Source organism: Tsuneonella litorea (assembly GCF_025154015.1).
Taxonomy (GTDB): domain Bacteria; phylum Pseudomonadota; class Alphaproteobacteria; order Sphingomonadales; family Sphingomonadaceae; genus Tsuneonella; species Tsuneonella litorea.
In genome coordinates this window covers 335,465-384,760 of record NZ_JAOAMV010000004.1, presented here as the reverse complement: position 1 = coordinate 384,760, position 49,296 = coordinate 335,465, and the positions used below count along the sequence as shown (strand labels likewise).

The following is a 49,296-nucleotide window of genomic DNA, read 5'->3' as shown; positions in this document are numbered from 1 at the left end:
ATCGCTGATCTCCCGGCTGTCGGGATCATTGAATCAGCGGTTTAGTCCCTCGGCAAGGGGAGTTTTTCAACAGAATAGGGTCGTTTGCCGACAGGCCGCTTCGGCTAGATCGATCGCCGAGAGCGGACAGTCCGGAAGCGGCCCATTTTCTGACTTTCAAATCGTGACCGACCGGGTGGCTACTTTTCAGGAGCGCCTCGTCTCCCCTCCAATGTCTGCAGTGAGGGTGGAAAGCGGACCGTAAGACTCCAGCTTTCACTTGATCCATGAGACCTCAACGAAAAATGGGGCCGCTGTTGTGCGAGCAGCCCCATATCAAAATCCATCAGTCACGCTATTACGGACTTACTGGATCGTCGCCGTCGTTATTGAATGCGACGACCGCGAGGATGGCCACGGCAATCGCGGCGAGGACGAATAACAGGCCTGTGCTGCCAAGTTCGCTGCCCTCTTCAACGGGTTGCGACCCTCGGTCTACTGGAGCGGCAAGCGCTGGAGTCATCGCAAGCGAAATGCCGGTCAGCGCTACGAGCACGTTACGAGCAAGTTTCATGGTCTTCCTTTCGAAATTCTCGGAGCTCGGCAGATATCAAACTGTCTGCTCCAAATTATGTTGTGATCGAATTACGGGCTGACCGGCTCATCGTTGTCATCGAATGCCGCGATGGCCGCCAGTGCAACGACCAACAGCGCGCCAATGATGCCTATCCAAGTACCGCTGCTGAGGCTGCTGGATTCCTCGGCCGCCTCGGAACTACGTGTGGCCGGTGCAGCATACGCGGGCGACATGACGATCGAAGCTCCCACGAGACCTGCGAGCATTCTTCGAATATATTTCATCTCTTTCCTTTCGCGTTGCGGGGGCATGAGCGCGATCGGTTATCTTTTGCACCCGAGATGACCCTTTGCATCTAACCCGGGGAAACGCACCATAGTCTAAAAGAGCAATTTAGAATGGGGAGTTTAGCGGTAAAATGTTGGATTAGTGCGCCGAGCGATGTTTCGGCACACACATTTTTGGACAGCAGCGGTCATTTGGCGTTGTCGCAACCTTCAGCAGAACATCCGCCATGGGGTCGTTTGCGGACTCGCAGCTTTGCAACGTCCCAACATCAAGATCGGACTGTCGGCGGAAGCACGTTCGTCGCTCAGCGGCGCACACCGCCGAAATGCGATCGATTAGAAACTTCCTGCGAGAGATCGAGCGACTGATTCAATAGGCTGTGGGGCGTCAGGCTCTTAGCGCTCTCTCCATTCGACGGCGCTAAAAAGCAGATTTGGACTGCTAGATGAGACGGACCCATTCGTTGAGCAGAGCCAAAAAAATCCCGCCAGAAGCGGGAGAGGTTGGTTGAATCGGTTCCTTCAGTGCGACCCGAAGGACTTTTTCGGACGGCGAAGTTGGGAGGGGGATATACGCCGTTTGCGACCCTAATCGGCGGCGAACCGAAAAGTTCCCGCTAAAGCCGCGTTGCCAACCTGTAGGCTCGCCAAAGAAGGCCCCGCCCAAGCAGAGCCCTAGGTGGCGAACTGCGGTAAGCCGGAATCGTATGAAAATTGCTAATCGAGATAAGATTGAATGATTTAGGAACCAAGGTTCCGCGACGACTTTGATACGGTGGGGCGGCTTACTCCGGTAAGTCGGGAGCGGTGCTCAGTGAGCCGCCATCGCGCTTCTGGTGCCGCTCCTACCCTGCCTGGTTAAGCTTACCCGGCAATTTGATTTGAAATGCGAGCGTGATAGGACGGCAGGGCATTCGAGGGTCGCATTCGAGCACTTCCCTTCGAGCCTTAAGGCCTCGCCTCCAATCTCGTCGGGCGGGGCCTTTTGCTATCCGCAGTTTGAGGGGCGATTGCGTCAGACCAGCGTGCAATGCGGCCTACGCAGATGTCCGGATATCGATTGAAACTCGCCTGAAGGTTCACTCGCCTAACAAGGCTTGGACGCCAGCAAGACCCCCAAAAGTTCTGACAGGCGTTTCCTGACCGACTGACCGAAGTCTCGGGCAGTCGAAAGCTTCGGCACTAGACCGAACACGAGGGGCGGCTCTTTCGCGAGAGCCGCCCCAAAGTCGTTCACGATGCGGACCGGTCCTGCTTAGCTTGGGGGCGGAAGTAGCCGCTCGATGTCCTCGAATGTCTTTTGGCCCGATTACCGCCTTGGCGCGCTAGAAATGCGAAGGTTCATGGTCTCGGGCCGACATGCCCAAGTTCAGGACTGCCGATTCTGTTCGGATGCGCCTCTGAATTTCCGCGCTACCAACGCTTGGCGACCCGAAGGGTGACGTAAGTCGTCCCCACTCCTGTATGGCCTCGTCCTGATCACGGACGGGGTCCTTCTTTTGATTGGCGATGCTTTGAGTGAGGTGATGGCCCTGCCTCTGCGCCGACAGGGCCGACCGGCTCTTCCTCTCCCATTCACGAACCCGAAGGGCGGCCGGTTGCAAGATGTCGCGGTGACACGCCGTCTCCGGGGTCGCGGAGAGTAGCGCGTCGAACAGCACGCTAGGGCACGCGGCAATCGGCGTCACCAAACTTTAATGCTTTTCACCGTGTCCGATGCTTCGCGTCAGCCAGCATGGAAAGAAGATCGCAGACCTCATGCGAGGTGTCAGTCGGAACCCAGTCCGTCCAACTTCTCCAGAAATCCCGGAAAGAACCGGTCCTCGAGCCGCCGCTTGTAGCGATCGGGAAGCGGTTCGTTGATGCGGTCGTACATTGCGGTGTACTCTTTCCAGTGACCCGCCAGCGATCGCATGTGTTCGAGCGGTGGCTTCTTCGCCTTGGCCGCTCGATGATAGCCCCCCGCAAATAGCGACACTTCGGCCTGCAATTCATCGCGGAACTCGAGCAAACGGTCCCACTTCTTCTTTTCGTCGTGGGTCATCGGCCCTTCGTAACGGACCTCGGCCCGGCGCATGTCGAGGATGACATCGTCGGGGTGGGGGACTACGTCAGGTTCGGGCAGCCCGTTCTTGCGGGCATGCTCGAAGGCCTGCTGCCAACCGATCTTGTACTCGCATGCGGTCTCGAACAGGCTTGAGCGGAGCTTTCGATCCTCCTCCTCGACCCCCCGGACCAGCTCCGCCATGGTCGCCTGGGCGAGCCGGTTACCTTTCATTGCCGAGACGCCCAAAGAACGGAACACAGCCTTGATCACGGGTAGCTCGACGATATTGTCGCCTTCGCGCACTGTGATTGTGCGGTACGCTTCTTCGAGCAACATCTGGTTGGCGGGCTGGGCGCCAAAGTCGAGGCCCTGGCCCTTGGGTACCTTGTTCTTGACCCCGCGCGGACGGCCGGCGGGATTACCGGATCGGCCCTTGGTGAAGCGATGTTCGGCCGGGGGCTTGCCGTATCCGACCGCGTACGCGGCAGGCACGTCGCCAGACCCGTCCGCCTGAGCGCTCCCGTTATCCGTGGCCTCGTGCTTCGCCTTCTTCGCCATCAGGCAGCTTCGCTCCCAAGTTCGGGCCCGAGGCGGGCCTCTGTGATGGCTTCGAAAGTTTCCCCGGTCACAGTCAGGGTTGCATGCTTGCCGGTGTAGGCCTCCCAACGCCTGACGATGGTATCGCAATAGAGCGAATCGTACTCGATCACGCGTGCGGAGCGGCCGGTCTTCTCCGCCGCAATCAGTGTACTGCCTGAGCCGCCGAAAGCGTCGAGAACGATCTCGCCCCGCTTCGAGCAGTCGCGGATGGCGTCTGCGATAAGCGCGACCGGCTTGACCGTCGGGTGCATGGCGAGTTCGTCCGAGCGATTAGCACCGATCGAGCTGATCCCGGCGTAGTCCCACACGTTGGTGCGGTATCGCCCGGTCTGGCCAAGCCCGAAGCTGTTGGTGTGTTCCGCTGTCCCCTGCTTGAATACGAACACCAGCTCATGCTTCGAACGATAAAATGCGCCCATTCCGCCATTGGTCTTGTTCCACACGACCAGATTCTTGAATTCGGTGAAGGACTCTTCGCCCGCAGCCAGCAGCTCGCCCATGTGGCGCCAGTCCATACAGACGTAAGCGATGGCGCCGTCGCGCATAACGTTTGCGATGTTGCCGAGCGTCTCTGTGAGAAACCCTGTGAACTGCACCCGGCTCATCTCGCCGGAAGCAAAGGCGAACTCGCGGTGCTTGACGGTGCCGAGTCCGCAGACGTTGCCGTCGATCTTCACGTTGTAGGGGGGATCAGTGAAAACGAGGTCAGCCTTCTCTCCGCTCATCAACGCCTCGAAGTCCACCGCGCTCCTGGCGTCGCCGCACAGCAACCGGTGCCTTCCCAGATGCCAGAGGTCGCCGCGGCGTGAGACCGCCGGGCCGCCTGAAACTACAACTGCGTCGTCAGCCGCGTCGCGACCTTCGGGATCGGCTTCGCCCGCTTCCTCGATCACGAAATCGACTTCAGCGAGGCTGAACCCGGTGAGCTCGACATCGAACTGGAGGTCGACAAGCGCCTGAAGTTCGATTGCCAGGATATCCTTGTCCCACCCGGCATTGAGCGCGAGCTTGTTGTCCGCAAGGACATAGGCGCGCCGCTCCGTCTCGGAGAGGTGGGAGAGGGCGATGGTCGGGACAGTCTTCCACTTCAGAAGCTTGGCGGCCTCGACCCGCCCGTGACCGGCAACGATCTCGCCATCATCGGAAATGAGCACCGGATTGGTGAAGCCGAAGCGCTCGATCGAGGCCGCGATTTGCCTGACCTGCTTTTTGGAATGTGTCCGCGCATTGCGTGCGTAAGGCCGGAGCGAGGTGATCGCCCGGTCCATAATCTGCGTAGTGCCCATCTCGACCCCCGAATCATTATTGACCGAAGTCGTACGCATACACTGAACGCTTGCAAAAGTCAATCTGGCGCGTATGGTGGCGGCATTCTCGATTGAACGGACCCATAAATGAGCTTCGCCAGCAAGCTGCATGACCTGCGCGTCGCCCAGCGCCTGTCGCTTCAGGATGTCGCCAACGCCGTGGGCATTTCGAAGGCTCATGTGTTCAATCTGGAGAAGGGCATCACAGCCAACCCCTCGATGGAATTGGTCGTCAAACTCGCCGAACTCTTCCGCGTGCGTGTCGCTGACCTTGTCGGCGACAATCCCGATGCCGACGACCAGCCGGCAGAGGTGGTCGCCATGTTCCGCGACCTGAAGAATCTCGCGCCCGGTGATCGCGAGACCATCAAGCTGATGATGGAAACCCTGAAGAAGCGGCGGGAACAGGACGATTGACGCTCAGCCGGATTGAACTCGACGGGGTCGGATCACCCTCCGCGCTTGCGGCGCGCATTCACGAGCTCGATCCCGATCTGCCGCTCGACTTCTCGATCGAGGATCTTTGCCGCCGGCTCGATATCGAAGACATCGAAGACAAGGCGGTTACCTCGTTCGCGGCGATGCTGCTCATGCATAAGGACAGGGCATGGGGCTCGATTGTCGTAGCCGAGGGCACACCTCCGCGGCGACGCCGCTTCTCGATCGGGCACGAACTGGGCCACTTCCTCATGAGCACCCACCGGCCGCACGAGGGCTTGCAGTTCGCTTGCTCGCACGCCGACTTGCGTGTCGAGAATACCCGCGAAGCAAATCGGGCAAGAAAAATGGAGGCAGAGGCCAACCGGTTCGCCGCTCGCCTGCTGATGCCACCCACGCGCATCCGCGCCAACCTGAAGAGCCGACAGCCCGACCTTTCCGAGGTAGTCCGTCTCGCCAATGAGTTCGGCGTAAGCAAGGCTGCGATGGCGCGGAGTTACATCGATGCACATCGGGAGACGCTTGCGCTCATCGTTGCTCGCAATGGCCGGATCGAACAGGCCTATCGACCGGACGACTTTCCCTGGATCGACCCGCGGATCGGTGGGCCAGTCCCGGAAAACTCGATTGCTGATGGCCACCGGCTTCTGCCGGGCCAGACAACCGCAATGGAGGAGTGCGATCCTGAGGTCTGGCTCGGATCCAGCGCAGCCCGGAAGGTCGAGATACTGAGCGAGCAAGTTCTCGCACAGACGGATGGTTGGGCAATGATCCTGCTGCACGCCGAGATTGGCGAAGCGGTCTAGCGCCGCGATCGCTCGGGCGGCATAGGGGACCCACACCTGGTCCCTGTTTCCATCACAAACATTCACTGATCCGGGAAATTTGGTTCCCTGTTTCGCCTATTAGTTTTCCCTGTTTTGCGCGCAGGGAATTTGGCTCGAGAACCGCGGAAATCTGCGGGTTTGCGAACTATCGTGACGTCTGAGGCAGGGCGAAAATTTCCATTTTCCCTGTAGATTCCCTGAAAAACAGGGAAATCAGGGATGAGACCGGTTCGCTCTGGACTGCGTCGCGCACCACCACTTTCAGCAGCAGACGAGATGGCGTCTCCGCGTTCGGGCGCGGTTGGTCGGTGTGGGTCAGCGGGTCGCTGGGGGCGCCTTGAGGCGAGGCCGGATCAGCGGCGCCGCGGCGCGGGCCATCGCCAGGTTTTCGTGGCCGGCATCGGCGACTGTGGAGAGCGTCCAGGGCGTGGCAACGCGAAGCGCGGCCGCCCGCGCTTTCGCCGCTTCGATGAACGCGTGCCCACGGGCGCGGCGATTTTCGCCCTGCATGGAAGCCTGGCGCGAGCGGCGGACATTGCCGTCGTCCACCACGTCGCGTTCGCCGACCAGCACCGTCAGCCGCGTCGTCAGCGCGGACCGCAGGCGCCGGGCGGATATTCCGGAGTCCGCAACGCCGTACGGATAGCGGAACTTCGGGTCGGGCATCAGGTACCAGCCCGCGTTGGCGGCGAACGCGCGCCGTAGCCGCGTGTGGCCCATGTGCATGACGAACCGGTGCACGAACTGCCCCCCCGCCGAATGTCCGTAGAGATAGTAGGTCGGCTGCATGCTGCCGAATCGCGTCCGGACCTCGTCGAACAGCGGTTCGATCGCAGCGAAGGTCCAGCGGCGCCGGGGCACCGGCCGGCCCCTGCGATCGCGTGCCCCGCCGAGATTGTATCCCTCGACGCCGGGAAACCTCGTCCGATCGAACTGCGGCGCGACGACGATGAAGCCGCGTTCGCGGGCCAGCGGCGCCCACTCGTCGCGGTACCGGCGGGCATCGCGGTTCGTGCCGTGCATCACCAGAACGATCGGTGCGTTGCCGGCGGCGCCGGGGGGGCGATAGTAGAAGACCCGCAGCGGCGGACCGGCCCACCGGGTAAACCGGAACTGTCCCTTCCCGCGCGGCGGCGTAGGGGCGGCGCCGGCCCACGCGGAGGTCGCCAGGGCAACGGTAGCCAACACGAAACCGATGATGCGCACGGCGGCTGCCTAGCCGAACCGGCGGCCGCTTGCACCTGCCGGCGAGCGGGCGCGTTCACCGTTCCCGCCGCGGGTGCGCCGGAAAGGCACAGACCGCATGGTTGCGATAGCGAAAGGGGGGCGATTGCGTTAGGCATACATTAACGAAAGCTAACATTCCCGATGACCCGCAGGATCACCCCCTTGAATCGCTCTGGACCCCCGGCATTCGCAACGACCGCGCTCGCCGGGGCGTGCGCCCTGATGCTGGGCAGTCAGCCCCTTTCGGCCAAGCCGCGCAGCGATTTCGACGCAGAAGTGACGGCCTCGGCGGTCGCGGCGTCCGATCGGTCGGTCGACGAGGAAGGCGACTACAGCCGCTCCGGCCTGATCCTGCGGGGATCGGCTTCGTACGAGCGGCGCAACGGGCCCACCGAGCTGCGGCTCGAATACGACACCGGCGTCTATCTTTACGAGAGCGACGAGCGCAGCAACCGCTGGTCCAACGCGGTCGAGGTCGGCCTCGACCAGCGCATGGCCCAAGACCTGCACTTCGGGGCGACGGTTTCCTATGCGAGCAACATCGCCGTGCTCGAGTACAGGTCCGCGGACCAGTCGCAGGTGGGTGGCAGCATCGCATACAGCCCCGGAGATCACCGGATCACCCTATCGGGAGGATGGCGCTGGCGCGATTACGACAACCGCGACCGGACCGAAGGCGCCGGACCGTTCGCGGAGCTCGAATACCGCTTGCGCCTCGGCCGCAATCGCTACGTCTCCACCGAAATCGGCTACGAGGACATCGACAGCGCCGACTCGAGGCGGGGCTACGAACGCACCACGGCGCAGGTCCTGTTCCAGGAGCCCCTGTCGGCGAACTGGCGGCTGCGGGCGAGCGTACGCGCCAGGCAGTGGACCTTCGACGGGCGCACGGCGCCTTCCGGCGCGCGGCGGCGCGATACCTCGGTCCGGCCGGTCATCGAACTGCGCCGCTACTGGGACAACGGCCTTCTCCTGCGCGGGCGGGCCCAGTACGACTTCCGCAGTTCGAACGATCCCGAGTTCGCCGGGGACGAACAGCAGGTGATCCTCACCGGCGGATATCGCTTCTGATGGCCCGGTTCGCACCCTTGTGCAGGCGCCCGGCAGGTCCGGGTCGGGCGACGCACGGCGCGGTGGGCCACTTCCGCCGCCCCCCGTCCGGCCATGCGAGCGGCAGGTGCGTGCCATGACGCCGGGAATCTACGTCGACGAGCGCCTGGCGACCGCGCTCGAACAACCCGATCATCTGCTGAGCAGCCGCCAGACGAAATGGCGGCAGATCCTCGACCTGCTCGTCAGGCTCGGCCCCGCGGTCCCGATCGAACAGGGGCGCGAAGGGCTCGCGTTCCTCCAGCGGCACCATCACGAGATCCCCCCGCACGCCTTCGCCCAATTGCGCCGGGCCTATCGCGGCCGCGCGATTGCCGACCTGGCGGTCTTCCTGAGGCCTTCGGCGGACCTGACGGGCCGTCCTGCCAACCTGCCGACCCGCGTGCCGGCAACTGCGCCGGCGGCGATCCCCGAACCCGACCGGCCGCTTTCGCTCGAGCGCGCACGGGAAAGCGCTGCGAGCGCCCCCGGCCCGTATGCGCGGTCAACGCAGTCGATCTTCCGGCAGTGGTCCGAGCGCGCACCGGTCCGCGCCACGGCGCGCGAAATCGTCACGACGCCGGTCGAGCACCGGCGCGTGAAGGCCGCCAAGGCCGCGTTCACCACGCGCAACGTTTCGCTCGGGGCGGTGGCGACCCTGGTGTCGGGAGCGGTCAGGCCGCGGACCGGCGATCTCGTCCTGGCGCGGGTCGAGGCGATCCACTATCACAAGCGGATCGAGCTCGCGTCAGGGCGCAAGGCCACGCTGCACGCGGGCGACGAAATCATCGTCGCCTATGGCGACCGCTACGCGACTGACCAGTTCGAGGCGGAAGTTCCCCCGACGCTCGGCCCGACGAACCTCATCGCCGCGGGCGGGGTCGCCTCGGCGATGCTGAGCCGCACGGCGGGGGTCAAGCCGGCGAGCCGGATCGTCCCCATCGGGCTTCTCGGGGATGCCCGGGGCAATCCGCTCAATCTCCGCCAGTTCGCGCTTCCCCGGCTGGCGATCCCGCCGGCGTGTCCCCCCATCGTCTGCGTTCTGGGAACATCGATGAACTCGGGCAAGACGACGACCATCCAGCATCTCGTCCAGGGGCTCAGCCGGGCGGGGCTCAAGCCGGGTACGGTCAAGATCACCGGGACCGGTTCGGGCGGCGACTACTGGGTCATGCTCGATGCCGGTTCGCACAAGACGCTGGACTTTACCGACGCGGGCTTTTCGTCGACCTACCGGATACCCGTTCCCGACCTGCTCGACGCCGCGACCACCCTTGTCGCTCACCTGGCCGAAGCCGGGTGCGGGATCATCCTGATGGAAGTCGCCGACGGGCTGTACCAGGAGCAGAACGTCGAGATCATCCGCTCGGACTTCTTTCGCCAGCGGATCGATTCGGTGCTGTTCGCCGCGGGAGAGGCGATGGGCGCATCCGCCGGGGTCCGGGAACTGGAGTCGCTTGGCACCCGCGTGCTGGGGGTTTCGGGCAAGCTGACCGCCTCGCACCTGCTGGTTCGCGAGGCATCCGCGAGCTGCCATGTCCCGGTGCTCACAAAGGAACAGCTGGCCGACCCGTTCCTCGCATCGGCCCTCGTCGGCCGTCCGGGCCTGGCGGCCAACGATTCCGACCTGGCGACGGAAGATCACGCGCTGCGCGCGCGCGCGACCGATGGCGCGGTGGAGCCGGGCTAGTGCAGCGGCGCCCCGTGTCCCTCGGCCTCGTCCCCCTGCCGCCGCGCGACCTTGCATGGGTGATCGCCCTCGGCATCGCCCAGGCGCTCGTGCTCGGCGGGTGGATCGTTTGCACGTGGCAGGCGGTCGACGCGATCGCCGGGATGCAGCAGGACATCGCCGCGGTCTATCCGTGGCTGGCGGGCCTGCTCGCGGTTTCGCTCTGCATGGGGGGATTGCGCGCTCTCGAATTCAGGGTCTGCGAGCGGATCGGGTTCGACGCGGTTCGCCGCCTTCGGATGCAGCTGTATCGGCACATGGTCGGAATGGCGCCGCGCCAGATCCAGCATCGGTCGCGGGGAAGCCTGCTCCTTCGCCTGACCGGCGACCTGACGATGTATCGCACGCTGTTGAGTCGCGGCATCGCGCGCGGGATCGCGAGCGCGATCGTCCTCGTGATCGGGCTGGCGGTAGTGGCCTGGATAAGCGGGCCGATGGCGGTGGCCGCCATCCTCGTCTTCGGCCTGGGCGCGGCGGCCTCGGTGAGCCAGGGGCGGCTCCTCAGGCGCGCGACGGCGGTCGTGCGGCGTCGCCGCTCGTTGCTGACGGGCAACATCGACGAACAGGTCAACACGCTTGCCGTGGTCCAGACCTTCGGCCGGGTCGGGGGGGAAACGAGCCGGCTGTCGCACCAGAACGATTCGATGACCAAGGCGCTCAACCGGGAGGCGGCGATCCGCGGCCGGATGCGGGGCATCTCGGCGGCGACCGGCTGGGCCGCGGTGATGGTGGCGCTGGCCGCGGGTGCCTACGAGATGAGCGAAGGCTATCTCACCCTCGCCGGTCTCGCCGCCGCGGCGACCTGCGTGCGGCATCTGGCGAGCCCGGCGCGCAACCTTGCGCTGGTCCACGATTACTGGCGGCGTGCGGACATTTCCCGGCGCAAGATCAGGGACTTCCTCAACAGCCGCAGCCGCCCGCTCGACGAACTGGGGCACATGCCCGTGCGGGTCAGGGCCGGGATGATCCAGTTCGACCGGGTCAGCGTCAAAGGCGCGCTGTCGGGCGTCAGTGGCACGATTCCGGGACGCAAGCGGGTCGCGATCGTCGGTCCGTCCGGGGCGGGGAAGTCGACGCTGCTCGGCCTTGTCGCGCGCCTCGTCGAACCCGACCAGGGCGAGGTGCTGGTCGACGGCATCGTGCTGTCGTCGGCGACGCTGCACACCTCGACGCGGGACATCGGGATCGTGAGCGCGGACCTGCCGCTGATGCGCGGCACCCTGCGCCGCAACCTCACCTATCGCCACCGCTCGGCGAGTGACGAGGAACTCGCCAGCGTGCTCACCGCCTGCGGGCTCGACGGACTCGTCGGATCGCTGCCGCAAGGCCTCGATTCGTGGCTGACGGAGGGCGGGCGCAACCTGTCGGCCGGGGAGCGCCAGCGCGTGGCGCTGGCCCGGGCCATGCTGCGTTTCCCCCGCATCCTGCTGCTCGACGAGCCGACGACCAACCTCGACCGCGAGAGCGCGGCCATCTTCCACGCGGCGATCGACCGGTATCCGGGAACCGTGCTGATCGCCACGCACGATCCCGCCGAAGTGGCACTGACCGACATGACCTGGGAGTTGTGCGATGGCCGGCTGGTGCGGGTCGGTCCGTCCGAGGATCGGCATGATCCCGGCCCGCTTCGTGCACAGGACATGGTCGGCACCCTGCAGTGACCCGGCGGCCGGCAATCAGCCGCCGTGCGCTGCTGGCCGCGGCGGGGCTGGCGGCCGGCGGCGGGTTGGCGGGCGGCCTGATCGTGAAGCGGCACCAGGAACGAACGAGGGCCGATCCGTTCCGCCTGCTGTTCTGCGGCGACGTCAATCACGGCGAAAGCTATCCCACCGGAGGCGGCCGGGAGGTCGGGCGGCACGGATACGACCGGCCGTTCGATCGCCTTCGCCCGCTGCTTGCCGGCGCCGACTACACGATCGCCAATTTCGAAACGGTGGCCAGCTACCGGCGGGGACCGGCGTTGCCGGGCAAGGACTATCTGCACTTCACCGACCCGGCCCTGGCGCCGGCGGCGCTCGCACGCGCCGGGATCGACGCGGTCAGCCTGGCGAACAATCACGCGCTAGACCTCGGGGCGGGGGGACTCGCCGATTCGCGCGCGGCGCTCGATGCTGCCGGGATCAGGCACTTTGGCGCGGGCGATGACCTGGGCGCTGCGGCCCGGCCGCTGCTGCTGGAAATGCCGGGCGCTGGCGGTGCGCCCAGGCACCTGGCGGTCTTCGGATTGTTCGAGGACCGACCCGCCTATCGCGAGGCATACGGGTTCTACGCCGGTGCCGCGACGCCGGGCACCGCGACACTGGACCCCGTGCGGTTCGGCCGGCAGGTGTCGGCCCTGCGCGAAGTCTACCCTGACCTGACCGCCGTTGCCTATCCGCACTGGGGCGCGAATTACCGCTGGCGGTCCGCGGCCCAGCGGCGCCTCGCCCGCGAGCTGGTCGACAACGGCGCCGATCTCGTGATCGGGCACCACGCGCACTGTCCGCAGGAGATCGAGCGGTATCGCGGCAGATGGATCCTCTACGGAATCGGCAACCTGTTCTTCGGGTCGAACGGCCGGTTTGCCGATTTTCCCGAGGTCTTGCCGCTGGGGCTGATCGCCGAATTGCGGTGCGGAACCCGGGCGGGGGACGACGCACTGCGGATCTATCCGCTCGCGTCGGACAACAGGGTCACCGGGTTTCAGCCCCGCCTGCTCGGCCCGGCGGAGAGCCGGACCGCCTTGCTGCAGGTCCTCGCGATGAGCGAGATCAGTCCCGCGCGCAGAGGCGTGCGGATCGCCGCGGACCAGTTCGGCGGCTTTCTCGAACTGCGCTGACCCGCCGCGGCGCGTTCCCGCCCGCACGTTGACCGATGGTCCCGGGACCCTATGTCGGCCCCATGCAGCCCCGCGCCGATCTTCCCCCTCCGCCGCCGCTCGAGAGCCTGTCGGACGGCGGTCCGGCTTCGCTGTTCCTCGATTTCGATGGAACGCTCGTCTCGCTTGCGGGCCATCCCGACCGGATCGTCGTCCCCGACGGGCTGCCGGACCTTCTCGCGGACCTGTCCGCGCGGCTTGGCGGGCGGCTGGCGCTGGTCAGCGGACGGTCGATCGCCGACCTCGAGCGCCACTGCGGAACGCTCGCAATCGCCTGCGCCGGGTCGCACGGCGGCGAACGGCGGCTGGGCGAGGGGGAACCTATCGCCCGCAGCGGCGTCGTTCCGGTTGCAGTGCAACATGAATTGGCTCAATTCGCCCGCGATGCCGGGCTGGTCCACGAAGCGAAGACTCTCGGCACCGCGCTTCACTGGCGCACGGCCCCCCACTGGGAAGAACGCGCGCAGGCCTTTGTCGACGATCTAGCGGCCCGCCACGGCCTGGCCGTCAAGCGCGGGAAATTCGTGGCCGAGGTCGTGGCCCCCGGCGTCGACAAGGGACGCGCGGTCGCCGCGATCATGCAGGAGGCGCCGTTTGCCGGCAGCCGGCCGGTGTTCGTCGGCGACGACGTGACCGACGAGGACGGGTTTGCCGCGTGCGAACGATTCGGCGGCTTTGGAATCGCGGTCGGCGAACGAAAATCGCCGACCGCGCGCTATGCGCTCGCGGGTCCCGACGACGTGCTCGCCTGGCTCGGCGCATGACGATGCAGCCATCGCTCGAACTCTGGCCGATAGGTAACTGCCAGGTCACCGGACTGATCGATGCGGAAGCCGGACTCGTCTGGGGGTGCGTGCCCAGGGTCGACGGCGACCCGGTCTTCTGTGCGCTGGTCAACGGCGATCGGCAGGACAGCGGCGTCTGGCGCTTCGAGCTCGAGGAGCAGGTGAGCGCGTCGCAGCACTACGTGCGCAATACGCCGATCCTCGTCACCCGGCTCGAGGCGAAGGACGGGAGTGCGGTCGAAATCACCGATTTCTGCCCCCGGTTCGAGCGGTCGGGCCGGATGTATCGTCCGGTCGCCTTCGTCCGCGTGGTCCGTCCCGTCGCCGGTGCGCCCCGGCTCAGGGTCAGGCTGCGGCCGATGCACGGGTACGGCCAGCGCGAAGCGCCGACGACCGCGGGGACCAATCACGTCCGCTTCCTCACCGGAGACCATTCGCTGCGCCTCAGCACCGACGCGCCGGTGGGCACCGTCCTCGAAGGCCGGGCCTACCGCGTCGAGAGCGACCAGCACTTCTTCTTCGGGCCGGACGAGCCGTTCAGCGGCAACATCCGGGCCGAGGTCCGCCAGATGGAGGAGCAGACCCGCAAGTACTGGCAACTGTGGGTGCGCAGCCTGGCGACGCCTTTCGAATGGCAGGACGAGGTGATCCGCTGCGCGATCACGCTCAAGCTGTGCCAGCACGAGGAAACCGGCGCGATCGTCGCCGCGCTCACCACTTCGATACCCGAGGCGCCGGGCAGCGAGCGGAACTGGGATTACCGCTACTGCTGGATCCGCGATTCCTATTACACGGTGCAGGCGCTCAATCGTCTCGGCGCGCTCGACGTGTTGGAAAAGTACCTCGCCTACCTGCGCAACATCGTCGATGATTCGCGCGGCGGGCAGATCCAGCCGCTCTACTCGGTGATGGGCGAGACGCAGCTCACCGAAAGCATAGCCGACCAGCTTGCCGGCTATCGCGGGATGGGGCCGGTGCGCATCGGCAACGCCGCCTATCACCAGGTCCAGCACGACTGCTACGGCCAGATCGTCCTGCCGACCGCACAGGCGTTCTTCGATCGCCGTCTCCTGCGCATGGCCGACGAGCGTGACTTCGCCAGCCTCGAGGAAGTCGGCGAGATGGCGTGGGCGATGCACGACCAGCCCGATGCCGGCCTGTGGGAGTTCCGCACCCGCCAGGAAGTCCACACCTATTCGGCCGCGATGAGCTGGGCCGCCTGCGATCGTCTGGCCAACGTCGCCCGGCATCTCGGCAAGGGCGACCGCGCGGCCCTGTGGACACAGCGCGCCGATGCGATCCGCGAGACGATCGATCGGGAGGCCTGGGTGGAAGACGACGAGGGCGGTCACTACGGCGCGAGCTTCGAGAGCGACTATCTCGATGCGAGCCTGCTGCAGCTGCTCGAACTGCGCTTCTGCGAACCGGACGACGCGCGCTTCCGCTCGACCTTCACGGCGGTCGAGGCTGCGCTGCGCCGCGGCGAGCATATGCTCCGCTATGCCAAGGAAGACGACTTCGGCGCTCCCGAAACCGCCTTCAACATCTGCACCTTTTGGCTGATCGACGCGCTCGCCCGGTCGGGCCGCAAGGACGAGGCGCGCGCGCTGTTCACCACGATGCTCGGGCACACGACGGCCTCGGGCCTGCTGAGCGAGGACATGGACTTTGAGACCGGGGAGCTGTGGGGCAACTTCCCGCAGACCTATTCGCTGGTCGGCGTGATCAATTGCGCGGGGCTGCTGTCGAAAAGCTGGAGCGCCGTGCGATGAGCCGCCTGGTGGTCATCTCCAACCGCGTCGCGGTCCCCAGCGCACGCGGGGCCGCCGGGGCCCAGGGTGGGCTGGCCGGGGCACTCGATGCCGCGCTCAAGAAAAAGGGCGGGCTGTGGTTCGGCTGGTCGGGCGAGGAAAGCGCCGACCCGGCGGCGCAGCCCAGCACGCAGGTGCGCGACAACGTCACCTTCGCGACCATCGACCTCTCTCCGCAGGACGTCGAGGAATACTACTACGGCTACGCGAACGAGACGCTCTGGCCGCTGTTCCACTATCGCCTCGACCTCGCCCGCTACGAGCTCGCCACCGGCAGGGGCTACGAGCGTGTCAACGAACTCTTCGCCGACGCCGTCGCCCCGCTGATCGAGGCCGACGACCTCGTCTGGGTCCACGATTACCACCTGATCCCGCTGGGCGAGAACCTGCGGCGGCGCGGCGTGAAGAACCGCATGGCGTTCTTCCTGCACATTCCCTGGCCGCCGACGCGGCTGCTCGTTTCGCTCCCGTTCCACCAGCGGCTCGTGCGCACGCTGCTCGAATACGATGTCGTCGGCTTCCAGTCGGGCGAATGGCTCGAGAGCTTCTTCCACTACTGCCAGCGCGAGCTGGGTGCGAAGGTCGACGCGGCGCGAGGGACGGTGACGCTGGAAGGGCGCACGACCGTCGCGCGCGCCTATCCGATCGGGATCGATTTCGATCACCTGACATCGCAGGCGCAGACCGGCGAGGCGCGACAGATGGCCCAGCGGGTCTTCGCCAGCACGCGCCATCGCACGGCGATGATCGGAGTCGACCGGCTCGATTATTCCAAGGGCCTGCCGGAACGGATGGACGGGGTCGCCCGGTTCTTCGACCGGTATCCGGACCGGGTGAAGGACCTGGTGTTCATCCAGATCGCGCCGCCCAGCCGCGAGGCGATCGGCTCGTACCAGCAGATCCGCACGCTGCTCGAACAGAAAACCGGCCAGATCAACGGCGCGCTCAGCCAGGTCGACATGGTGCCGATCCGCTACGTCAACCAGGGCCACTCGCTGGCCGAGCTGACGGGGGTCTATTTCGCCTCGAAGATCGGGCTGGTGACTCCATTGCGGGACGGGATGAACCTGGTGGCCAAGGAATATGTCGCGGCGCAGGACCCGGACGATCCCGGCGTGCTCATCCTCAGCCGCTTCGCCGGTGCGGCACAGCAGCTGACCGAGGCCCTGCTGGTGAACCCCCACAGCCCCGACGACATCGCCTCGGCGATCCGCGATGCGCTCGACATGCCGCGCGACGAGCGCATCGCGCGCTGGAAACCGATGGTGGAGTGCGTTCGCCGGCAGAACATCCAGCAATGGACCGCCGACATCCTCGAAGACCTCGGGGGCCGCGCCGGCTCCTAGCGCGGGTGGGCCGCGGGCGCCCGACCCGCTCTGGCGGTCAGAAACCCGCCTCGACCGCCAGACGGATGGCGTCGGCGCTGGTCCGGACCCCGAGGGCGGACAGCACCGCCGCGCGGTGCATCTTCACCGTCCTCTCGCTCAGGCCCAGTTCGTAGGCGATCTGCTTGTTGAGCTTGCCCGCGGCCATCTGCACCAGCACCTCCTGCTGGCGCTTGCTCAGCTCCATCACCCGGTCGTGCGCGGCCTTGCGGCGGGCGTCGTTGGCGCGCGCCACGTCCTCGGCGATCTCGACCTGCGAGCCGAGGAAGTACTCGAGCTCACCCTCTGCGTCGAAGATCGGCGCCACCATGACGGCGTTGCGGAACGGCGTGCCGTCCTTCTTGTAGTTGAGGATCTCGACCATCACCGGCTGGCGGCGGCGAATGCCGTTGCGCAGCATCTCGGTCAGCCACGGCTCGGTGTCCCGGCCCGCGAGGAACCGGCAATTGTGCCCGATGATCTCGTCGCTGCGGTAACCGGTCAGCGCCTCGAACGCCGCGTTGCATTCGACGATGGGATTGTCGGGCAGCCGGGGGTCGCTGATCACGGCGGCGATGGGGCTGGACCCGATCATGAGCGACAGTGACATGGCCGCGTGGAGCCTAGGGCAAAGCCCTTGCCGCGTGAAGTGCCCCTTTGGTCATGTTGGCAGGGCGAGCCCGCGCGGCGAATGACGCGCAATGCCCGAAGCCCCGGCGGGATCGTCCGCCCGGGGTGACGAGGCGGGAGACAACGCGTTGACGCTCTTTCTGACCCTCCTGATCGCCGGCTTCGCCATCGCGGTGGTGGTTGCGCTCGTCCGGGGCCTGGTCGCCTTCTTCAAGGATGCCGAGCACCTTCGCCGGACAGGGCAAGCGTCCGGGAGCCGGCCCGGCGAGAAGCAGAACCGCATGATGGCGCAAAGGGTGCTGTTCCAGGCCGCCGCGATCCTCCTGGTCGTGCTCCTGGGATCACTGGTGGCGGCCAATTGAGCATCCGAAGCCGGAGTTGAAGGGATAACCATGAACTACCTGACCAGACACGCCGACCTCGCACCGGCGGACGAGGCCCTGCTCGTTCCCCAGCACGTCGAGGAATCGATCCGAAACCTCATCCGCTGGGCCGGCGACGACCCGGACCGCGAGGGGCTGCGGGATACTCCCAGGCGCGTCGCGCGTGCCTGGCGCGAGTATTGCCGGGGCTACGAGGAGGACCCGGCAGGGCACCTGTCGAGAACCTTCGAGGAAGTGGGTGGGTACGATGAGATCGTGCTGCTGCGGGATATCCCGTTCCAGTCGCATTGCGAACACCACATGGCGCCGATCACCGGCAAGGCGTCGATCGCCTACCTTCCGGCGAACAGGGTGGTGGGCATCTCGAAGCTGGCGCGCGTGCTCCACGGATATGCGGCGCGCCTGCAGGTCCAGGAACGCCTGACCGCCGAAGTGGCCCAGGCGATCTGGGACCACCTCAAGCCCCGCGGGGTGGCGGTGATCATCGAGGCTCAGCACGGCTGCATGACCGGCCGCGGGGTAAGGACGCACGGCGTGGGCATGATCACCAGCCGGATGCTCGGATGTTTCCTCGACGACCCCGACAGCCGGCGCGAAGTCCTGTCATTGGTCAACGGCGGCCGCTGACCCGTCATGCGTTTTGCCGTCATCGGAGCCGGCATGGCGGGCCTTGCCTGCGCCGATGCTCTTGTCGCCGCCGGCCACGAGGTCGAGCTGTTCGACAAGGGCCGGGGCGCGGGCGGCCGAATGTCCACCCGCAGGTGGCAGACGCCGCTCGGCGAGGTGACGCTCGACCACGGCGCGCAGTATTTCACCGCGCGCGACGCGGCGTTCCGGCAGCTCGTGCGCGTGTGGGCCGGGACGGGCATCGCCGCGCCGTGGCCTCCGGGTGGAGATGATGCGTGGGTCGGTATCCCGGGGATGAACGCGGTCATCCGGCAGATGGCGTCGTCGCACCGGGTTTCCTGGGCCTGGCTGGTCAAGCACCTGGAGCGGCGCGACGGCCAGTGGCACCTGGCCGGCGCGCGCGGCCCGGCCGGACCGTACGACGCGGTGGTCCTCGCGATCCCGGCTGAACAGGCCGTGCCGCTGCTGGCCCTGCACGATTTCGCGATGATGCGAGCCGCGCTGAATGCCCGCTCGCAGCCGTGCTGGACCGGGATGTTCGTGTTCGACCGGCCTCTTGGCGGCCTGCCCCCGGTGATCCGCGGCCAGGGAGCGCTGGCCTGGGCCGCCCGCAACAGCGCCAAGCCGGGCCGTCCCGAACCCGAGACGTGGGTCGTCCAGGCGAGCGCGCAGTGGTCCGGCGAACGGATCGAACACGCGCCGGAAGAAGTCGCCGAGCTGCTTCTGGCGGCGCTTGCCAGTGCCACCGCGTCGCCTGTTCCCGATCCCGTCGCCGCCGCGGCCCATCGCTGGCGCTACGCACTTTCGGCCGGGACCGGCGATGGCGCCCTGTGGAACGGCGACATCGGCCTTGGCGCGTGCGGCGACTGGCTGCTGGGTCCGCGGGTCGAATGCGCATGGCTTTCAGGGCGCGATCTCGCCCGGCAATGCCTTGCTACGGCTTGCGGGGCGCCGCTGGCACGCGGAGCAACGGCAAGGGACGGACCGACCTACACCAAAGGTCATGTATGACCGGCCTCGTCGTCCTGGTATGTCAAGGACAAATGAAGATGCCGGAATTGCCGGTGTAATCGAGAGGAGCGGCCGAGTGCGAAAATTTGTCATTCATGCATGGAACTTCGTGTTCAATCACGAGGTCAGCCCGCTTCGTCATATCCCGGATTTCAACGTGCGGCATATGGTTCTGCAAATTCTCGGCTGGATGTGGGCGATCGCTTTTTCTGTTGCGGTCGGGAGTTACACCGTACTTGCGGTCAGCCTTATTGGTCACGCGGTCCTGTTCGGGGCGGCAGCGACGACGGTCGCGACCTATATCGCCGCGGCCCGGCGGCCCCGCGCGTTCTTGGTGCTGGCGCGGCAATGGGACTGACGCTCTTTCGCTTCTCAGGCGGATCGCCGGCCCGCCCAATCGAGGACTAGTCGATGATCGAAGGACCCTTCGCTTCCAGGAAACTTTCCGTGGCCGCCGCTATCGCGGTCATGGCGCACCTCGGCCTGCTGGCTTCGGCCCTGGCTTGAGCGCGCGAACTCCCCGTCCGCGCTGCACGAGGGAGCGCCACCCCCCATCCCTTCGTGCAGCACGCCCCCCGCGACCGCCGAGAACTCCCCGACTCGGTGAGCTCGCGCCAGCCCGCGTGGCCGGGAACCCGGCATGAGCGGTCTGCGCGCGGCCGTGTGGGGCGCATCCGGGGGCATCGGCCAGGCGCTCGTCGATGCCCTCGTTTCCTCAGGCGAATACGCCTCGATCCATGCAGGAAGCAGGGCGCCCGCGCCCCGTCGCTCGCCTATCGTCCGGCCGTTCGCGTTCGATCTCCTTGACGAAGAATCGATCGCCGCCAGTGCGCGGGCGATATCGCACGAAGGGGCGGTCGACCTCGTCATTGTTGCGACCGGTATGCTGCATACCGGGCGGCACCGTCCCGAAAAGCAATTCGCGGCGCTTGGCACCGAAGCGATGATGGCCGCATTCCGCGTCAACGCGATCGGACCGGCCCTGATCGCGAAACACATGGTCGGCGCCTTTCCGCGCGATCGGCGCAGCGTGTTCGCCGCGCTGTCGGCACGGGTGGGGTCGATCGGCGACAACCGGCTGGGCGGGTGGCACAGCTACCGCGCATCGAAGGCCGCGCTCAACATGATCATCGCCAATCTCGCGATCGAGCTGGCCCGCACGCATCCGCAGGCGATTGCGGTCGGACTGCACCCCGGCACCGTCGACACCGCCTTGTCACTGCCGTTCCGGAAATCGATTCCGCCCGGCAGCCTGTTCTCGCCGGCGACCAGCGCGCGGCATCTTCTCTCGGTGGTCGCGGGGCTGGAAGAGCGCGATTCTGGCGCGGTCTGGGCATGGGACGGCCAAAGGATCGTTCCCTGACCCGGCTGGAGGTCCAGCGCGCGCGCGTAAACGGGAAGGTCCATTTCGCCCCTAGCCGACCAAAAAAGAGGGGTCGTGCGGTGGGCCCAGGATCGGTGGCGGAGACGGAGGGATTCGAATATAAGAGCTAAATCATTGATTTAAATAATTCAAAATGCATTATGATGAAAATAATGCCCCCTATCATGCCCCAGATAGCAGTAATCGATAATTGGCCATCGGCTCACCATGCGTGTGACAGAAGTGTGCTTCGGCGGGTGCTGCCGGGTGGGTTTAACGTCCACCGATATCGACATCTCAGGATCAGTGGCGATTTCTGCGTCGGAACTCACGTGGGCTTATGCCGAACTCTCTTTTGAAGATTTTGCTGAACGTGCTGGAATCGTTGAATCCCCAACGGAAGGCTATATCCGTAACCGAATTTTCTGAACAAGCCGGAGATGCCAATTCAATCTTGCAGCGGTCTAGTCTTCTGCTTGTGATATAATTGGAGACAGATATGCCTACTTCCCCGAATATTCGGTGGGTATGTCGTGGGGAAATGCTGTGTTGCTTAGCGATACTCGTGACGCACAATTCATAATCATCTAGATTTTCGTCAATATACTTTCGAATCTTTTCGAGTAAGTCAAACTTTCCATTGTGCTTTACAATTTCCGTACCGTTTTCTAGCGCAGTAACCGCGAGATTAAGCGTGGTGTCCAGAACTCGCCATGCCTGTTCTCTGGTTAGATCGCCGAACTGATTCTCCAAAGTCAGCAAGTGGTCGATGAACAGTTTGTTCAAGCCGGATGCGCATGACATCGGTTTGCCCACAAATTCGCTGGCTCTTGGAAATATGCGATGTAGTCTTGAATGTGTCACGGCGAGCGTGACTTGATGCAAGCCGGTTCCAGTCACGAAGTCCATCGGACGGGTGGTGTCCCATAATACCAGATTGCCTGGTAGTAATTCTATGTCTTCTCCGTCAATCGTCAGGCATTCAGAGCCAGCAGCAACGTAAAGAAAGTTGTATAATGCTTCATCGTCTTGCGCGATCTCGGCGGCGCTTCTGGTGCCTTTAACTCTCGCTTGCGGCGAGGCCGTTAGATTGGCCGTTCGAAAGTCACCGAATCGACCTTCGCGAATGAATGCTGGGAAAAAATCGAAGCTGCTTCGTTCAATTGACCAGTGGAGATGTGCTTCGTTTACGAATTCACACCAGCGGCCAAACTGTTCCCTGGCGGGTAACTGTGCCGTTGACCAAATAGATGCATCTTTCCAATTGCTGACAATCGTCGCGGCCTCAGCCATAATAACCTCTCTTGCCCAAAGTGCTGCTCTTTTGAAGATTGCAGCACCCCGTTCTGCATTGGTATCAACTGATACCCTTTTTAAAGGGTAAGCTACTGGCAATCCCTCATGCCGTCAATCCCTAGATCATTTCGCGCTAAGCGGCGGCCGACGCAGATATGACGGTCCTGGCGCAGCTCACTGCGGTTATCAGCGGGGATGAGCGGGCCGCTCCCGCAATTCATTAGGGCACGTTGACAAAAGGGATTCCCATTTGTCCCGACTTCTGATTCAAGACTGCTTTTTGAGGAGCAGTCATGGGTCGTGGGGACTTGTCGGATGCGGAGTGGGAACTGATCGGGCCGCTGCTGCCGCCTGAGCGTGGTCGCTGGGCGCGTCCTGCTGGCGATAACCGACGCTTTCTCAACGGGATGCTCTATGTGCTGCGGGTCGGTTGCCCCTGGCGCGACATGCATGAGCGCTATGGGAAGTGGAACTGGGCACCTCCATCAACCCAGTGAACTGGGCGATTTTGTGCAGGCGGCGCCAGCGATGGCGTAAATGCTGGCCATCGTGGCGCGCATATTGCCGTTTTTCATCGGTTTTTCTGATCTCCAGGCGTAGCTACCCCATGGCTGCCCGTCGTTCGTGGAAGATCAGGCGGTTCATATTGTAGGCCAAATTGGCCAGCGTGATTTTGGCCTCGGCGCGCTTGATGCCGATGGTGCGAATGAACAGCCCCATCTTGGCCTTCTGCTGCGCGAAGACGTGTTCGACCCGGGCGCGGACCTTTGACTTTGTGGCATTCCCGCGCCGGACATGATCCGGCATCGGCTTGCCCCTGGGCTTCTTGCGATGGATGCGGCTGACCCGCCCCTGCGCTTTGAGCCACTTCTCGTTGGCCTGACTGCGGTAGGCCGTATCGGCCCAAACATCCGAGGCGGTATTGTCGCTCGTCACGACGTCCCGGAGCATCCGGCCATCGAAGCGCGCGCCATCGGTGACCTTGCCCTTGCGGATGAAGCCGAAGGCTCGGCAAATCGCGATGCTGCTTTTGTAGCCGAAGCTGGGGATGGCGATGTCGATTTGCGGCTTGCCGTCCGCCGCTGGGCGGCCTTTGGCGAACTTCAGCGTCCAGCGCGCATCTGTGTCCTTCTGCGCCGCCCGGGCGGGTTCGTCGGGCCAGATATCGGCGGCAACCTTGCCTGCCTTGATCGCCGCCTTCTCCGGTTCGGTGTTGCGCTGCTTGGGCGCGGCTACCAGTGTTGCGTCGACAATCTGCCCGCCCATGGCGAGGTAGCCCCGTTCCTTGAGCTGCCGGTCGAAATCGGTGAACAGCGCATCAAGTGCACCCGCCTCGGTCAGCTTTTCGCGGAACAGGCGGATCGTGTTGGCGTCGGGTGTCGCCGCACCAAGGTCGAAGCCCAGGAAACGCAGCCAGCTCAGCCGATCCCGGATCAGGTATTCCATCCGCGCATCGCTGACATTGTTCTGCGCTGCCAAAATCAGCACCTTGAGCATCGCCACTGGATCATACGGCGGACGGCCGCCCTTGGCACCGTCACCGTAGGCCAGCGCCGCGACAAGAACCGGATGGAATGTCTCGAAGTCGATTATCCTACTCAGCTCCTCGAGCGGATCGCCGTGCGCCGATAACCGCTTCAGATGGTCCGATAAACCAAACAATCCTGCCTGCCGCATTGCCGCCTCCTGTCAGGCCCAATGAATCAGATCAGGCGGTCAAACGCGAGGGTTTTTGGAGGTGCCCAACTCGGTCTACGTCCGGTTCCGCCGCTGGGCCGAACAGGGCGTCTGGGATGCCGTTCTGCAAACGCTGGTCGACTTGGGGCTGACCGACGACTGGCAGCACATGATCGATAGCACCAGCGTTCGCGGCCACGTCTCGGCAGCGGGCGGAAAAGGGGGGCTCGTGCGAACGCTCTTGGTCGATCACGCGGCGGCTTTACGAGCAAAATCCACGCCCGCTGTGACAATCAGGGACTGCCTCTCGGCTTCATCCTGACCGGCGGCGAAGCGTCCGATTACACCGCTGCCGAGCCGCTCATGGAGATCCCCATCGCCGCGCCCAAAGCGCTGCTGGCAGACAAAGGCTATGACGGTGACCACTTCCGGGAGAGCCTGTTGATCCGGGGTATCCTGCCGATCATCCCGCCTCGCTCAAACCGCAAGGTGCCTGAGCATCCTGACTATCGCCGCTACCGGGACCGCAACCGCGTCGAGCGCATGTTCGGCAAGCTCAAGCAACAGCGCCGTATCGCCACCCGCTACGACAAGACGGTCCTATCCTTCGAGAGCTTCCTCAACCTCGCCGCAGCACGCCTGTGGCTGAGATCTCTTGTCAACAGGGCCTAGCCGGAGGTCAGTCTCGACCAAGTCGGGTGGCGCACGTTGCCAAGACGGCCCATCGCATCGGTCAGTATTGCTAGCCAAAGTTTGGGCGGCTCTGATCGCGTGATGGAAGTAGGCGGCAATGGCGAAAATTCATTCAGACACCAACAAGTATGACCACAGGGCGACGCCCCCGAACGTCGTCGAGATCTTTCACGGCGGCATCCGGGATCTGATCCGGACCAGATTGGATGAAACCGGTGATACATGGTCGAACTTCGTCTTCGGCACGAGCTACGATCTCATTAGCGCCAAGGATGTCGTAGAGCTTGAAAAGCGGGCCGTCGATGCGGGATACCGGTACGTGGCTTCCGCGACGATCTCGGCAGAAGAAAGGCCGAATGCCTATCAGCAAATCGGCGGAGCCGATGGGGACGCAGACGAATTCTCTTTCGAGCATCCCCGCGCCGTTGTGGAACCCGCGGACGAAGCTGGCAGGCAAAGGCGGGGTCAGGGCGACAATGTCGTCAGGTTTCCCGCCAATGCAGTTGGCACGGCGCGATACTACCGTTCGGTAAAGGATGTGATGGAGGGGCTGACCAACGGCGTTCCTCCCGAAACGATTGCGATTATCGACGACAGTGGCGGCACTCTTACTGCTCCCATCCTCGAGCAGTTCCACGGGGTGATCTGCGCGGGCGGAACGGTCAAGTCGCATCTCGGCATCCTGACCCGCGAATTCGGCATTCCCTGCCTGATGAACGCATGCATCAGCGGTATCCGGAATGGCGACAGGGTCGAGATTGAGGTGTCTGGGCGGGCCAAGGCCATGGGGGACTACCAGACACAAGACGATCATTCAGTTCGTGTGTGGCTGCATTCCCGCCATTGATACTCCCAAGGTCCTTGAAAAGATAACATGAATTTCCGGAGATGGACGTGAAAGGTTCTGAAATCACATATGCCAGGTTACTAGAGGCCAACAATTTGATCCGAACCGCTGGCGAGGAAACTTATTTTCTTGGCGTGACGCGGACGGTGCAGGAATCGAAATTCTTTCCTGTCTCAGCTTATATCATGCTCGGGTACTTGAATGCCTTTTACCGGTACCCTCCGCTGCTGCGCAAGATTTCGGCGGTGATGTCACCAGAGGATCTGGCCGATCGCATTCGCAATTCCAACTCCAAGATCCAGTCGATGGGCACCAATTGGTGCATGATCAACTTCTATCTGCTCGGCCGGGAGATGATGATCGACATGGGCCTGGTCCGCCCACAGGACGCTGTCGAGGACGTGATCTTCGTTCTTGACTTTTGGCGTCGCTACCAGCTCGCCTGGCGCCGGGATTCCGGCCATATCACGAACAAGGAGGCCGGGCACCGCTCTCAGGTTCTGCCAGAGCGTCGCATTCAGGTCTATCACGCCGACATGTTCCCCTGCGAGGAAGGGGATGCGTTGCACGGCGCCACCGACAGGTTCCTGGCGGCAGTTTCGCAATACGCCGTTCTGGTCGCTTGCGAGAGCCGGGTCTGCATGACCAATCACGGCCCCTACAATCTCGGTCAGGCTCGCGAACTGCTGGTCCGTGACTTCTTCGACCTTGCCGAAGGGGATCTGCCGTGGCTGGACGGAGTGGCGGGCGATGTTCCCTTTTCGCGCCTTACCGTGCCCACCGCAGTCAGAAACACACATTTCAACATTGTCGACGATTGGGGCAGCTTTGACTCAAAGCCGGAATACAGGGCCGCCAATATCTGCGCAGTGGGACTTTATACATCCGACGAACTTACCGAAACGCAAGTCCCGATAGGCATGGGAAGTGCCGAGGAGCTCACGGCAACTTTCGACAGGTATACCGAGATTTTCAAGGATGCGACCAAGAAGCTATGGGAATCGCTGGCCGGATATTCGCGTGAGCAACTGATCGATGCCGGCGCGCTGACCTATTATTCCATCATCAAGGATTTCGCCCACGTTGCCGGATGTTACGAGGCAAGCGACTGGATGGAAATCGATGAGCGCGCGGATCGGTTCCGCCCCTTCATGAACGACGAGTATGGCAACGAATTGCTTGGTGCGCTGTTCGTCCCGCTGTCGCTTTCCAGCCAGCAGTTCAGCGCATATGAAATGATGCCGCATTCCAACCTGCCCAAGCGCAACTATTCCCCGATCCCCTATTCCATCCTTTCCGATGGCGACTATGCGCCGACGGTAGGAGACGAACTCGGACGGGGGGTTACCTATCTCGCTGCGAAGGTCGATCGGTATCGCACAACGCAGGGAACGATGACCCAAGATGAGCTGAACGAGAGGGTCCGTCAGTTCACGCCAAAGCTTTGCACCGAACGCTATCGTTATCTGGACGATGCATGGGTCAAGTACAATTACGACAGCCCGCTTGCCGACGAGCTTTACAGGATTGAGCAGTCGGACTCGCGAAATCTCAAGGATCGTGGAGCGGGACTCGATCGAGACGATGTCGAAGCGCTCTCCAATCTCCAGCACCGTTCCCGATAACGCGAAGAAGAATAGTCATGCTCTACACAGATCATCTTGTGCTGCATGGCATCGGCATCAAGAAATACGCCGACGCCGTGAATATATCCGAGATAATCGGCATCGCCCAGGCCGAGGTCGAAAACTCGATCGACCGCGCGGAAGAGCGAGGGCTGGTAATGCGGGCCGACGGCAAGGCGACGCTCGGTCCGGCCGGTCGGTTGATAATGCAATGCAATTATTCCCGATTTTACGACAGTGTCAGGAAAAATGATGCCTTTGTTGCGGCCTACGATCGTTTCGAGGAACTGAATGTCGACCTGAAGTCCCTGATTACGGCATGGCAGGTGCGAGATATCGCCGGGAGCACTGTTCGTAACGATCATACCGACGCGGACTACGACAACAAGATCATCGATCGATTGGGCGCCCTGCATGAAAGCGCCGAGCGCATTCTTGCGGCGATGGCGTCGGTTCTTCCGAGAATGGCGATCTATCGGGAAAAGCTGCTTACGGCGCTCGAACGGGCAGAGGACGGTGCGATCGAATGGGTGAGCGACGCCAAGATCGAAAGTTACCATACGCTGTGGTTCGAACTGCATGAGGATTTGCTCTGCATGCTCGGCAAAGAGCGCGAAGAGTGAGGTCGGTGATGGCTGGTTCCATGGAATGGATCATGCGTCTCGATGGGACGAACTTGCCGGGAAAGTCGCTCATTGGCGGCAAGGCGCACTCGATCGCACGCCTGATGGCGCTCGGTCTGCGGGTGCCGCCTGCCTTCGTGGTTACGACCGAGGCCCACGCCGCGTTTCTGGCAACGGGTGAATTCCCCGACGGACTTGTCGAGGAACTCGAACGTGCCATCGCCTGGCTCGAAGAGTCCACCGGGCGCGTTTTTGGCGGAGCATCTGCTCCCCTGCTCGTGTCGGTCCGTTCGGGAGCAGCCATCTCGATGCCCGGTATGATGGATACCATCCTCAATGTCGGCATGAACGATCAGACCCAGACGGCCTTGGCAGCCGAAAGCGGAGACGCGGCGTTCGCACAGGATACCCACCGTCGCTTTGCGCAACTATACGGTAACGTTGTTCTCAAGGCCGATGCCAAGGGTTTCGACAGTGCGTCTGACCCACAGGTGTGGCGCGATATGATCCACAGCGCGACCGGCAAGACGCTGCCCGATGACCCGCGTGAACAGTTGCTGGGGGCGGTGACAGCGGTTTTCGAATCTTGGAATGCGCGCCGCGCCCGACGCTATCGCGAGCACCAGAAGATTCCCCACGACCTAGGCACCGCGGTGACTGTTCAGGCGATGGTGTTCGGAAATCTGGATGAGCGATCGGGCACCGGTGTGCTGTTCAGCCGCAACCCTTCGACCGGCGAAGACCAGCCCTTCGGCGAGTACCTGGGCCAGGCGCAGGGCGAAGATGTCGTATCGGGTGAATTCACGCCGAAACCCCTTGCCACGATGGCCGAGATTGTTCCCGAGGCATTCAACGACCTGATGTCCGCCTCGAAGACGCTGGAGCGGGCCGAACGGGACGTACAGGATATCGAGTTCACGGTGGAGCGTGGCACTCTTTACCTCTTGCAGGCGCGATCGGCCAAGCTCGCGCCCCAGGCTGCCGTGCGAACGGCGGTCGAGATGGCGAACGAAGGCCTGATCGACCGGCGCACGGCCATTTGCCGCATTCCTTCGGACCGGATCCGTATCCTGATGTCGCCTGTCATTCCCGAAGCAGCACGAGTTGCGGCTGCTCAACTGGCAAAGGGAGAGGGGGCTTGCCCCGGTGTCGGCATAGGCATGGTGGTATCCGGCTCCGATGAGGCCGAACGGCTTGGCAATGAGGGGATTGCCGTCGTGCTCGCCCGTCCGACGACAAGCCCGCATGATGTTCACGGAATGATTGCGGCCACTGCGGTAATAACCGAGGAAGGCGGATCGACATCGCACGCCGCCGTGGTCAGCCGGGCGCTTGGCAAACCCTGCGTTGTCGGTTGCGGGCAAGGCAGGCTTTCCGCCCTGAACGGCCAGACCGTGACCGTCGATGGACAGACAGGGCAGATCTGGGCCGGAGCGCTGGAGGTTGTTGTCCCCGACGAAGTGTCTGACGGGATGCTGGCGCAGTTGACCGAATGGGCGGAACAGCTTGCGCCAATCCGCATCATTTCGGCCGATGGAGCGAAGGGGCTTGATGCCCTCGATCTCGCGGCGATTGAAGGTGCCGAAGAGTCGGAAAACCTTCCAGAAATCCTTGCAGGCAACCAGACTGCGAAGGGCGCAGCCGGAGGCGCGATCGCGACCGACGAAGGCGTGCGCGCAGCCATCGACGCTGGTCTGGAATTCATCGTCGCGGACCCTCGCCTGCCATCGCTCCTGGCAGCGGTTCAGGCGAACGTCGAACCCGTGCCGTGAGAGTGCTGCGTCCCGATCACCTGCGGACCTGCACGTCGCTCGGCGAGCGTGCTGCGGGCAAGCAACCACGCCGCCAATCCAAACTCTCTGTATTCGAGGAATTGAGCAGATGACCAATGTCACTCCCGAAGATGTACAAGCGCTGATCGAGCTGTTCGATGCAGGCGATTGGGACGAGCTTCACATCACGCTCGACGATTTCCAGCTTCACCTCAACAAGGATCCCGCGGCCCGTCGCGCCTGGAACGGTGGCGAGCGTACAGTCGTCGATACCCCGGCTGCATCGGTGGCCACCCCTGCGCCGGTGGCGGTCCCGGCGGCGAGCGCGACTGCCGATGCAACCGGATCGGCCGACTATCAGGTCCCCGATGGAATGTCGGTGCTCAAGGCCCCGAACCTGGGAACGTTTTATCGTTCGCCCAAGCCCGGTGCGGCGCCATACGTGGAAATCGGGCAGAAAGTGGATGCCGATTCCGATGTGTGCCTGATCGAGGTGATGAAGCTGTTCACGCCGGTGAAGGCTGGCGTGGCAGGCACCATTCGCGAAATACTCGTCAGCGATGCCGAGCTTGTCGAATTCGACCGACCGCTGTTTGTTATCGAGCCGGACGCCTGATGCCTATCAAGCGTCTCCTTATCGCCAATCGTGGCGAAATCGCCGTGCGTATTGTGCGTGCGGCGAAGGCGAAAGGTATCGAAACGGTGCTGGCAGTGTCGGCAGCGGATCGTGACAGCATGGCCGCAACGGAAGCCGACCGCGCGGTCGTTATCGGCCCAGCGGCTGCCCGCGATTCCTATCTCAATGGCGACATGCTTATCCATGCGGCCCTGTCGACGGGATGCGACGCTGTCCATCCGGGTTATGGCTTCCTGTCGGAACGTGCGGCATTTGCCGAAAAGTGTGAGAATGCGGGCCTGAATTTCGTCGGGCCCAAGGCCGAGACGATCCGGCTGGTCGGCGACAAACTGGCCGCCCGCGCCCTTGCCAGGTCCGCCGGTGTCCCCATGGTTTCAGGAAGCGAGAAGGTCGATACCGTCGATGATGCGCTGCGCATTGCCGATGGAATCGGGTTCCCGGTCATCACCAAGGCTTCGGCAGGTGGCGGTGGACGCGGCATGGTCGTGGCACGCTCGCCCGAAGAGCTGCGCAGCTCGTTCGATGCCGCCTCGCATGAAGCCAAAGAAGCCTTCGGCGACGGGACACTCTATCTAGAGCGCTTTGTCGAACGTGCGCGCCATGTGGAGGTGCAGGTCGTCGGTGACGGCAAAGGAAATATCGTGCATTTCGCCGAGCGCGACTGTTCGCTGCAGCGGCGTTACCAGAAAATGGTGGAGGAAGCACCTGCCGCGATCCTCTCGCCTGCATTGCGCAACCGCGTTTCGCAAGCGGCGATCGATCTGCTCTCGCCGATAAGCTATCGCAATGCGGGAACAGTTGAGTTCCTCTACGACGAGGAAACCGAGCAGTTCTTCTTCATGGAGGTCAATGCCCGGATCCAAGTCGAACACCCGGTGTCCGAGCAAATCTGCGGGATCGATCTGATCCAGCGCCAGCTCGACGTTGCCTGCGGCGAAGCCAGCGAACTAGCGCAGGATGACATCATTCCTGCCGGCCATTCCATTGAGGTGCGGATCATCGCGGAAAATCCGCTGGATAACTTCCGGCCGTCACCAGGCCGCATCACCAACTGGTCGGCACCTTCAGGCACGGGCATTCGGGTCGATACGGCGATGGCGTCGGGCGTGATGGTCCCACCCTACTACGACAGTATGATTGCAAAGCTTATCGTGACGGGCCGCGATCGTGACGATGCCGTCGCACGCCTTCGCGATGCGCTCGATTCATTCGTGATCGAAGGTATTGCGACCAACATCGACCTGTTGCGGTTCATTTCCCGCCACCCTGATTTCATCGAAAACCGGATCGATACACGTTGGGCAGAGCGCGTTTTGCTCCCCGAATTTCTTTCAGACAAAGGAGCCCCCTAATGGCGCACATCGACATTCTAGACACCACCATCCGGGACGGCCAGCAAGCGCTTTGGGGTATGCGCATGACCGCGGGGATGGCGCTCCCCGTCGCGCCGATCATCGACCGGACCGGCTATTCCACGATTGATCTTACCGCTTCGTCCTTGTTCGAGGTTCTCGTTCGCAGCTGCCGGGAGAATCCCTGGGACGGAATGGACCTGCTGGTTCAGGCCATGCCGCGCACCCCGAAACGAGCGGGGATGCGCTCGAACGCCGCAGTGAGCTTTGGTGTAACGCCCGACGCCTTGATGGATGCCTGGATGCGTCAGCTGGCGGTACACGGCTGCCGCAGTTTCTGGGTCTACGACGTGCTATTCAATATCGACAAGATGTTGCGACTGGCCAAGGTCTCAAAGGAGTTCGGCGCGACCTGTGCGGGTGCGCTCATGTTCACCCTGTCGCCGGTTCACACCGATGAATATTATGCCGACAAGGTCAAGAAGCTGGCTGCATCGCCGGACATCGATTCCATCCTGATCTATGATACGGCCGGCGTTCTGGAGAAGGAGCGGTTGAGCACACTGGTGCCTGCGCTGATCGCCGAGGCGCGCGGCAAGCCTATCGAACTGCATGCGAACAATATTCTTGGGCAATCGGGCAAGGCCTATCTCGATGCCGTGGATCTCGGCGTCACGGTCCTGCACACCTCCACCAGGCCGCTGGCCAACGGACCGGCGGTACCTTCGGTCCAGATGTTTGCGCACAATCTCGAAATGCTGGGGCACACCCACGACCTCGATTTATCGCTCCTTCCGCCGGTCGCCGATCATTTCGAAAAGGTTGGGCGCGCCGCCGGATATCTTATTAACCAGAACAATGAATATGACGTGCTCGCCATTCAGCACCAGATTCCGGGGGGCATGGTAGGCACTTTCAAGGCCAACCTGGCGCAACACGACATGCAGGACCGATTGCCCGATGTGCTGCGCGAGACAGCCGTGGTCCGCCGCGAGCTGGGCTATCCGGGTATGGCAACGCCGTTCAGTCAGATCGTAGGCATTCAGGCGGTGCTGAACATCGTTTCGGGCAAGCGCTATGAGATCGTAACCGACGAGGTGATCGCGTACGCCGCTGGGTTTTATGGGGAGATGGTCGCACCGATCGAGCCAAACGTCCTGGACAGGATCATGTCTTCGCCGCGGGCCAAGGACGTGCTCGCAAACCCGCCCGAAAATCCGTCGATCGAGGAACTGCGCAAACGCCACGGGACGGACAACGACGATGAATTGATCCTGCGTGCGCTAGTGCCCGAGGCCGATCTGGAGAAAATGCGGGCGGCGGGACCGGTGAAGAAGAACTTCCCGCTCATGTCATCGCCCGAGCTCGACCAAGTGCAGAAACTGATGCGTCTGGCTCGTACGCCATCGCTTCAGGCGACCATCGGGATGATGCAACTCGAACTCATCCGGCAGGAAGGCTGATGCTGAAGCCACTGGGGCTACCTTCTGCAAACTTTGACAAGGAACAATTGGGTGTTGGAACCGGAACAACTGCGTAATCAGCGGGTCTTGCTGGTCAACGACGACGGCATCCATGCCGAAGGACTGGCCCTGCTTGAATCCATCGTGCGAGAATTCACTGACGATGTCTGGATTGTCGCGCCCGATGAGGAAAAGTCCGGTGCGGCGCATTCGATCTCGTTGTCGGTTCCCTTGCGCTGCCGTCAGTTGGGCGACCGTAAATTCGCGATCAAGGGAACGCCAGCCGATTGCGTCATGATGGCAGTTTGGCAACTGATGGCCGAATGCCCGCCGACCACGGTAATTTCGGGGATCAATCATGGCGAGAACCTTGGTGACGACAATATCTATTCAGGCACGACTGGAGCCGCCATGGAGAGCGCGGTGCTGGGCTTGCGGTCGATCGCACTCAGCCAGGCACGCACTCTCGGCAAGGTGCCGCGCCTGGATGCAGCACAGGCATTTGCGCCCAGCATTCTGGAAACCCTGCTGACCTGCCCGTGGGAACAGGGTACGATCGTTAACGTGAATTTTCCCGATGTCGCTGCTTCTGACGTGCGGGGAATCGAAGTGACCGGCCTGGGGAACCGTCGGCCGGGTACCTTCCGGCCGGTACCGGGTGCTGACGGACGCAACGTACCCTATTACTGGGTCAAAGTGGATTACGGCGTTTCGAAGCTGGTGCCGGGGACCGATCTGGCGGCGGTGAAATCCGATGCGATTTCCATCACACCGCTGCGCGTGAACATGACGGCAAACGATCTCATGCCGCGATTTGCAGAGTTGTTTCCCGTCGGCGCGCTGGCGGCGAACCCCTGAATTGAAGTTACTGCTGACTGGCGACCAGCTGCCGCGATGACCGTCGGCAACGAAAGGATTTGATGTGTCTACGCAACTTCGAGAGCATGTACAAGAAGACGGTGACGGGCCGACCGCTCCCACCGACGTGCGAAGCGATTGGACCCGCGAGGAAATCGCGTTTCTGTTCGATCTTCCCTTTCCGGAACTGTTGTTCCGGGCGGCCAGCGTTCATCGCCAATGTCACGAACCGTCCCGGATTCAACTGAGCACGCTTCTTTCAATCAAGACCGGCGGATGCCCCGAGGATTGCGGCTATTGCTCGCAATCGGTGAAGGCGGACTCTGGCGTCGAGGCGACCAAGCTGATGGAGGTGCAGCAAGTCCTGCAATCCGCCGCGCAGGCCAAGGATGCAGGCTCGCAGCGCTTCTGTATGGGCGCGGCATGGCGCAATCCCAAAGACCGCGACATGCCCGCGATCATTCAGATCGTCGAAGGCGTGCGTGCGATGGGAATGGAAACCTGCATGACGCTGGGCATGCTGACGCCCAAACAGGCGCAGATGCTGAAAGAGGCCGGCCTCGATTATTACAACCACAATGTCGATACCGGGCCGGAATATTACGAACGCGTGATCTCGACCCGCAATTACGAGGACCGGCTCGACACGCTGCAGAACGTGCGCGATGCCGGGATCAATGTGTGCAGCGGCGGGATTGTCGGCATGGGTGAGACACGCGCCGACCGCGTGGGCTTCGTCCACACGTTGGCAACGCTCGAACGCCATCCCGAAAGCGTGCCGGTCAACGCGCTGGTGCCCGTCAAAGGCACGGTGCTGGGTGACATGCTCGCCGACACGCCGCTCGCCAAGATCGACGACATCGAATTCGTTCGCACCGTGGCGGTCGCGCGCATCACCATGCCGATGAGTATGGTTCGCCTCTCTGCAGGTCGCGAAAGCATGAGCGAGGCGACGCAGGCGCTGTGTTTCTTCGCAGGCGCGAATTCAATCTTCACCGGCGACAAGCTGCTGACCGCACCCAACGCCGGCGAAGACACTGACGCTGAGATGTTGCGTAAACTTGGTTTGTCCAGCGGAACGGGCCCCTGCAGTGACGATGTCGTCGGTGGGCGAAACAAGCCAAGGGAAAATGTCCTTTAAGGGCAACAACGCTCCATTCCTGACTTGCAAGTAATTGCATAAGCCGGAATTCGATGGCTTTCATCGATTTCTGGCTAGGTGTTTGGTCCCAGCATGTGATGGTGTAAAACTATCCCCATCACAGCGGAGGGATTTATGGGCCAGGTTCTCCATGGCAGCGCCAAGACCACGCACGCCATTCGAGCAGAGCTACAGCGATCGCAAGCTTCGGTCGCGCACCTCGCCAAGAAGTACGGGATCAACGAGAAAACGGTCCTGAAGTGGCGCAAACGGCAATCGGTGGAAGACATGCCGATGGGGCCGAGGGAGCGGCGCAGCACTGTGCTCTCGCCAATGGAGGAAGCCGCGATCGTGGCGCTGCGGGTGCAGGCCCGGCTGCCACTCGACGATGTTTACATCGCGCTCAAGGACGTGATCCCGCATCTGAGCCGCTCGTCGCTGCATCGCTGCCTGCAACGGCATGGGATCAGCCAGTTGCCCAAAGCTGATCGCGAGAAGCCGAAGAAGTTCAAGACCTACGAGATCGGTTACTTCCACATCGATATCGCCGAACTGCGCTATGAGGATGGCAAGGCCTACCTCTATGTCGCCGTGGACCGCACATCCAAGCTGGTCTTCGCACGCATCTATCGCAGAGCAACGAAGCTGGTCGCCGCCGGCTTCCTGAAAGCATTGATCAGGACGGTGCCCTACAAGATCCACACCATCCTTACCGACAACGGCGTGCAGTTCGCCCAGTTCGAGCGGGGCACCGGCCTGACCTTCCCGCACATCTTCGGCTGCGTCTGTCAGGAAAACGGTATCGAGCACCGGCTAACCAAGCCCTATCATCCCTGGACCAACGGGCAGGCCGAACGCATGGTGCGAACCATCAAGGAGGCGACCGTCAAATCCTTCCATTACGCCTCGATCAACGAACTGCGACGGCACGTCCGTGACTGGCTGACCGCCTACAACTTCGCCAAGCAGCTCAAGGCGCTCAAGTTCCGAACGCCTTACGAAGCTGTCGAAGAACTCTGGAAATCAAAGCCTGACATCTTTATCGTCAAACCTAACCATCACATGCTGGGACTAAACACCTAAGTGCATGTCAGGGTGCTGTTCAACACCGGGAATATCGCAATTTCTCCTTCATGGGTTGATCCTGACGCAGTGTCAGATTGTCATTTATGGGTGGTTTGGCGCGCTGCGCCAATATGGCTGTCACTGGTGACCAAGAATAAGAACGGCAACCGGTCCAACCTATATCCGAACTGATCGACCATAGAAAGTCGATACATACGGTGGAGGGGATAGCCATGAAGGTTTTGCGACCATTTATCATAACACTGATGTCGACTGCCGTTGCGCCCAGCGCACTTTACGCGCAAACCGCTTCGGTCCCGTCGCAGGCAAGCGAGCAGCCAAACGTTCAATCCGGCAATGATATTATCGTTACAGCCAACAGGCGAGCAGAATCGCTGCAGGATGTTGGCGCCTCAGTCATGGCTTTCAACGGCGAGCAACTTGAGAATTTGCGGGTCGAGTCGGCTGGGGATCTCGCCGGCCTTACGCCGAATGTCGACTTCAAGAAGCAATGGGGCTCGAAAGGCAATGCCAGCCTTTTCTATATCCGCGGGATCGGGCAGGCTGATTTCAATGAAGGCAGCGAGTCTCCAACTACCGTTTACATTGATGACTTCTACATTTTATCGAGCTCGGCGGTCGACTTCCAGACCGATGATGTGGCGACAGCAGAAATCCTGCGCGGGCCTCAGGGTACGCTTTTTGGTCGCAATTCCACAGCCGGCGCCGTTGTCATGCATACTAACCAGCCCACGAACTATCTTGAGGGTAGTGCGAAAGTTTCCGTTGGAAATCACGATAGTACGGGAATCTCCGCGGTATTGAACATTCCGGTCATATCCGATCGGCTGGCGGTGCGGTTCTCCGCGACACGTGAGACCAACGGTGCGACTACAAAGAACCTCTTTGACGGTCCGGGGGAAGGTGCCAACGACACACACGAAGGCAACTTCCTCGCTGCGCGCGCGATCGTGCGTTGGGACGTTACGGACGATCTTTATATCACCTACAAATACCAATACGGGCTCGCAAAAGGCCGGAATGGCGGCGATAGCTCACAGCCGATGCAGCAACTTGAAGGCTATACTATCGTAAAGCCCGACGGAACTGACGGTTTCGGTTATAACCCTACAGAGTCCGGTCAGACCAGTACGTCTGTCATCTCTGATGGCATTAATGACTTCCGAAACAAGGTTCAGAACCACCTCTTGACGATCAATTATGACGTCAACGACGCTGTCACTTTGACATCGGTTACTGGGTATCTGAAGCAGTTCAAGTATACTCTGGAGGAGTGCGACGGAACGCCGCGAACGATTTGTGCTGCTTATCAGACAAACGACCAGAAATACTGGACCCAGGAACTGCGCGCGGCCGTCGATCTGGATCGTGCAAGACTTACCTTCGGCGGATTCTATCTTAATCAGGATTACGCCAACCAGTGGACCCTCCCCATCATCAGCGGCACTGGCACATTTCAGGGGCACCCATCGATCGAAGCCGGTGACACCCCGGGCGGACTCGTGCAGTACACCCCCAACAATTCGAAGCTGGAATCCTATTCTTTCTTCGGGAACATTTCCTTCGACGTTACCGACCGATTGACTCTTTCCGGCGGTCTGCGCTGGAACCATGAAGAGCGCGATTTCCAGCAGGTTGAAGGGCTTTATGTCCACGACCACCCCGATACTGGTCAATATACCATTGATGGAAATACATTTGGTATCCTTGTTCTTGATGCCGAGGGGATGGAGAACCTGATCGCCAACTATATCGTCGGCCCTGCCGACCCGGTTGGAGATCCAGTCGTCGACTTTTCGGATACGTTCAAAACCACTTTCGTGAATTATCAGTTGGGCATCGATTATGAACTAACCGATGACACGCTGGCCTATGCATCATTTAAGCACGGCGTGAAATCCGGCGGCTTCAATAACGGACTTGTAAATTTCTCGGCATTCGATCTCGACGCTATCCCCTTCAAGAATGAAGTAAACAATGCTTTCGAAGGTGGTGTAAAATGGCAGACCGCCGATGGCCGGATCCGGATAAACCCTGGCATTTTCTATTATGACTACAAGAACTACCAGGCGACCGCATTTACAGTGGTGAACGGCACCTTGGGTGTTCAAGTCATCAATAAAGATGCGGTTGTCTATGGCGTGGAAATAGACACTTGGGCGAATCTCGCCGATGGTCTGGATTTGACGTTCGGTGCGGGCTACATCGACACGAAGGTCAAGGATGTGACAAACGTGGGCGGCGGGGTTGCGGTCACTGAAGATCGTGAACTCGGATCGGCACCGCATTTCGAGGCGAGCGGCTCGCTCCGATACGAAATGGAGATGTTCGACGGTACGCTCAGTAACCAAGCTTCGGGCAGCTATACGTCTTCGCGCTACGTCGATGTGTTAAACGATCCCGCAACGAAACTGCCCGCCTACATCAATGTCGATTACAATATCATGTACAAAGACAATGACGGGTGGCATGTTTCGGCCTATGTTAAAAACCTAACCAATAACACAAAGGCATTGCAGAAGTTTAACTTCGCAAGTTTGTATAATACTGGTCAGATTAATTATGCTCCACCTCGGTTCTACGGTGTAGAAATTGGGTTCGAGTTCTGACCATTAATTTCGGATTAGCCCTTCCTGTCGGGCGGCGGAGTTCTGGACTGGATCTCCGCCGCTCATTTTTGGCCCTATGCGTGCTTCGACATACTAATGGCGCCTGCCTGACCCGGTGATCGGGGACTGTTCGGGAATCGGGCCAGGCCATCTATTGGCGTCTGCAATTGCGGCAACAGACAGAGCCGAGAACGGCAAGTTGAGGAACGTTCGTACGGTAGAGCCGAAGCCTGGCTTGGCGGTTGGGCGTGCGTCGATTCCGTGGTCCCACACTGCACACTGATACCGGCTGTCGTTTGCGCGCCAATCGATGATTCCGGGCGCTCTCCAGTGCTTAGGCTGCGTTGACAAAAGACTTCAGCCATAGCCGGGCGGCGGCGAGGTTGAGGAAGCTCTCAAACGAGAGGACGGTTTTGTCGTAGCGTGTGGCAATGCGGCGCTGCTGTTTCAGCTGGAGACCCGCAAAAACCTGTAGCGTTTTTGCGATGATGGTGATTCATTGATCGAGAGCGATCATGGAGAGCCGTGGTGGATCCGAAGTCCCTGTTCAGTTTGAGCGACCATCTTGAAGCATTGAGCAAGGAGGGTGATCCGCTCGAGGTTTTGCAGCAGACCGTGGACTTCGAGTACTTCCGGGTCTGGCTGGTCGAGGGTCTGGGCTACGGCGATGGCGCCAAGGGTGGCCGTCCGCCGTTCGATCCGGTCATGATGTTCAAGGCTCTGATCCTGCAGGCGCAACACAATCTGTCCGACGCGCGAATGGAGTTCATGATCCGGGACCGCCTGAGTTGGCTGCGTTTCCTTGGACTGTCACTCGGGGACCGCACGCCTGACGAGAACACGATCCGGCATTTTCGCAACCGCCTGACCGAGACCGGAACGCTCAAGCGGGTGATGAAGGCCTTCGACTGGCAACTCCAGAAGAAGGGCTACATCCCGATGTCGGGGCAGATTGTCGATGCCTCGCTGGTGCCTGCGCCCAAGCAGCGGAATACTGAAGGTGAACGCGAGGCGATCAAGTCCGGTATGAGCGCGAAGGAAATCTGGCCGGACGAGCCGAACAAGGCCGCGCAGAAGGATATTGATGCGCGCTGGACGCTCAAGATTGGTGGCAAAGTCCGCTATCGCGCGGACGGCACGCCATTGCCCATGATTGCCCTGCCAGTCTTCGGCTACAAATCCCACATAAGCATCGACCGGCGCTTCGGCTTCATTCGGGAGATGGCGGTGACTTCGGCGTCGGCCGCCGACGGGCGCCTTCTGCGCCAGGTCGTCAGTACGGACAACACCGGTTCCGAGGTCTGGGCAGACAGCGCCTATCGCTCAAAGCGTAACGAGAAATGGCTGTCGGACCGGATGCTCACGTCGCGCATCCATCGGCGCAAGCCCATGGGCAAGCCCATGCCGAAGTCAACGGCGCGGGCCAACGCTGCCAAGTCCTCGATCCGCGCCCATGTCGAACACGTCTTTGCCCATCAGAAGAACAGGTTCGGGCTGTTCATCCGAACCATCGGCCTTGCCCGCGCCGAAGCGAAACTCACCCTGTGCAACCTGGCCTACAACTTCAACAGGCTGATCTTCCACGATCGCCGGGAAAGCATGGGCTGATTCTGCCCGCAACCCGGGCAAGACGGGTGAAATCGACCGGAATGCCCTCGAAAAGGGACCGAAGGCGCGCCCAACAGCGTCCGGCAGCATTGGCATCATCTGCCGTCAGGCTACCAAACCGTGAAAGACCCGGTTTTTGCGGGTCTCCAGCTTGCCGAACATGCGCTCGATACGGTTGCGATCCTTGTATCGCCGATAGTCAGGATGCGCTGGTGCCTTGCGGTTCGATCGGGGCGGAATGATGGGCAGGATGCCGCGCATGAGCAGACTCTCGCGGAATTTGTCGCCGTCATAGCCCTTGTCGGCCAGTAGTGCCTTCGGTTTGGGCAGCGGCAGGGACATCAGGTCGTCGACAGCTGCATAATCGGAAGCCTCACCACCGGTCAGGATGAAGCCGACAGGGAGTCCCTGATTGTCGCAGCGAGCGTGGACTTTGCTCGTAAAGCCGCCGCGTGATCGACCAAAAGCCTGCGCAAGAGCCCCCCTTTTCCGCCCACCGCCGAGACATGGCCGCGAACGGTAGTGCTATCGATCATGTGCTGCCAGTCGTCGGTAAGCCCCAGATGGACCAGCGTTTGCAACAGCGCATCCCAAACGCCTTGCTCCGCCCAGCGCCGGAACCGGACATAGACCGAATTCCACTTGCCGTACCGCTCGTGCATGTCGCGCCAGGGGCAACCCACGCGCAGGACATGCAGCATTCCGTTGAGAAACCGCCGGTTGTCGCCGGCAGGCCGAGCCCAGCGTCCGCGTTCAGATGGCAGCAGCGGTCCGATCAACTCCCATTCCGCATCCGACATATCGCCACGACCCATGACTGCTCCCCAAAGAGCAGCCTTGAATCAGAACCTGGGTCGTTTGGGAATCCCTTTTGTCAACACGGCCTAGGGTCAGGACCCATTACCCGCACCGTCGAGGCGGCAGAATGGCAAACAGATCGGGCGGCAATTCCCGCCGGGAAGGCTGGTTGCCTTTCCAAGGGGATTGCCGTTCGAGATGGATGCCATTCCGCCGTCCCGCAGGGATTTGGCCAAAATGGCCCGTTGCTGCGTCAGGAAGTCTTGAAATATCGACATATTCCTGCACTTTCCTTCCTTGCACCGAGCCATTTTGACTCAAGCCTCGATAGCGCGGGTAATGGGTCCTGACCCTAGGAAGTCGGTGAAGGGCTGAACGTTCCAAGTAGTCCGTCTCCGCCAATCTCGATGTCGCTGCTCGCCAAGATATTCCGCCTGGTTCTATCTAGTTTCCGGGTCATGTCAGCGTTCTTGCCCGTTGTTCGCCGAATGGGGCAGCCTGGAACGAAATCTGGATGGGAATGCAATGGTTGAGGAGAAGCGCAAGTCGCGCAAAGTGATAATAACGTGTGCGGTCACCGGAAGCATCCACACGCCGTCGATGTCACCGCACCTGCCGATCACGCCAGACGAAATCGCCAGCGAAGCGATTGCCGCAGCCGAGAGCGGCGCTGCAGTGATCCATCTCCACGCGCGCAACCCGCAAGACGGTAGGCCGACGCAGGATCCGGATATCTACGGCCAATTCCTTCACCGAATCAAACAAGCGAGCGACGCGGTGCTTAATATCACCAGCGGCGGCGCGGTGACCCTGACGCTTGAGGAACGTCTGCGGCCCGCAGCGAAGTATGCTCCGGAAGTGGCTTCACTGAACATGGGGACGATGAATTTCGGTCTCTATCCGATGTTGTCGCGGTTCACCGAATTTCGGCACGATTGGGAGCGGCCCTATCTCGAAAACAGCAGGGATTACATCTTCCGCAACACGTTCGCCGATATCGAATGTATCCTGAATACGTGTCGCGACAACGGTACGCGATTCGAATGCGAATGCTATGATATCTCGCATCTCTACAACCTTGCACATTTCCTCGATCGTCAGCTGATCGAACCGCCGGTGTTCATCCAGTCGGTGTTCGGTCTGCTTGGCGGCATCGGCGCGCATAGCGAGGATATCGCCCACATGAAACGAACCGCAGATCGGCTGTTCGGAGATCGGTTCGTATGGTCGGTTCTGGGTGCCGGGCGAATGCAGATGAACGTGGCGGCGCAATCCCTCTTGTTGGGCGGGAATGTTCGCGTCGGGCTTGAGGACAGCCTGTGGAGCGGGCCGGGTCGGTTGGCGACGAGCAATGCCGAGCAGGTCGCCCATATCCGAAAAGTTATCGAGAGTCTCGGTCTCGAAGTAGCAACCCCCTCAGACGCGCGCGAGATGCTACAGCTCAAAGGCGGCGATCAGGTCAACTTCTAGATATGAATGTCAGGATCAAGGAGTGATATGATGCGGCTTGAAAACAAGGTTGCCGTGATCACCGGCGGGTCGGGCGGCATCGGAAGCGCGGCGGTAAGGCTTTTCGTCGAGAACGGCGCGAATGTGCTTGCCGTCGACCGGGACGAGGATCGCCTTCAAGAAGCGATCGCCGGCCTCAATCCGGAGAAGGCAGCCTATTGCTGCGCAGACGTCTCGCAGGAAGCGGACGTGGATGCCTATATGCGCGCGGCGGTCGAACGCTTCGGCGGCGTTGATATTGCCCTTCTAAATGCAGGTGTGCTGGGCGAACTGCTCCCCATAACAGAATATCCGGTGGAGATGTTCGATGCGGTCACATCGGTCAACTTGCGGGGCGCTTGGCTGGGCCTGCGCGCCGCTTTCGGCCATATGAAGGGGCGGGGCGGCGGAAGCATCGTCATGACTTCGTCGGTGCAAGGCCTGTCCGCTATCCAATACACTACCGCCTACACCGCCAGCAAACATGCGGTCGTCGGCATGATGCGCGGTGCTGCGCTGGAAGGCGCGCAATTCAAGATTCGCGTCAATACGGTTCATCCAGGGCTTACAAATACGCAGATGATGGGTGGACTTCATGAGCAACTTGCCAGCGAGGCGGAAACCGAGCAGACCGCGCAAGGCATCATGGATGATTGGGCGCAGACCGTTCCCATGCGCCGCTATGCCTCGCCGGTGGAACTTGCGCGGTTGATGCTGTTCTTGGCCAGTGACGATGCGAGTTACTGCACGGGTCAGACTTACGTCGCCGACGGCGGCCTGCTTACGTCCTGGACGCCTACAGTGACCGAAGACGGGATGCAGGGGCACAACAGCAGTGGGCCCCGAGTGTGATTGGATACCTGAATTGAAAAAGCTTTTCCCTGACGCCCGGTCCGCGCTTGACGGTCTCTTGCGCGATGACCTGCTGATCGCCAGTGGCGGCTTTGGCCTGTGCGGCATTCCCGAACGGCTGATCGACGCCGTGGTGGAGAGCGGCGTGAAGGGCCTGACGGTGGCATCCAACAATGCCGGGATCGACAACGAAGGCCTCGGCAAGCTGCTGCGCACCAAGCAGATCAGGAAAATGATGGCCAGCTACGTCGGCGAGAACAAGGAATTCGAACGCCAGTTCCTTTCGGGCGAGCTGGAAGTCGAGTTCTGCCCGCAGGGCACGCTGGCCGAACGCATGCGCGCCGGTGGCGCGGGCATCCCCGGCTTCTATACCAAGACCGGCGTCGGCACGCAAGTCGCCGAAGGTAAGGAAGTGAAAAACTTCGACGGTCAGGATTACATTCTGGAACAGGGCATTTTCGCCGATCTCGCGCTGGTAAAAGCGTGGAAAGCGGATGAAAGCGGCAACCTCGTCTTCCGCAAGACCGCGCGTAACTTCAACCTGCCCGCCGCGACCTGTGGCAAGATCTGCGTTGTCGAAGTGGAAGAGATCGTGCCGACCGGATCGCTCGATGCCGACTGCATCCACCTGCCCGGCGTCTATGTTCAGCGCATGATCCTGGGCGCGCCATATGACAAGAAGATCGAATTTCGGACCGTGCGCACCAAGGAGGCCGCATAATGCCCTGGACCCGTGACGAAATGGCCGCCCGCGCCGCAAAGGAGCTGGAGGACGGTTTCTACGTGAATCTCGGCATCGGCATCCCGACGCTGGTGGCAAACCATATTCCCGATGGCGTCGAAGTGACCCTGCAGTCGGAAAACGGCATGCTGGGCATCGGCCCCTTCCCTTACGAGGGCGAGGAGGATGCCGACCTCATCAATGCGGGCAAGCAGACGATCAGCGAACTCGACAAGAGCGCTTATTTTGACAGCGCCGCCAGCTTTGCCATGATCCGCGGCGGTCACATCGACTTGACCGTGCTGGGCGCGATGGAAGTCGACGAGAATGGTGACATCGCCAACTGGATGATCCCGGGCAAGATGATCAAGGGCATGGGCGGCGCGATGGACCTTGTCGCGGGCGTGAAGAAGATCATCGTCGTCATGGAGCACAATTCCAAGGCCGGTGCGCCCAAGTTCATACCCGAATGCACGCTGCCGCTGACCGGCAAGAACGTGGTCGACATGATCATCACCGATCTCGCCGTATTCCAGCGCTCCGACCATGAAAGCCCGTTCAAGCTGGTCGAACTGGCCCCCGGCGTCACGGCCGAGGAAGTGGCGGAAAAGACGACCGCCAAATTTGAGATGAACTCTCATTTTGTGTTGCAAGGATAGCAATTCGAACAGGCAGATATCATGGATCAAGAGAATGATAGTCCCGTTGTTCTGCGCACTCTCAGTGAGAGAGTTGCACTTGTAACTATTAATAGACCAAAAGCCAGAAACGCCATTAATTCGGAAGTTGCAAATCTTCTGGAAGAGGTGTTGAAGAAAACTGAATGCAATCCCGAAATTGATGTCGTAATTCTTACAGGATCTGGCGGCACGGTATTTTCGGCCGGCGCAGACCTAAAAGAAGTTGCTGCCGGGAGGTTTTCGAGTCTCTTTACCGAGTGTGGCGGCTTTGCAGGATTTGTGCATGCTAAGCGCAGAAAGCCTTGGATCGCAGCAGTCGATGGGCTGGCGCTTGCAGGTGGATGTGAGATTGCCCTTGCGTGCGATCTGATTGTCGCATCGGAGTCGGCAGAATTCGGTCTTCCAGAAGTGTCGCGAGGGCTAATCGCTTCTGCTGGCGGTTTGTATCGCCTGACCCGTTCTTTGCCTAAGGTGCTTGCAATTGAGCTCATTTTGACCGCTGGTCGTCTTCCGGCGGCGCGCGCGATGGCTTTCGGTTTGGTCAATCGAATCACTGAGGATGGCTGCGCGGTGGATGCTGCGCATGATCTCGCTTTGCAAATATCTGTAAATGCACCTTTAGCGGTACGGGAAAGTCTTGGTATTGCGAGGCTATCCTATGATCTATCCGAAGAAGCACTACAAAAAATGAGCGAAGAATCGCAAGAGCGCTTGATGGTAACAAAGGATTTTACGGAGGGTCCAAAAGCATTTGCAGAGAAACGTAATCCGGAATGGAGTCGTGTTGGAATTTAGCGGGGTAACGCCTCATACGTTCGATGGCCAATTTCCAAACCAGCCATGACAGGTCTAGATCTAGTTTTCGGAGAAATGATTGACGCGCAGTCGGGTCAGGGCCTGCGCCGGACGTTGCGGCCTGCCGCGCTGGCAGGGGCGGGGCGGATCGTGCGGGACGGGCGGGAAATGCTCGATTTTTCCAGCAACGACTACCTTGGCCTCGCGCGGCATCCGCTGCTGGCCGAACGCGCGGGCGAATGGGCAGCGCGCATGGGTAGCGGCAGCGGCGCATCGCGGCTGGTGACAGGGACGCACGAGGCTCACCTCGCGCTCGAGGACAAGATCGCGCGGTTCAAGGGGACCGAGGCGGCGCTGATCTTCGCATCGGGCTGGCAAGCGAATGCGGCGGTGATTCCCGCGATTCTGGCGGCCGTGCCGGGGGCGGTGGTGCTGACCGACCGGTTGAACCACGCCAGCATGCACGCAGGCTGCAATGTCGCGGGCATTCGCCAGACGCGGTTTGCGCACAACGACATGGCGGCGCTTGAAAAGCTGCTGGCCGAAAGCGCCGATGCGCCCGCGCGCGTGATCCTGACCGAAAGCGTCTTCAGCATGGATGGCGACCGCGCCGACATGGCTGAACTGGCGCGTCTGGCGCAGGAATACGACGCATTGCTCTATGTCGACGAGGCTCATGCGACCGGTGTTCTGGGACCGAAAGGCGCGGGGCTTTCCGCGACGGTGCCAGGCGCAGTGGACGTCACGATGGGCACGTTCAGCAAGGCGCTGGGCGGGTTCGGCGCCTATGTCGCAGGCTCGCGCGTGCTGATCGACTACCTCGTCAATGCGAGCAGCGGCTTCATCTACACCACCGCGCCGCCGCCCGCCGTTCTGGGCGCGATCGATGCGGCGCTGGACCTCGTGCCGGAGATGGACGCGGAGCGCGCCCATCTTGCCGCACTGGGCGACCGGCTGCGCGAAGGGCTGACCGCGCGCGGCTTCGACGTGGCTGCGTCGAGCACGCAGATCGTGCCCGCCGTGATCGGTGAGGCGGAGGACGCGCTGGCGCTTTCGGCGCGGCTGGAAGAGGCCGACATGATCGCATCCGCCATCCGCCCCCCGACGGTGCCCAAGGGCACGAGCCGCCTGCGCCTCGCCCTGCGCGCGACGCATGGGCACGAGGACATCGATGCCCTGCTGGCCGCGATCGGTGATCGGGTGTGACGGTGTTGCTGTTCATGCACGGCTGGGGCTTCGATGCCTCGATCTGGTCGGGTGTCGTGAGGCATTTGGGCAGGTTCGATTGCCGCATGGCCGACCGCGGCTATTTCGGCGCGCCGATCACGGTGGAGAGCGATGGGCCTTGCGTGGTCGTGGGGCACAGCCTTGGTGCGATGCACTGGCTGGCGGATTTGCCCGAAGGGTGCCGAGGCATGGTAGCGGTGAATGGGTTCGACCGGTTCGTCGAAGGCGATGACTTTCCCGGTGTGCCGCGACGCCCGCTGGACCGGATGATCGCGCGGCTGCCGCAGGCTCCGGCGCAAGTTGTCACGGATTTTCGCACGCGATGCGGAGCGGAAGCTGTTGCGGGGACGCCTGAACTGGCGCCGCTGCTCGCCGATCTCGAACTGCTGCGTGACGGCGACTTCCGCGATGCTGCGGGTGGTCTGCCGGTGCTGTCGTTGCAGGGTGCGAATGACCCGCTGCTGCCCGACACGATGCGGGGCGCGATCTTTGCGAAGGCAAGCGTGACCCGCATGACTTGCGAGAACGCGGGCCATCTCCTCCCGCTTGAAGCGCCCGAATGGACCGCCAATGCCATCGCCGACTTCGCGAGGGCCGTAGCATGAACGCTGTCGAACGCGACCGGATCGGCGCGGCCTTCGGTTCGGCCCGCGACTATGACCGCCATGCGCGGGTTCAGCACGATGTTGCCAGCGAACTTGCCGCGCGCATCGCCGCGCTCGACCTGCCGGACAGCCCGCGCATTCTCGAGATCGGGTGCGGGACGGGGTTCCTGACACAGGCGCTGATCGATGCGGGTGTCGGGGGCGAATGGCTCATCACCGACATCGCGCCTGCCATGGTCGGACGGTGCAAGGCGCGCGTGGGCGAGAGTGCGGGGCGGCGCTTTGCGGTGATGGACGGCGAATACGGACTGCCCGAAATGGGCGAGTTCGATCTCGTCTGCTCCAGCCTCGCGATGCAGTGGTTCGACGATCAGGACATGGGCCTGGCGCGAATGTTGCGCAGCGTGAAAGTCGGCGGGCATTGCCTGTTCGCAACGCTGAGCGCGGGAACTTTCGCCGAATGGAGCGACGCGCACGAGGCGGAAGGGCTTGAGGCGGGAACGCGCCGGTTTGCGCCTCTGAGCGAGCTAGAGAACATGCAGACAGATGGGCGGGTCGGCGATCTGGTCTCGCAGCACCGGGTCGAACGCCACGACGATGCGCTGGGCTTCCTGCGCAGCCTGCGCGCCATTGGGGCCGGAACGCCGCAGCCTGCTCACCGCCCGCTCGGCCCTGCTGAAATGCGCCGCGTCATGGCGCGGTTCGAGGAACGGGGATCGGCGGTCACTTACGAAGTCGTCATCGGGCATTTCTGCAGGAGCGCGCCGTGAACCCCATCGTCGTCACCGGCACCGACACCGACATCGGCAAGACCGTTTTCGCCGCCGCGCTGGCCGGCGCACTGGGCGCGCATTACTGGAAGCCGGTGCAGGCGGGCACCGACGAACACGGACGCACCGACCGCAACCGCGTGATCGAGCTTTCGGGCCTACCGCAAGACCGTTTCGTGCCGTCCGCCTACGATCTCGCCACGCCCGCATCGCCACACATCGCGGCAGAGATCGACGGGGTGACGATCGATCCGGCGCGGCTGTCGCTGCCCGGTGTCGAAGGTCCGCTGGTCATCGAAGGCGCGGGCGGCGCGCTCGTGCCTTTGACGCGCGACCTTCTATACGCCGACATGTTCGCAAAGTGGGGCGCGCCGGTCATTCTCGTGGCGCGCACTGCGCTCGGCACGATCAACCATTCGCTGCTTTCGATCGAGGCGCTGCGCTCGCGCGGGGTGCCGATCCTTGGCGTTGCTTTCGTAGGCGATGCGGTCGAGGACAGCGAGGCGATCATTGCCGCGATGGGCAAGGTGAAGCGGCTGGGCCGCCTGCCATTCGTCGACCCGCTCGACGCAGCGACCCTAAGCGCGGCGTTCCGCGAAAACTTCGACCTTCAGGACTTCCGCGCATGACATCCCCGATCTGGCATCCCTTCACCCAGCACGGACTGGAAGAGGCGATCCCGACTGTCGTGAAGGGCGAGGGCGCGCTGCTCCACACCGCTGACGGTCGCGAGGTGATCGACGGCATTTCATCGTGGTGGGTGACGACGCACGGGCACAACCACCCGCCGATCATCGACGCAATCCGCGAGCAGGCGACGAAGCTGGATCAGGTGATCTTCGCGGGCTGGACCCACGAACCTGCAGAAGAAGTCGCGCGCGGTCTGCGCGAGATGATGCCCGACGCGCTGACCCGCGTGTTCTTTTCCGATTCCGGCTCCACGGCGGTCGAAGTCGCGTTGAAGATGGCGCTCGGTTACTGGCAGGCCCAAGGTGAGCGGCGCGAAGGCATCGTGGTGATGGAGCATTCCTATCACGGCGACACCATAGGCGCGATGTCGGTGGGCGAGCGCGGGGTCTTTAACCAGGCCTATCAGCCGCTGCTGTTCGATGTCGCCAAAGTGCCGTTTCCGGCC

At 62.1% G+C, this 49,296-nt stretch carries 43 protein-coding genes and 4 pseudogenes (1 of these 47 running past the window's edge); 38 read left to right on the top strand and 9 right to left on the bottom strand.

The features are described 5' to 3' along the window. Window positions 1–337: 337 nt before the first annotated feature. The 4 genes from N0B51_RS10245 to N0B51_RS10230 all read right to left on the bottom strand — a co-directional run bounded on the left by N0B51_RS10245 (window position 338) and on the right by N0B51_RS10230 (window position 4,815). On the bottom strand, window positions 338–553 hold the full coding sequence (locus N0B51_RS10245) for a hypothetical protein (protein ID WP_259962227.1): 216 nt from the start codon (window positions 551–553) through the stop codon (window positions 338–340). Window positions 554–624: 71 nt separating this feature from the next. Next, window positions 625–840 (bottom strand): hypothetical protein, encoded by a 216-nt coding sequence (locus N0B51_RS10240; protein ID WP_259962226.1) that lies wholly within the window; start codon window positions 838–840, stop codon window positions 625–627. A gap of 1,771 nt (window positions 841–2,611) precedes the next feature. Beyond that, window positions 2,612–3,448: a DUF5681 domain-containing protein gene (locus N0B51_RS10235; RefSeq protein WP_259962225.1), complete on the bottom strand. Its 837-nt coding sequence runs from the start codon at window positions 3,446–3,448 to the stop codon at window positions 2,612–2,614. Beyond that, on the bottom strand, window positions 3,448–4,815 hold the full coding sequence (locus N0B51_RS10230) for a site-specific DNA-methyltransferase (RefSeq protein ID WP_259962224.1): 1,368 nt from the start codon (window positions 4,813–4,815) through the stop codon (window positions 3,448–3,450). Before N0B51_RS10230 ends, N0B51_RS10235 begins: the two co-directional genes overlap by 1 nt. Window positions 4,816–4,884: 69 nt before the next feature. Between N0B51_RS10230 and N0B51_RS10225 the strand changes: the two genes are divergently transcribed. Both N0B51_RS10225 and N0B51_RS10220 read left to right on the top strand, forming a co-directional pair. Beyond that, complete coding sequence (locus N0B51_RS10225) at window positions 4,885–5,214, top strand: helix-turn-helix domain-containing protein (protein ID WP_259962223.1); 330 nt, start codon at window positions 4,885–4,887, stop codon at window positions 5,212–5,214. Continuing rightward, entirely contained in the window at window positions 5,211–6,041 is an 831-nt protein-coding gene (locus N0B51_RS10220) for an ImmA/IrrE family metallo-endopeptidase (RefSeq protein ID WP_259962222.1), read from the top strand. Before N0B51_RS10225 ends, N0B51_RS10220 begins: the two co-directional genes overlap by 4 nt. A gap of 336 nt (window positions 6,042–6,377) precedes the next feature. On the opposite strand, the gene N0B51_RS10215 is transcribed toward N0B51_RS10220, so the two are convergent. Then, window positions 6,378–7,268: an alpha/beta hydrolase family protein gene (locus N0B51_RS10215; RefSeq protein WP_259962221.1), complete on the bottom strand. Its 891-nt coding sequence runs from the start codon at window positions 7,266–7,268 to the stop codon at window positions 6,378–6,380. A 162-nt stretch (window positions 7,269–7,430) separates the two neighbouring features. Between N0B51_RS10215 and N0B51_RS10210 the strand changes: the two genes are divergently transcribed. The 7 genes from N0B51_RS10210 to N0B51_RS10180 all read left to right on the top strand — a co-directional run bounded on the left by N0B51_RS10210 (window position 7,431) and on the right by N0B51_RS10180 (window position 16,906). Beyond that, window positions 7,431–8,360, top strand: coding sequence for a hypothetical protein (locus N0B51_RS10210; protein WP_259962220.1), 930 nt, complete (start codon window positions 7,431–7,433; stop codon window positions 8,358–8,360). A gap of 115 nt (window positions 8,361–8,475) precedes the next feature. After that, window positions 8,476–10,068, top strand: coding sequence for a hypothetical protein (locus N0B51_RS10205; protein WP_259962219.1), 1,593 nt, complete (start codon window positions 8,476–8,478; stop codon window positions 10,066–10,068). Window positions 10,069–10,082: 14 nt separating this feature from the next. Continuing rightward, on the top strand, window positions 10,083–11,768 hold the full coding sequence (locus N0B51_RS10200) for an ABC transporter ATP-binding protein (RefSeq protein ID WP_259962218.1): 1,686 nt from the start codon (window positions 10,083–10,085) through the stop codon (window positions 11,766–11,768). Then, window positions 11,765–12,925, top strand: a complete 1,161-nt coding sequence (locus tag N0B51_RS10195) for a CapA family protein (RefSeq protein WP_259962217.1) — start codon at window positions 11,765–11,767, stop codon at window positions 12,923–12,925. The genes N0B51_RS10200 and N0B51_RS10195 overlap by 4 nt, the downstream gene beginning before the upstream one ends. Window positions 12,926–12,987: 62 nt before the next feature. Continuing rightward, on the top strand, window positions 12,988–13,728 hold the full coding sequence (otsB, locus tag N0B51_RS10190) for a trehalose-phosphatase (RefSeq protein ID WP_259962216.1): 741 nt from the start codon (window positions 12,988–12,990) through the stop codon (window positions 13,726–13,728). Continuing rightward, window positions 13,725–15,521 (top strand): glycoside hydrolase family 15 protein, encoded by a 1,797-nt coding sequence (locus N0B51_RS10185; RefSeq protein ID WP_259962215.1) that lies wholly within the window; start codon window positions 13,725–13,727, stop codon window positions 15,519–15,521. Before otsB ends, N0B51_RS10185 begins: the two co-directional genes overlap by 4 nt. Then, window positions 15,518–16,906: an alpha,alpha-trehalose-phosphate synthase (UDP-forming) gene (locus tag N0B51_RS10180; RefSeq protein WP_259962214.1), complete on the top strand. Its 1,389-nt coding sequence runs from the start codon at window positions 15,518–15,520 to the stop codon at window positions 16,904–16,906. The genes N0B51_RS10185 and N0B51_RS10180 overlap by 4 nt, the downstream gene beginning before the upstream one ends. A 37-nt stretch (window positions 16,907–16,943) precedes the next feature. On the opposite strand, the gene N0B51_RS10175 is transcribed toward N0B51_RS10180, so the two are convergent. Beyond that, a complete protein-coding gene (locus tag N0B51_RS10175; RefSeq protein ID WP_259962213.1) occupies window positions 16,944–17,534 on the bottom strand; it encodes a PAS domain-containing protein in 591 nt (196 codons plus the stop codon). A gap of 91 nt (window positions 17,535–17,625) precedes the next feature. Here N0B51_RS10175 and N0B51_RS10170 point away from each other — a divergent pair, with 91 nt between their 5' ends. From N0B51_RS10170 to N0B51_RS10150, 5 genes are all read left to right on the top strand, one after another. After that, window positions 17,626–17,916, top strand: coding sequence for a twin transmembrane helix small protein (locus tag N0B51_RS10170; protein WP_259962212.1), 291 nt, complete (start codon window positions 17,626–17,628; stop codon window positions 17,914–17,916). A 30-nt stretch (window positions 17,917–17,946) separates the two neighbouring features. Beyond that, on the top strand, window positions 17,947–18,564 hold the full coding sequence (gene folE / locus N0B51_RS10165) for a GTP cyclohydrolase I FolE (protein ID WP_259962211.1): 618 nt from the start codon (window positions 17,947–17,949) through the stop codon (window positions 18,562–18,564). Window positions 18,565–18,570: 6 nt separating this feature from the next. Then, window positions 18,571–19,575 (top strand): NAD(P)/FAD-dependent oxidoreductase, encoded by a 1,005-nt coding sequence (locus N0B51_RS10160; RefSeq protein ID WP_259962210.1) that lies wholly within the window; start codon window positions 18,571–18,573, stop codon window positions 19,573–19,575. Window positions 19,576–19,651: 76 nt separating this feature from the next. After that, window positions 19,652–19,933 carry a hypothetical protein gene (locus N0B51_RS10155; protein ID WP_259962209.1) on the top strand — a complete coding sequence of 94 codons (282 nt, stop codon included), beginning with the start codon at window positions 19,652–19,654 and terminating at the stop codon, window positions 19,931–19,933. A 282-nt stretch (window positions 19,934–20,215) separates the two neighbouring features. Continuing rightward, window positions 20,216–20,938 (top strand): SDR family NAD(P)-dependent oxidoreductase, encoded by a 723-nt coding sequence (locus N0B51_RS10150; protein WP_259962208.1) that lies wholly within the window; start codon window positions 20,216–20,218, stop codon window positions 20,936–20,938. A gap of 303 nt (window positions 20,939–21,241) precedes the next feature. Here the strand turns inward: N0B51_RS10150 and N0B51_RS10145 are convergent, their stop codons facing one another. Then, window positions 21,242–22,231, bottom strand: a complete 990-nt coding sequence (locus N0B51_RS10145) for a helix-turn-helix domain-containing protein (RefSeq protein WP_259962207.1) — start codon at window positions 22,229–22,231, stop codon at window positions 21,242–21,244. A 296-nt stretch (window positions 22,232–22,527) separates the two neighbouring features. Here N0B51_RS10145 and N0B51_RS10140 point away from each other — a divergent pair. Continuing rightward, a pseudogene (locus N0B51_RS10140) lies at window positions 22,528–22,707 on the top strand (transposase); the annotation flags it as partial. A 127-nt stretch (window positions 22,708–22,834) separates the two neighbouring features. On the opposite strand, the gene N0B51_RS10135 reads toward N0B51_RS10140, so the two are convergent. Continuing rightward, window positions 22,835–23,911 (bottom strand): IS5 family transposase, encoded by a 1,077-nt coding sequence (locus N0B51_RS10135; protein WP_259962206.1) that lies wholly within the window; start codon window positions 23,909–23,911, stop codon window positions 22,835–22,837. A 67-nt stretch (window positions 23,912–23,978) separates the two neighbouring features. Here N0B51_RS10135 and N0B51_RS10125 point away from each other — a divergent pair. From N0B51_RS10125 to N0B51_RS10060, 13 genes and pseudogenes are all read left to right on the top strand, one after another. Next, a pseudogene (locus N0B51_RS10125) lies at window positions 23,979–24,583 on the top strand (IS5 family transposase); the annotation flags it as partial. A gap of 118 nt (window positions 24,584–24,701) precedes the next feature. Further along, complete coding sequence (locus N0B51_RS10120) at window positions 24,702–25,451, top strand: PEP-utilizing enzyme (RefSeq protein WP_259962204.1); 750 nt, start codon at window positions 24,702–24,704, stop codon at window positions 25,449–25,451. Window positions 25,452–25,492: 41 nt separating this feature from the next. Next, window positions 25,493–27,076, top strand: a complete 1,584-nt coding sequence (locus N0B51_RS10115) for a hypothetical protein (protein ID WP_259962203.1) — start codon at window positions 25,493–25,495, stop codon at window positions 27,074–27,076. Window positions 27,077–27,093: 17 nt separating this feature from the next. Further along, window positions 27,094–27,699, top strand: coding sequence for a hypothetical protein (locus tag N0B51_RS10110; protein ID WP_259962201.1), 606 nt, complete (start codon window positions 27,094–27,096; stop codon window positions 27,697–27,699). An 8-nt stretch (window positions 27,700–27,707) separates the two neighbouring features. Further along, window positions 27,708–29,471, top strand: coding sequence for a pyruvate, phosphate dikinase (locus N0B51_RS10105; protein ID WP_259962200.1), 1,764 nt, complete (start codon window positions 27,708–27,710; stop codon window positions 29,469–29,471). 109 nt (window positions 29,472–29,580) lie between these two features. Then, a complete protein-coding gene (accB, locus tag N0B51_RS10100) occupies window positions 29,581–30,087 on the top strand; it encodes an acetyl-CoA carboxylase biotin carboxyl carrier protein (protein ID WP_259962199.1) in 507 nt (168 codons plus the stop codon). Beyond that, the gene (locus tag N0B51_RS10095; protein WP_259962198.1) at window positions 30,087–31,460 is read left to right on the top strand and encodes an acetyl-CoA carboxylase biotin carboxylase subunit; all 1,374 of its coding nucleotides are present in this window, start codon (window positions 30,087–30,089) and stop codon (window positions 31,458–31,460) included. The genes accB and N0B51_RS10095 overlap by 1 nt, the downstream gene beginning before the upstream one ends. After that, window positions 31,460–32,923, top strand: a complete 1,464-nt coding sequence (locus tag N0B51_RS10090; protein ID WP_259962197.1) for a pyruvate carboxylase — start codon at window positions 31,460–31,462, stop codon at window positions 32,921–32,923. Before N0B51_RS10095 ends, N0B51_RS10090 begins: the two co-directional genes overlap by 1 nt. A gap of 54 nt (window positions 32,924–32,977) precedes the next feature. Beyond that, window positions 32,978–33,781 carry a 5'/3'-nucleotidase SurE gene (surE, locus tag N0B51_RS10085; RefSeq protein WP_259962196.1) on the top strand — a complete coding sequence of 268 codons (804 nt, stop codon included), beginning with the start codon at window positions 32,978–32,980 and terminating at the stop codon, window positions 33,779–33,781. 127 nt (window positions 33,782–33,908) lie between these two features. Beyond that, window positions 33,909–34,922 (top strand): biotin synthase BioB, encoded by a 1,014-nt coding sequence (gene bioB, locus N0B51_RS10080; protein ID WP_259962244.1) that lies wholly within the window; start codon window positions 33,909–33,911, stop codon window positions 34,920–34,922. Between the two features lie 135 nt (window positions 34,923–35,057). After that, window positions 35,058–36,005 carry an IS481 family transposase gene (locus tag N0B51_RS10075; RefSeq protein WP_259962195.1) on the top strand — a complete coding sequence of 316 codons (948 nt, stop codon included), beginning with the start codon at window positions 35,058–35,060 and terminating at the stop codon, window positions 36,003–36,005. A 248-nt stretch (window positions 36,006–36,253) separates the two neighbouring features. After that, on the top strand, window positions 36,254–38,617 hold the full coding sequence (locus N0B51_RS10070) for a TonB-dependent receptor (protein ID WP_259962194.1): 2,364 nt from the start codon (window positions 36,254–36,256) through the stop codon (window positions 38,615–38,617). Between the two features lie 525 nt (window positions 38,618–39,142). Further along, the gene (locus N0B51_RS10060) at window positions 39,143–40,225 is read left to right on the top strand and encodes a transposase (RefSeq protein WP_375545950.1); all 1,083 of its coding nucleotides are present in this window, start codon (window positions 39,143–39,145) and stop codon (window positions 40,223–40,225) included. Window positions 40,226–40,330: 105 nt separating this feature from the next. Here the strand turns inward: N0B51_RS10060 and N0B51_RS10055 are convergent. Further along, window positions 40,331–41,025, bottom strand: a pseudogene (locus N0B51_RS10055) (IS5 family transposase). A gap of 523 nt (window positions 41,026–41,548) precedes the next feature. Between N0B51_RS10055 and kce the strand changes: the two are divergent. From kce to N0B51_RS10005, 10 genes and pseudogenes are all read left to right on the top strand, one after another. Further along, window positions 41,549–42,493: a 3,5-dioxohexanoate:acetyl-CoA acetone transferase gene (gene kce / locus N0B51_RS10050; RefSeq protein ID WP_259962243.1), complete on the top strand. Its 945-nt coding sequence runs from the start codon at window positions 41,549–41,551 to the stop codon at window positions 42,491–42,493. 27 nt (window positions 42,494–42,520) lie between these two features. After that, the gene (locus N0B51_RS10045) at window positions 42,521–43,363 is read left to right on the top strand and encodes an SDR family NAD(P)-dependent oxidoreductase (RefSeq protein WP_259962192.1); all 843 of its coding nucleotides are present in this window, start codon (window positions 42,521–42,523) and stop codon (window positions 43,361–43,363) included. A 13-nt stretch (window positions 43,364–43,376) separates the two neighbouring features. After that, window positions 43,377–44,084, top strand: coding sequence for a CoA transferase subunit A (locus tag N0B51_RS10040; protein ID WP_259962191.1), 708 nt, complete (start codon window positions 43,377–43,379; stop codon window positions 44,082–44,084). Continuing rightward, on the top strand, window positions 44,084–44,743 hold the full coding sequence (locus N0B51_RS10035; RefSeq protein ID WP_259962190.1) for a CoA transferase subunit B: 660 nt from the start codon (window positions 44,084–44,086) through the stop codon (window positions 44,741–44,743). Before N0B51_RS10040 ends, N0B51_RS10035 begins: the two co-directional genes overlap by 1 nt. 21 nt (window positions 44,744–44,764) lie before the next feature. Then, window positions 44,765–45,559 carry an enoyl-CoA hydratase-related protein gene (locus N0B51_RS10030; RefSeq protein WP_259962189.1) on the top strand — a complete coding sequence of 265 codons (795 nt, stop codon included), beginning with the start codon at window positions 44,765–44,767 and terminating at the stop codon, window positions 45,557–45,559. A gap of 75 nt (window positions 45,560–45,634) precedes the next feature. Then, window positions 45,635–46,765 (top strand): 8-amino-7-oxononanoate synthase, encoded by a 1,131-nt coding sequence (bioF, locus tag N0B51_RS10025; protein WP_259962188.1) that lies wholly within the window; start codon window positions 45,635–45,637, stop codon window positions 46,763–46,765. Beyond that, the gene (locus N0B51_RS10020; protein WP_259962187.1) at window positions 46,762–47,391 is read left to right on the top strand and encodes an alpha/beta fold hydrolase; all 630 of its coding nucleotides are present in this window, start codon (window positions 46,762–46,764) and stop codon (window positions 47,389–47,391) included. The genes bioF and N0B51_RS10020 overlap by 4 nt, the downstream gene beginning before the upstream one ends. Continuing rightward, window positions 47,346–47,807 (top strand): annotated as a pseudogene (locus N0B51_RS14890) (methyltransferase domain-containing protein); the annotation flags it as partial. The gene N0B51_RS10020 and the pseudogene N0B51_RS14890, both read left to right, overlap by 46 nt. 350 nt (window positions 47,808–48,157) lie before the next feature. Then, window positions 48,158–48,790, top strand: coding sequence for a dethiobiotin synthase (gene bioD, locus N0B51_RS10010; RefSeq protein ID WP_259962185.1), 633 nt, complete (start codon window positions 48,158–48,160; stop codon window positions 48,788–48,790). Further along, a protein-coding gene (locus N0B51_RS10005; RefSeq protein WP_311201838.1) for an adenosylmethionine--8-amino-7-oxononanoate transaminase crosses the window boundary here: on the top strand, window positions 48,787–49,296 show its start. Its footprint extends 846 nt past the window's final position; the window shows 510 of its 1,356 coding nt (coding positions 1–510); it begins with the start codon at window positions 48,787–48,789; its stop codon lies beyond the right edge, outside the window. Before bioD ends, N0B51_RS10005 begins: the two co-directional genes overlap by 4 nt.

Excerpts from the sequence above, each read along its gene's own strand:
- N0B51_RS10245 (WP_259962227.1), bottom strand. The coding sequence starts at position 553 with ATGAAACTTGCTCGTAACGTGCTCGTAGCGCTGACCGGCATTTCGCTT.
- N0B51_RS10240 (WP_259962226.1), bottom strand. The coding sequence starts at position 840 with ATGAAATATATTCGAAGAATGCTCGCAGGTCTCGTGGGAGCTTCGATC.
- N0B51_RS10235 (WP_259962225.1), bottom strand. The coding sequence starts at position 3,448 with ATGGCGAAGAAGGCGAAGCACGAGGCCACGGATAACGGGAGCGCTCAG.
- N0B51_RS10230 (WP_259962224.1), bottom strand. The coding sequence starts at position 4,815 with ATGCGTACGACTTCGGTCAATAATGATTCGGGGGTCGAGATGGGCACT.
- N0B51_RS10225 (WP_259962223.1), top strand. The coding sequence starts at position 4,885 with ATGAGCTTCGCCAGCAAGCTGCATGACCTGCGCGTCGCCCAGCGCCTG.
- N0B51_RS10210 (WP_259962220.1), top strand. The coding sequence starts at position 7,431 with ATGACCCGCAGGATCACCCCCTTGAATCGCTCTGGACCCCCGGCATTC.
- N0B51_RS10205 (WP_259962219.1), top strand. The coding sequence starts at position 8,476 with ATGACGCCGGGAATCTACGTCGACGAGCGCCTGGCGACCGCGCTCGAA.
- otsB (WP_259962216.1), top strand. The coding sequence starts at position 12,988 with ATGCAGCCCCGCGCCGATCTTCCCCCTCCGCCGCCGCTCGAGAGCCTG.
- N0B51_RS10185 (WP_259962215.1), top strand. The coding sequence starts at position 13,725 with ATGACGATGCAGCCATCGCTCGAACTCTGGCCGATAGGTAACTGCCAG.
- N0B51_RS10180 (WP_259962214.1), top strand. The coding sequence starts at position 15,518 with ATGAGCCGCCTGGTGGTCATCTCCAACCGCGTCGCGGTCCCCAGCGCA.
- N0B51_RS10175 (WP_259962213.1), bottom strand. The coding sequence starts at position 17,534 with ATGTCACTGTCGCTCATGATCGGGTCCAGCCCCATCGCCGCCGTGATC.
- N0B51_RS10170 (WP_259962212.1), top strand. The coding sequence starts at position 17,626 with ATGCCCGAAGCCCCGGCGGGATCGTCCGCCCGGGGTGACGAGGCGGGA.
- folE (WP_259962211.1), top strand. The coding sequence starts at position 17,947 with ATGAACTACCTGACCAGACACGCCGACCTCGCACCGGCGGACGAGGCC.
- N0B51_RS10160 (WP_259962210.1), top strand. The coding sequence starts at position 18,571 with ATGCGTTTTGCCGTCATCGGAGCCGGCATGGCGGGCCTTGCCTGCGCC.
- N0B51_RS10150 (WP_259962208.1), top strand. The coding sequence starts at position 20,216 with ATGAGCGGTCTGCGCGCGGCCGTGTGGGGCGCATCCGGGGGCATCGGC.
- N0B51_RS10145 (WP_259962207.1), bottom strand. The coding sequence starts at position 22,231 with ATGGCTGAGGCCGCGACGATTGTCAGCAATTGGAAAGATGCATCTATT.
- N0B51_RS10135 (WP_259962206.1), bottom strand. The coding sequence starts at position 23,911 with ATGCGGCAGGCAGGATTGTTTGGTTTATCGGACCATCTGAAGCGGTTA.
- N0B51_RS10120 (WP_259962204.1), top strand. The coding sequence starts at position 24,702 with ATGGCGAAAATTCATTCAGACACCAACAAGTATGACCACAGGGCGACG.
- N0B51_RS10115 (WP_259962203.1), top strand. The coding sequence starts at position 25,493 with ATGGACGTGAAAGGTTCTGAAATCACATATGCCAGGTTACTAGAGGCC.
- N0B51_RS10110 (WP_259962201.1), top strand. The coding sequence starts at position 27,094 with ATGCTCTACACAGATCATCTTGTGCTGCATGGCATCGGCATCAAGAAA.
- N0B51_RS10105 (WP_259962200.1), top strand. The coding sequence starts at position 27,708 with ATGGCTGGTTCCATGGAATGGATCATGCGTCTCGATGGGACGAACTTG.
- accB (WP_259962199.1), top strand. The coding sequence starts at position 29,581 with ATGACCAATGTCACTCCCGAAGATGTACAAGCGCTGATCGAGCTGTTC.
- N0B51_RS10095 (WP_259962198.1), top strand. The coding sequence starts at position 30,087 with ATGCCTATCAAGCGTCTCCTTATCGCCAATCGTGGCGAAATCGCCGTG.
- N0B51_RS10090 (WP_259962197.1), top strand. The coding sequence starts at position 31,460 with ATGGCGCACATCGACATTCTAGACACCACCATCCGGGACGGCCAGCAA.
- N0B51_RS10075 (WP_259962195.1), top strand. The coding sequence starts at position 35,058 with ATGGGCCAGGTTCTCCATGGCAGCGCCAAGACCACGCACGCCATTCGA.
- N0B51_RS10070 (WP_259962194.1), top strand. The coding sequence starts at position 36,254 with ATGTCGACTGCCGTTGCGCCCAGCGCACTTTACGCGCAAACCGCTTCG.
- kce (WP_259962243.1), top strand. The coding sequence starts at position 41,549 with ATGGTTGAGGAGAAGCGCAAGTCGCGCAAAGTGATAATAACGTGTGCG.
- N0B51_RS10045 (WP_259962192.1), top strand. The coding sequence starts at position 42,521 with ATGATGCGGCTTGAAAACAAGGTTGCCGTGATCACCGGCGGGTCGGGC.
- N0B51_RS10035 (WP_259962190.1), top strand. The coding sequence starts at position 44,084 with ATGCCCTGGACCCGTGACGAAATGGCCGCCCGCGCCGCAAAGGAGCTG.
- N0B51_RS10030 (WP_259962189.1), top strand. The coding sequence starts at position 44,765 with ATGGATCAAGAGAATGATAGTCCCGTTGTTCTGCGCACTCTCAGTGAG.
- bioF (WP_259962188.1), top strand. The coding sequence starts at position 45,635 with ATGATTGACGCGCAGTCGGGTCAGGGCCTGCGCCGGACGTTGCGGCCT.